This is a genomic window from Neoalteromonas facilis (assembly GCF_002807665.1).
Taxonomy (GTDB): domain Bacteria; phylum Pseudomonadota; class Gammaproteobacteria; order Enterobacterales; family Alteromonadaceae; genus Alteromonas_E; species Alteromonas_E facilis.
This window is the reverse complement of sequence record NZ_PEAY01000003.1, coordinates 634,258-687,814: the sequence shown is the minus strand read 5'-3', so window position 1 is coordinate 687,814 and position 53,557 is coordinate 634,258. Positions and strand designations below refer to the sequence as shown.

General features: G+C 45.5%; 54 protein-coding genes (1 of these 54 cut by a window edge). 17 read left to right on the top strand and 37 right to left on the bottom strand.

From position 1 onward, the window contains the following. Nucleotides 1–142: 142 nt before the first annotated feature. The 4 genes from pssA to rluD form a co-directional block, all read right to left on the bottom strand. Nucleotides 143–961 (bottom strand): CDP-diacylglycerol--serine O-phosphatidyltransferase, encoded by an 819-nt coding sequence (gene pssA / locus CSH93_RS11420; protein ID WP_100643351.1) that lies wholly within the window; start codon nucleotides 959–961, stop codon nucleotides 143–145. A gap of 269 nt (nucleotides 962–1,230) precedes the next feature. After that, nucleotides 1,231–3,807, bottom strand: a complete 2,577-nt coding sequence (clpB, locus tag CSH93_RS11415; RefSeq protein ID WP_100643350.1) for an ATP-dependent chaperone ClpB — start codon at nucleotides 3,805–3,807, stop codon at nucleotides 1,231–1,233. A gap of 75 nt (nucleotides 3,808–3,882) precedes the next feature. Next, entirely contained in the window at nucleotides 3,883–4,632 is a 750-nt protein-coding gene (gene pgeF / locus CSH93_RS11410) for a peptidoglycan editing factor PgeF (protein ID WP_100643349.1), read from the bottom strand. Next, on the bottom strand, nucleotides 4,625–5,605 hold the full coding sequence (gene rluD, locus CSH93_RS11405) for a 23S rRNA pseudouridine(1911/1915/1917) synthase RluD (RefSeq protein ID WP_100643348.1): 981 nt from the start codon (nucleotides 5,603–5,605) through the stop codon (nucleotides 4,625–4,627). The genes pgeF and rluD overlap by 8 nt, the downstream gene beginning before the upstream one ends. A 147-nt stretch (nucleotides 5,606–5,752) precedes the next feature. Between rluD and CSH93_RS11400 the strand changes: the two genes are divergently transcribed. Next, nucleotides 5,753–6,517: an outer membrane protein assembly factor BamD gene (locus CSH93_RS11400; RefSeq protein ID WP_100643347.1), complete on the top strand. Its 765-nt coding sequence runs from the start codon at nucleotides 5,753–5,755 to the stop codon at nucleotides 6,515–6,517. 25 nt (nucleotides 6,518–6,542) lie between these two features. Here CSH93_RS11400 and CSH93_RS11395 read toward each other — a convergent pair whose 3' ends face one another. From CSH93_RS11395 to CSH93_RS11385, 3 genes are read right to left on the bottom strand one after another with little or no spacing between them, the layout of a single operon-like run. Beyond that, nucleotides 6,543–7,205 (bottom strand): ChrR family anti-sigma-E factor, encoded by a 663-nt coding sequence (locus CSH93_RS11395; RefSeq protein ID WP_100643346.1) that lies wholly within the window; start codon nucleotides 7,203–7,205, stop codon nucleotides 6,543–6,545. Beyond that, complete coding sequence (locus CSH93_RS11390) at nucleotides 7,198–7,812, bottom strand: sigma-70 family RNA polymerase sigma factor (RefSeq protein WP_100643345.1); 615 nt, start codon at nucleotides 7,810–7,812, stop codon at nucleotides 7,198–7,200. Before CSH93_RS11390 ends, CSH93_RS11395 begins: the two co-directional genes overlap by 8 nt. A gap of 53 nt (nucleotides 7,813–7,865) precedes the next feature. After that, nucleotides 7,866–8,435, bottom strand: coding sequence for an LON peptidase substrate-binding domain-containing protein (locus CSH93_RS11385; protein WP_100643344.1), 570 nt, complete (start codon nucleotides 8,433–8,435; stop codon nucleotides 7,866–7,868). Nucleotides 8,436–8,590: 155 nt separating this feature from the next. Here CSH93_RS11385 and CSH93_RS11380 point away from each other — a divergent pair, with 155 nt between their 5' ends. From CSH93_RS11380 to CSH93_RS11355, 6 genes are read left to right on the top strand one after another with little or no spacing between them, the layout of a single operon-like run. Continuing rightward, nucleotides 8,591–9,013, top strand: a complete 423-nt coding sequence (locus tag CSH93_RS11380; protein WP_100643343.1) for a nuclear transport factor 2 family protein — start codon at nucleotides 8,591–8,593, stop codon at nucleotides 9,011–9,013. Next, nucleotides 9,010–9,744 carry an SDR family NAD(P)-dependent oxidoreductase gene (locus CSH93_RS11375; RefSeq protein WP_100643342.1) on the top strand — a complete coding sequence of 245 codons (735 nt, stop codon included), beginning with the start codon at nucleotides 9,010–9,012 and terminating at the stop codon, nucleotides 9,742–9,744. Before CSH93_RS11380 ends, CSH93_RS11375 begins: the two co-directional genes overlap by 4 nt. A gap of 3 nt (nucleotides 9,745–9,747) precedes the next feature. Beyond that, nucleotides 9,748–11,010, top strand: a complete 1,263-nt coding sequence (locus CSH93_RS11370) for an NAD(P)/FAD-dependent oxidoreductase (protein ID WP_100643341.1) — start codon at nucleotides 9,748–9,750, stop codon at nucleotides 11,008–11,010. A gap of 10 nt (nucleotides 11,011–11,020) precedes the next feature. After that, on the top strand, nucleotides 11,021–11,758 hold the full coding sequence (locus tag CSH93_RS11365) for a DUF1365 domain-containing protein (RefSeq protein ID WP_100643340.1): 738 nt from the start codon (nucleotides 11,021–11,023) through the stop codon (nucleotides 11,756–11,758). Then, a complete protein-coding gene (locus CSH93_RS11360) occupies nucleotides 11,755–13,014 on the top strand; it encodes an SAM-dependent methyltransferase (RefSeq protein WP_100643339.1) in 1,260 nt (419 codons plus the stop codon). The genes CSH93_RS11365 and CSH93_RS11360 overlap by 4 nt, the downstream gene beginning before the upstream one ends. After that, nucleotides 13,014–13,475 carry an EVE domain-containing protein gene (locus CSH93_RS11355; protein ID WP_100643338.1) on the top strand — a complete coding sequence of 154 codons (462 nt, stop codon included), beginning with the start codon at nucleotides 13,014–13,016 and terminating at the stop codon, nucleotides 13,473–13,475. The genes CSH93_RS11360 and CSH93_RS11355 overlap by 1 nt, the downstream gene beginning before the upstream one ends. Before the next feature lie 10 nt (nucleotides 13,476–13,485). On the opposite strand, the gene CSH93_RS11350 is transcribed toward CSH93_RS11355, so the two are convergent. Together CSH93_RS11350 and pomA are read right to left on the bottom strand one after the other, a co-directional pair. Further along, on the bottom strand, nucleotides 13,486–14,430 hold the full coding sequence (locus CSH93_RS11350) for a flagellar motor protein MotB (protein ID WP_100643337.1): 945 nt from the start codon (nucleotides 14,428–14,430) through the stop codon (nucleotides 13,486–13,488). Nucleotides 14,431–14,432: 2 nt separating this feature from the next. Further along, on the bottom strand, nucleotides 14,433–15,197 hold the full coding sequence (pomA, locus tag CSH93_RS11345) for a flagellar motor protein PomA (protein WP_100643336.1): 765 nt from the start codon (nucleotides 15,195–15,197) through the stop codon (nucleotides 14,433–14,435). Nucleotides 15,198–15,400: 203 nt separating this feature from the next. Here pomA and xseB point away from each other — a divergent pair, with 203 nt between their 5' ends. Genes xseB through dxs form a run of 3 tightly spaced genes read left to right on the top strand, consistent with a single transcriptional unit; the run spans nucleotide 15,401 to nucleotide 18,402 of the window. Further along, nucleotides 15,401–15,643, top strand: a complete 243-nt coding sequence (gene xseB, locus CSH93_RS11340) for an exodeoxyribonuclease VII small subunit (RefSeq protein ID WP_100643335.1) — start codon at nucleotides 15,401–15,403, stop codon at nucleotides 15,641–15,643. Further along, nucleotides 15,636–16,535, top strand: coding sequence for a polyprenyl synthetase family protein (locus CSH93_RS11335; RefSeq protein WP_100643334.1), 900 nt, complete (start codon nucleotides 15,636–15,638; stop codon nucleotides 16,533–16,535). The genes xseB and CSH93_RS11335 overlap by 8 nt, the downstream gene beginning before the upstream one ends. Nucleotides 16,536–16,539: 4 nt before the next feature. Beyond that, nucleotides 16,540–18,402, top strand: coding sequence for a 1-deoxy-D-xylulose-5-phosphate synthase (dxs, locus tag CSH93_RS11330; RefSeq protein WP_100643333.1), 1,863 nt, complete (start codon nucleotides 16,540–16,542; stop codon nucleotides 18,400–18,402). Here dxs and CSH93_RS11325 read toward each other — a convergent pair. The 10 genes from CSH93_RS11325 to lpxD form a co-directional block, all read right to left on the bottom strand. Continuing rightward, a complete protein-coding gene (locus CSH93_RS11325; protein WP_100643332.1) occupies nucleotides 18,391–18,876 on the bottom strand; it encodes a phosphatidylglycerophosphatase A family protein in 486 nt (161 codons plus the stop codon). The genes dxs and CSH93_RS11325 overlap by 12 nt on opposite strands. Next, nucleotides 18,866–19,837: a thiamine-phosphate kinase gene (gene thiL, locus CSH93_RS11320; RefSeq protein WP_100643331.1), complete on the bottom strand. Its 972-nt coding sequence runs from the start codon at nucleotides 19,835–19,837 to the stop codon at nucleotides 18,866–18,868. The genes CSH93_RS11325 and thiL overlap by 11 nt, the downstream gene beginning before the upstream one ends. Before the next feature lie 4 nt (nucleotides 19,838–19,841). Then, nucleotides 19,842–20,264, bottom strand: a complete 423-nt coding sequence (nusB, locus tag CSH93_RS11315) for a transcription antitermination factor NusB (RefSeq protein ID WP_100643330.1) — start codon at nucleotides 20,262–20,264, stop codon at nucleotides 19,842–19,844. 1 nt (nucleotide 20,265) lies between these two features. Further along, complete coding sequence (gene ribH / locus CSH93_RS11310; RefSeq protein WP_100643329.1) at nucleotides 20,266–20,748, bottom strand: 6,7-dimethyl-8-ribityllumazine synthase; 483 nt, start codon at nucleotides 20,746–20,748, stop codon at nucleotides 20,266–20,268. 70 nt (nucleotides 20,749–20,818) lie between these two features. Further along, nucleotides 20,819–21,919, bottom strand: coding sequence for a bifunctional 3,4-dihydroxy-2-butanone-4-phosphate synthase/GTP cyclohydrolase II (ribBA, locus tag CSH93_RS11305; protein ID WP_100643328.1), 1,101 nt, complete (start codon nucleotides 21,917–21,919; stop codon nucleotides 20,819–20,821). Between the two features lie 36 nt (nucleotides 21,920–21,955). Then, nucleotides 21,956–22,618 carry a riboflavin synthase gene (locus CSH93_RS11300; RefSeq protein WP_100643327.1) on the bottom strand — a complete coding sequence of 221 codons (663 nt, stop codon included), beginning with the start codon at nucleotides 22,616–22,618 and terminating at the stop codon, nucleotides 21,956–21,958. 21 nt (nucleotides 22,619–22,639) lie between these two features. Beyond that, entirely contained in the window at nucleotides 22,640–23,743 is a 1,104-nt protein-coding gene (ribD, locus tag CSH93_RS11295) for a bifunctional diaminohydroxyphosphoribosylaminopyrimidine deaminase/5-amino-6-(5-phosphoribosylamino)uracil reductase RibD (RefSeq protein WP_100643410.1), read from the bottom strand. Between the two features lie 50 nt (nucleotides 23,744–23,793). Continuing rightward, nucleotides 23,794–24,243 (bottom strand): transcriptional regulator NrdR, encoded by a 450-nt coding sequence (gene nrdR / locus CSH93_RS11290; protein WP_100643326.1) that lies wholly within the window; start codon nucleotides 24,241–24,243, stop codon nucleotides 23,794–23,796. 8 nt (nucleotides 24,244–24,251) lie between these two features. Continuing rightward, the gene (glyA, locus tag CSH93_RS11285; RefSeq protein ID WP_100643325.1) at nucleotides 24,252–25,508 is read right to left on the bottom strand and encodes a serine hydroxymethyltransferase; all 1,257 of its coding nucleotides are present in this window, start codon (nucleotides 25,506–25,508) and stop codon (nucleotides 24,252–24,254) included. 137 nt (nucleotides 25,509–25,645) lie between these two features. Continuing rightward, nucleotides 25,646–26,674, bottom strand: coding sequence for a UDP-3-O-(3-hydroxymyristoyl)glucosamine N-acyltransferase (gene lpxD, locus CSH93_RS11280; RefSeq protein WP_100643324.1), 1,029 nt, complete (start codon nucleotides 26,672–26,674; stop codon nucleotides 25,646–25,648). 128 nt (nucleotides 26,675–26,802) lie between these two features. On the opposite strand from lpxD, the gene ettA reads away from it, so the two are divergent. Further along, nucleotides 26,803–28,470, top strand: coding sequence for an energy-dependent translational throttle protein EttA (gene ettA / locus CSH93_RS11275; protein WP_100643323.1), 1,668 nt, complete (start codon nucleotides 26,803–26,805; stop codon nucleotides 28,468–28,470). 96 nt (nucleotides 28,471–28,566) lie between these two features. Here the strand turns inward: ettA and CSH93_RS11270 are convergent, their stop codons facing one another. The 3 genes from CSH93_RS11270 to radA all read right to left on the bottom strand — a co-directional run bounded on the left by CSH93_RS11270 (nucleotide 28,567) and on the right by radA (nucleotide 33,978). After that, nucleotides 28,567–29,991: a sensor domain-containing diguanylate cyclase gene (locus CSH93_RS11270; protein ID WP_100643322.1), complete on the bottom strand. Its 1,425-nt coding sequence runs from the start codon at nucleotides 29,989–29,991 to the stop codon at nucleotides 28,567–28,569. A 128-nt stretch (nucleotides 29,992–30,119) separates the two neighbouring features. Continuing rightward, nucleotides 30,120–32,366, bottom strand: coding sequence for a GspE/PulE family protein (locus CSH93_RS11265; RefSeq protein ID WP_240615577.1), 2,247 nt, complete (start codon nucleotides 32,364–32,366; stop codon nucleotides 30,120–30,122). Nucleotides 32,367–32,610: 244 nt separating this feature from the next. Further along, a complete protein-coding gene (gene radA / locus CSH93_RS11260) occupies nucleotides 32,611–33,978 on the bottom strand; it encodes a DNA repair protein RadA (RefSeq protein WP_100643321.1) in 1,368 nt (455 codons plus the stop codon). A 155-nt stretch (nucleotides 33,979–34,133) separates the two neighbouring features. On the opposite strand from radA, the gene CSH93_RS11255 reads away from it, so the two are divergent. Continuing rightward, the gene (locus tag CSH93_RS11255; protein WP_100643320.1) at nucleotides 34,134–36,641 is read left to right on the top strand and encodes a PilZ domain-containing protein; all 2,508 of its coding nucleotides are present in this window, start codon (nucleotides 34,134–34,136) and stop codon (nucleotides 36,639–36,641) included. Here CSH93_RS11255 and serB read toward each other — a convergent pair. After that, nucleotides 36,635–37,663, bottom strand: a complete 1,029-nt coding sequence (gene serB / locus CSH93_RS11250) for a phosphoserine phosphatase SerB (RefSeq protein WP_240615576.1) — start codon at nucleotides 37,661–37,663, stop codon at nucleotides 36,635–36,637. The two genes, CSH93_RS11255 and serB, sit on opposite strands and share 7 nt — an antisense overlap. A gap of 145 nt (nucleotides 37,664–37,808) precedes the next feature. Between serB and CSH93_RS11245 the strand changes: the two genes are divergently transcribed. After that, the gene (locus CSH93_RS11245) at nucleotides 37,809–38,459 is read left to right on the top strand and encodes an AhpA/YtjB family protein (RefSeq protein ID WP_100643318.1); all 651 of its coding nucleotides are present in this window, start codon (nucleotides 37,809–37,811) and stop codon (nucleotides 38,457–38,459) included. Here the strand turns inward: CSH93_RS11245 and CSH93_RS11240 are convergent. From CSH93_RS11240 to rpoE, 10 genes are all read right to left on the bottom strand, one after another. Next, on the bottom strand, nucleotides 38,442–39,233 hold the full coding sequence (locus CSH93_RS11240; protein WP_100643317.1) for a TatD family hydrolase: 792 nt from the start codon (nucleotides 39,231–39,233) through the stop codon (nucleotides 38,442–38,444). The genes CSH93_RS11245 and CSH93_RS11240 overlap by 18 nt on opposite strands. Beyond that, nucleotides 39,206–39,847: a pyridoxamine 5'-phosphate oxidase gene (gene pdxH / locus CSH93_RS11235; RefSeq protein ID WP_100643316.1), complete on the bottom strand. Its 642-nt coding sequence runs from the start codon at nucleotides 39,845–39,847 to the stop codon at nucleotides 39,206–39,208. Before pdxH ends, CSH93_RS11240 begins: the two co-directional genes overlap by 28 nt. A gap of 9 nt (nucleotides 39,848–39,856) precedes the next feature. Further along, the gene (era, locus tag CSH93_RS11230) at nucleotides 39,857–40,759 is read right to left on the bottom strand and encodes a GTPase Era (protein ID WP_100643315.1); all 903 of its coding nucleotides are present in this window, start codon (nucleotides 40,757–40,759) and stop codon (nucleotides 39,857–39,859) included. After that, nucleotides 40,759–41,451: a ribonuclease III gene (gene rnc / locus CSH93_RS11225; RefSeq protein WP_100643314.1), complete on the bottom strand. Its 693-nt coding sequence runs from the start codon at nucleotides 41,449–41,451 to the stop codon at nucleotides 40,759–40,761. The genes era and rnc overlap by 1 nt, the downstream gene beginning before the upstream one ends. A 37-nt stretch (nucleotides 41,452–41,488) precedes the next feature. Beyond that, entirely contained in the window at nucleotides 41,489–42,397 is a 909-nt protein-coding gene (gene lepB / locus CSH93_RS11220) for a signal peptidase I (protein WP_100643313.1), read from the bottom strand. Then, nucleotides 42,397–44,193, bottom strand: a complete 1,797-nt coding sequence (lepA, locus tag CSH93_RS11215) for a translation elongation factor 4 (protein ID WP_100643312.1) — start codon at nucleotides 44,191–44,193, stop codon at nucleotides 42,397–42,399. The genes lepB and lepA overlap by 1 nt, the downstream gene beginning before the upstream one ends. Nucleotides 44,194–44,279: 86 nt before the next feature. Then, nucleotides 44,280–44,750 carry a SoxR reducing system RseC family protein gene (locus CSH93_RS11210; RefSeq protein ID WP_100643311.1) on the bottom strand — a complete coding sequence of 157 codons (471 nt, stop codon included), beginning with the start codon at nucleotides 44,748–44,750 and terminating at the stop codon, nucleotides 44,280–44,282. A gap of 5 nt (nucleotides 44,751–44,755) precedes the next feature. Beyond that, nucleotides 44,756–45,751, bottom strand: coding sequence for a MucB/RseB C-terminal domain-containing protein (locus CSH93_RS11205; RefSeq protein WP_164078353.1), 996 nt, complete (start codon nucleotides 45,749–45,751; stop codon nucleotides 44,756–44,758). Nucleotides 45,752–45,773: 22 nt separating this feature from the next. Further along, complete coding sequence (locus CSH93_RS11200; protein ID WP_100643309.1) at nucleotides 45,774–46,379, bottom strand: sigma-E factor negative regulatory protein; 606 nt, start codon at nucleotides 46,377–46,379, stop codon at nucleotides 45,774–45,776. Nucleotides 46,380–46,432: 53 nt separating this feature from the next. After that, entirely contained in the window at nucleotides 46,433–47,011 is a 579-nt protein-coding gene (gene rpoE / locus CSH93_RS11195) for an RNA polymerase sigma factor RpoE (RefSeq protein WP_100643308.1), read from the bottom strand. A gap of 358 nt (nucleotides 47,012–47,369) precedes the next feature. Here rpoE and nadB point away from each other — a divergent pair, with 358 nt between their 5' ends. Further along, nucleotides 47,370–49,055, top strand: coding sequence for an L-aspartate oxidase (nadB, locus tag CSH93_RS11190; protein WP_420807255.1), 1,686 nt, complete (start codon nucleotides 47,370–47,372; stop codon nucleotides 49,053–49,055). Nucleotides 49,056–49,107: 52 nt separating this feature from the next. On the opposite strand, the gene CSH93_RS11185 is transcribed toward nadB, so the two are convergent. Genes CSH93_RS11185 through CSH93_RS11175 form a run of 3 tightly spaced genes read right to left on the bottom strand, consistent with a single transcriptional unit; the run spans nucleotide 49,108 to nucleotide 50,709 of the window. Then, nucleotides 49,108–50,019 carry a MaoC/PaaZ C-terminal domain-containing protein gene (locus CSH93_RS11185; RefSeq protein ID WP_100643307.1) on the bottom strand — a complete coding sequence of 304 codons (912 nt, stop codon included), beginning with the start codon at nucleotides 50,017–50,019 and terminating at the stop codon, nucleotides 49,108–49,110. Between the two features lie 8 nt (nucleotides 50,020–50,027). Beyond that, nucleotides 50,028–50,471, bottom strand: coding sequence for a protein YgfX (locus CSH93_RS11180; RefSeq protein WP_124748967.1), 444 nt, complete (start codon nucleotides 50,469–50,471; stop codon nucleotides 50,028–50,030). Beyond that, nucleotides 50,458–50,709, bottom strand: a complete 252-nt coding sequence (locus CSH93_RS11175) for an FAD assembly factor SdhE (RefSeq protein ID WP_100643407.1) — start codon at nucleotides 50,707–50,709, stop codon at nucleotides 50,458–50,460. The genes CSH93_RS11180 and CSH93_RS11175 overlap by 14 nt, the downstream gene beginning before the upstream one ends. Before the next feature lie 166 nt (nucleotides 50,710–50,875). On the opposite strand from CSH93_RS11175, the gene ygfZ reads away from it, so the two are divergent. Together ygfZ and CSH93_RS11165 are read left to right on the top strand one after the other, a co-directional pair. Then, nucleotides 50,876–51,838 carry a tRNA-modifying protein YgfZ gene (ygfZ, locus tag CSH93_RS11170; protein WP_164078352.1) on the top strand — a complete coding sequence of 321 codons (963 nt, stop codon included), beginning with the start codon at nucleotides 50,876–50,878 and terminating at the stop codon, nucleotides 51,836–51,838. A gap of 11 nt (nucleotides 51,839–51,849) precedes the next feature. After that, nucleotides 51,850–52,332: an FKBP-type peptidyl-prolyl cis-trans isomerase gene (locus CSH93_RS11165; protein ID WP_100643304.1), complete on the top strand. Its 483-nt coding sequence runs from the start codon at nucleotides 51,850–51,852 to the stop codon at nucleotides 52,330–52,332. A 15-nt stretch (nucleotides 52,333–52,347) separates the two neighbouring features. On the opposite strand, the gene CSH93_RS11160 is transcribed toward CSH93_RS11165, so the two are convergent. Beyond that, on the bottom strand, nucleotides 52,348–52,893 hold the full coding sequence (locus CSH93_RS11160) for a GspH/FimT family pseudopilin (protein WP_100643303.1): 546 nt from the start codon (nucleotides 52,891–52,893) through the stop codon (nucleotides 52,348–52,350). 145 nt (nucleotides 52,894–53,038) lie between these two features. On the opposite strand from CSH93_RS11160, the gene nadE reads away from it, so the two are divergent. Next, nucleotides 53,039–53,557, top strand: the 5' portion of a protein-coding gene (nadE, locus tag CSH93_RS11155; protein ID WP_100643406.1) for an ammonia-dependent NAD(+) synthetase. Its footprint extends 318 nt past the window's final position; only the first 519 of its 837 coding nucleotides appear in the window; its start codon is at nucleotides 53,039–53,041; its stop codon lies beyond the right edge, outside the window.

Genomic DNA, 53,557 nt, shown 5'->3' with positions numbered 1-53,557 from the left:
GCTAAGGGATTCCGTCAAATCATTGGCACTGCCGTTGATTTGTTTGTTTCGTCTTCCCGTTGAAGCGAGCGCGCATTCTACAGACCTAACATCTCAGGTCAACCGCTTTTTTGAAAAAACTTTAAAAAAGCGGTTCGAATGGTCATTCTTTGTTCGGTTCGGCGTTTTTTTGTGCTTTATCTGCCGTTTCGGATGACTTTTCAGCTTTTTCTATGAAGTCAGCGTCTTCTTCATGGTCGCCAACTACATCTTTCAATGTAACCTTCTCAACCGTTCGAAACGTGTTGATTGGGCCTGCTAGAGCATATAAAGCAAAAACGATAAATAATACTAATGCAGGCTCTGTTGCCACGATCACAAAGACCAACATTATTAATAGTAGTGCAACGAAGGGGACCTTGCCGCTCCAATTCACTTCTTTAAACGAATTATATTTAAAGTTACTAACCATTAATAAGCCGGTAAGGCCTGTGACAACAGCAACAATAAAGCCATAGTCACTGCCATTTACATCATACTCAACACCTACCCATACGAGACCCGCAACGACAGCGGCCGCCGCGGGACTTGCTAACCCCTGAAAAAAACGTTTGTCAGCGATACCCACCTGAGTATTGAATCTTGCCAAGCGAAGAGCAGCACCTGCTACATATATAAAGGCTGCTAGCCAGCCGAGTTTGCCCATACCGGTCAGGCCCCAGTTGTAAGCCACTAATGCAGGTGCAACACCAAATGACACCATATCGGCCATCGAATCGTACTCGGCACCAAATTCACTTTGTGTATTTGTAATACGGGCTACCCGGCCATCAAGGCCATCAAAAATCATCGCAACAAATATCGCGACAGCGGCCGCTTCGAATCGCCCATTCATAGAAGACACAACTGCAAAGAAACCCGAAAACAAACCGGCAGTTGTCAATAAATTAGGAAGTAAATAAATACCTTTTCGCTGACTCATTCAAAACTCTCTCGTTAATTAACGTCGCGCAATATAACACATTAGCGATCCAACAATTAAGCCATACAAAATTATCTATTACTATTAGTCCCCGGTTTTCCGTTCACTTGCAGATAAAGAGAGGCTTCTCTAAAACGACTAACTCAATCGTTAGATAATTTTTTGGCAGTACTTAATAAGTGCGTGGTTTTCAGTTTTAGTTCCAGGTTCCTGTTCCAGCGGATGTCTACACAAAAAAAAGCCCATGTTTAACCATGGGCTTTCTTATTTTAATGAGAGCTAAAACTCACAATACCCTCGTCTACATCTATCTTAATCGTACTCTCCGGTAGCAACTGTCCAGATAATATTTGTTGTGCTAACGGATTTTCAATTTCCGTTTGAATAGCGCGCTTCAGCGGTCTTGCGCCAAACACAGGGTCGAATCCAGCCTCCGCAATCTTATCTAGCGCTGTGGCGGAAATATCCAATTTGTAGCCTTTATCGACTAGACGCTGACGTAATCCGGCCAACTGTATCATTGCTATAGACTTGATCTGTTCACGGCCAAGTGGGTGGAATACCACTATATCGTCAACCCGGTTTATAAACTCAGGCCTAAAATGCTGGCCCACAACTGACATCACCATAGACTTCATTTCATCGTACTGACTTTCTTCATGTTTATCTTGAATAATGTCAGAGCCTAAATTTGACGTCATGATCACAACCGTATTTTTGAAATCAACGGTTCTACCTTGCCCATCAGTCAAACGTCCATCATCCAGTACTTGCAGTAAAATATTAAAGACGTCTGGATGTGCCTTTTCTACTTCATCCAATAAAATTACTGAGTATGGCTTGCGACGTACGGCTTCGGTTAAATAGCCACCCTCTTCGTAACCCACGTAACCAGGAGGTGCACCCACTAATCGAGACACACTGTGCTTTTCCATAAACTCAGACATATCAATGCGCACCATCGCCTGCTCTGAATCAAACATAAAGTTAGCCAAAGACTTACACAGTTCAGTCTTACCTACCCCCGTAGGACCCAAGAATAAGAATGAACCAATCGGACGGTTTGGATCAGCCAAACCCGCTCGAGAACGACGTATCGCATTGGACACTGCTGTTACTGCTTCATCCTGCCCCACCACTCGGTGATGCAGTGCCTCTTCCATGCGAATTAATTTATCTCGTTCGCCTTCGAGCATTTTTGATACGGGGATACCCGTCCAACGAGACAGCACTTCAGCAATCTCATTGTCTGTCACTTTATTCTTTAATAGCTGAGTTTCTATATTCTCTTGTTCAGATGCTCTTTCCAAACGCTGCTCTAGCTCAGGAATACGACCGTATTGAAGTTCTGACATACGACTTAAATCAGACGCGCGGCGCGCAATTTCCAAATCTAACTTGGCTTGTTCCAACTCAGACTTAATTGACTGAGTACCTTGCATCGCATCTTTTTCTTGTTTCCATACCGCATCTAGCTCTGCGTACTTGATCTCCAGCTTTTCACGTTCAAGCTCAATCACTTCCAAACGCTTATGGCTGGCATCGTCCGTTTCTTTCGCCAGCGCTTGCTCTTCCAACTTAAGTTGAATAATGCGGCGCTCCAATCGATCCATTTCTTCCGGTTTGGAATCCATTTGCAAACGAATACTCGAAGCAGCTTCGTCTATTAGATCAATAGCTTTGTCTGGTAGCTGTCTGTCACTGATATAGCGTTGAGACAAGGTTGCTGCAGCCACGATCGCAGGGTCAGTAATATCAACTGAATGATGCAGCTCGTAACGTTCTTTGAGCCCACGCAAGATGGCAATCGTGTCTTCAACGCTAGGTTGGTCAACCAATACTTTTTGGAATCGACGCTCAAGAGCCGCATCTTTTTCGATATATTGACGATATTCATCCAGTGTAGTGGCGCCAACACAGTGCAATTCGCCTCTGGCCAATGAAGGCTTCAGTAAGTTACCTGCATCCATCGCGCCATCCGTTTTACCAGCGCCCACCATGGTATGAAGTTCATCAATAAATAAAATAACTCGCCCTTCTTCTTTAGACAGCTCGTTAAGCACCGCTTTTAGACGCTCTTCAAATTCACCTCGGTATTTGGCACCTGCGACTAGCGCGCCCATATCAAGGGCTAATACTCGCTTGTTCTTAAGGCCTTCTGGCACCTCGCCATTCACAATACGCTGAGCTAAACCTTCGACAATCGCTGTTTTACCAACGCCAGGCTCACCAATCAGCACCGGGTTATTCTTCGTTCTGCGTTGCAAAACCTGAACTGTACGACGAATTTCATCATCTCGACCGATAACTGGATCCAATTTCCCTTGTTCGGCGCGCTCTGTTAAATCTGTGGTGTATTTTTCTAATGCTTGCCTTACATCTTCCGCATTGGGATCGGTCACTTTCTGCCCACCGCGTATCCGATCGATCGCTTGATTGATGTTTTGCTCTGTTGCGCCAGACTCTTTCAATAATTGTCCGAGCTTGCCTTTGTCCTGCAGAGCGGCCAAAACGAAAATTTCAGATGTGATGTACTCATCTTTGCGCTGTTGAGCGATCTTGTCGCATAGATTCAGCAGCACCACTGAGTCTTTCGCCAACTGCACGTCACCGCCCACGCCTTCAACGCGTGGTAATCGGTCTACAGCCTCAGACAATGCAGAACGCAAACTATTAACATTGACGCCAGCGTGCTCATACAATGTGCGTAATACACTACCTTGTTGATTGAGTAACGCCGTCATCAAATGCACAGGTTCAATGTATTGATGATCTCGGCCTAATGCCAACGACTGCGCATCCGAGATGGCCATTTGGAATTTGCTAGTAAATCTATCTAAACGCATGTATTCATTCCCATAAACGTTTTATCACTTACTATCTATGTGGGTATTTAATTGAGTAAATTCAAGTTTTTAGAACTAAGTTGATGATTTTTCGAGCAACATTATTGTGGATACCATACGCCCACAATTTTTGTAACCTTGGTGTGTCGCTCGACGATAAGAAAAGAATAGTTGGTCTTCGCAATAGGTACATTGATCTTCGTCAAAGACCGTTTCAATGCCAAGGCGATTCAATTGATATTGGGCAATAACGCCTAGATTCAACATCACTTTTCCCGGATTAACACTGGGCGAAGAAGCGCTCGCAATATTGGAAAAAGGTAATGCTTCCTTTTCGCTGATTTCGTAGTGACAAACGCCAATGTGCGGACCGACCCATGCAATGATCTGATTGCGACTAACATTATTAAAGGCTTTATCTACCGTGTTGACAATTATCTGGTCTTTTAACCCTTTCATACCCGCATGCACTGCCGCAACAATTTCACCTTTAGTATCGGTCAGTAACACTGGCACACAATCGGCGGTCATTACCGCACACATGACGCCGGCTTGAGATGTGAATGTCGCATCAGCATTGTGTTCTTTCGCAGGCAACTCAATGACATGATTGCTATGCGTTTGGTTTAGCCAATGAATTTGCTGACTAAAGGGCAAAAGAGAGCGGTTGTGGTCAACATGAGCAAGCTTATCACCAACATGGTTGCCCACGTTTAAACTTGCATAAGGCCCTTCACTCATCCCTCCTGAGCGAAAAGTCGTATAAGCCAGCACATGCGAGGGTGCTGACCATTCAACCTTTTTGTAGAAATCTGGCTTAGTCATCCAATCCAAATTGTTGAGTATCTGTGTCCAGCAAAGTGAGCAATGAGCGCATATCGTCAGGAAGTGGGGCTTGCCATGTCATCCATTCTTCCGTCACAGGGTGGTACAATGACAATTGTGCCGCGTGTAGCGCTTGTCGTTTAAATTGACGGATCGCTTGAATAAGACTTTCATCTGCACCTTTAGGCATGCGAGGGCGTCCGCCATAGACTGGATCACCGACTATTGGATGTTTTATATGCGCCATGTGCACGCGAATTTGGTGAGTTCGACCCGATTCAAGTTTTAAACGTAAATGCGTGTGTGCGCGGAATTTCTTCATAACACGATAATGTGTCACTGCTGGCTTACCCGACTCTCTGACCGCCATCAAAGTGCGCTTAGTTGGGTGACGACCAATCGGCTCATCCACCAGCCCACCTGCGACGAGAGTACCAATGACTACCGCTTCGTACTCACGACTCATAGTACGTGTTTGTAATTGATCCACTAAATGTGTTTGCGCCTCCAGCGTTTTCGCAATAACCATCAACCCTGTCGTATCTTTATCGAGGCGGTGTACGATACCTGCTCGTGGCACAGTGTTAATATTGGGGACTTTGGCCAACAATGCATTCAATATGGTGCCGGTTGGATTACCTGCCCCAGGATGCACGATCAAATCAGCGGGTTTATTGATCACCAAAATATGGTCATCTTCATACACTACATCGAGTGCTATTTCTTGCGCTTCGTGGCTGACTTGGATTTCAGCCTTAGCATCGATTTCTATTGACTCAAAACCTTGCAATTTTTGTCTGGGAATAATGCAAACATCGCCGTCGATCTTTACACAACCATCAAGGATCCAAGCTTTTAGCTTTGAACGTGAATATTCTGGGAACAAATTAGCAATTGCTTGATCTAAGCGTAAACCATGGACTGATAAGTCCGTGTCCGCTGTTAAATGAATTGCTGTAGTGGTTTCGCTCATAATAACCTTACACTAGTGTTTGGCGCATTATAGCAAATTCATTCGTAGAGAAGTGGGTTTATCAGTAGGAATTATGTCATGCAATGCGTTAGAATACGCCGCATTATCGAATGGCAATCGAATTAATAGCCAGACAGGACAGGGTTAATGAAGTATCAACAACTATTATCAGTTGCATGTTTTTCAGCAGTATTATTACTTTCTGGGTGCAGCTCTTCTGACAATGAAGAACAAGTTATCGCTGCCGATAGAGGCGCTCAATCGTTATATGATCAGGCCAAGCGTCAAATGGAAGCCGGCAATTTTGCCGGTGCAGCAACTACGCTAAGCACGCTGGACAGCCGTTTTCCTTTCGGCCCATTGTCGCACCAAGTTCAGTTAGACTTGATTTACAGCCATTATAAATCGGGCAAAGCTGATCAAACATTGGCGACGATTGATCGTTTCATTCGCCTAAACCCAAATCATTCAGATGTTGATTACGCTCATTACATGCGGGGCTTAACCAACATGGAATCAGATAATAATCTGTTCCAAGAATTATTGAATATCGATCGCACCGACAGAGATCCATCAAAATCACGCGAAGCTTTTGAAGATTTCCGTCGGTTGATAGAGAAATATCCCAATAGCAAGTATGCCGCTGACGCGCAAAAACGCATGCTATTTATTAAAAACCGTCTGGCCAGCTATGAAATCGCTATTGCGCGCTTTTATATGCGTCGCCAAGCATATGTAGCAGCTGCGAACCGAGGCCGTTATGTATTAGAGCACTACCCTGATTCAGACCAAGTGCAACAAGCCTTAGAAATCATGGTCGCCAGCTATGATCAGTTGGGATTAGATGAACTCAAACAAAATGCATTAAAAACGCTGAAGTTGAATTATCCAGAAAGTGATTTCATTTCATAAAAAAAAGCGTCCTAGGACGCTTTTTTTATTTAAAGAATAAATGACTAAAAGGATTAAGTAATCGAGCTAAGCCAGAGGTAAAGTGTAATGGCTTATCCACTATACTAAATACTAAACAACCTTCATCAGCATCAGAAATCGGCGCATGCGTGTGTTCACCGGTAAGTGAGATAAAATCGCCAGAGTCGTAATGCGACAAACCGTCACTGAATTCTCCATTAATGACCAATGTCATTTCAGAGCCTCTGTGCGTGTGCTCGGGTACACGGCCACCTTTTTCCATATAGATAAAATGCGCAACGCCTAAATCACCAAGATCAACAGGCGCTTGCCATAGTTTGCCCACAAGAGATGACCAATTACCGGTCTTACTGGCATAACGTTGTAGCGCTCGCGGTAATTTGAAGGAACGCCCGTCCAATTCAATTGAGTCTGGCATTTTGCGACTAACCGTTTCAATCTCAGTGGTTGGCTGTGACAAAATAGCCGACAACATATCGGTTAACTTCGGATCGTCATCAATGGCCGCGAAGGCTTCATTGGCCATCGTCGCACTCGCACTGCGCACACGTTCCATACAACGAGGACACATATCGCAGTGAGCTGAAATCATGAGCGCTTCCGCTGAAGAAGATGTTCCCTCAGCGAAGCTGCGTATTTGTTCATGCGTGGGGTGGAAATTAATCATACTGCTTTATCATATCTTTCAAACGTTGTAATGCTAGGCGCGTACGTGACTTGACGGTGCCTAACGGGATATCTAATTCATCTGCTACTTCTTGTTGCGACTTACCATCAATGTATATTGCTTCAATAACAACACGTTGTTTAGTTGGCAATGAATCAAACAGGTGACCGAGCTGTTCAAGCGTCATTTGCTCTTCCAGAGACGTTTCGTTTTGATCAGCGGTTTGTTCACATAATACCGGCCAAAGGTCTTCCGAGCAGATGTCTTCTTTTCTGTTTTGCAGTTTGCGTAACATATCGAAGCGAATGTTACGTGCAATAGTGAAAATCCAAGTGGAGGGAGACCCTTTCTCTGCGTTGAACAAATGCGCTTTTTGCCAAACGTTTGACATGGTGTCTTGCACCAGTTCCATCGCTAACGCTTCATTGCCCATTTGCTTGAGCGCGTAGGAGCGCAACCGCGGTGCAAAATAACTAAATATTTTGGCAAACGCCGTTTTACTTCTGTTAGAAGCCACGTCAACTAAATACTGTGACATCTCTTCAGCGCAGTCTATTGGTCTGACTGGACGCGCGTCGTTTGATTCCAACGGTATTCCAACTAGCATGTGAATTCTCTTTTTAGCTTTTTTATTTGATACGCTAAAAAGAAAATAATGGATCAGTCTATTAATTGTCGCAGAAACTCTATCACTTTGCTGCAATCTTTTTGCGCCAAGAACGCTTGCTTTTGAGAAGTATCAACAGGTAACAACTCTAGCCAGCGATGTATAACCCACACGGGATCTTCGAAATTAGGGGATAAATAAAGACCATTTACTTCAGGGTATTTCTCAAATATCTCTTTCAATCGGACGTGCATAGGCTCGATGGCCTCCTGAGGAATAGTGTCCTGCCATAATTCGATTAACCGACAATCCCCTATTCGCAATCCATCATCTTCGGTTTGTATATTGCTAATTTCGACACAAGCCACACCCTCAACCGTAATACCCAAAAGGCCGTCTTCAAGTACATCAAAATCGACTATCCGGCTTTGCGTGCCTATGCTATGTATATGTGAGTTAAGTGTTTTATCACCATCGGCTTTGAGCATACAGACGACAAATGTCCCGTTTGCAGCACAAACCTCTTTCACCATACGTATATATCGCGGCTCAAAAATCCTCAACGACAACCTACCACCCGGTAACAGGTGGGCGGAGAGCGGAAATAAAGGCAATGTTTGCACGTTCTATTCACCTCTTGCGACTTTACGATCGACTATACGCGCGCAATCAACAGACGGATCGCTTGCCATGTACATTTTGCAAAATTTTCTCATTTCTTGATCTACCTTCTACATTTAAAGGTAAAAGATGAATCGACAACTAAAAGCGATCATTAATGCAAGCAATACGTAAATTTTGCGATTTTTATCAGCAACTTAATGTGAGAGATGTAAGCGGACTATCCAATGTGTATGCAAACGACATTGAGTTCATTGACCCAATCGGCAAGCACAACGGTATTGCTGAGTTAACTGATTATTTTAATGCGTTACTGTCAGGCACACGCTCATGTGAATTCGACATAGACAGTGTTGACGCCATCGATGAACAGAAATATGTCGTCACCTGGCAAATGCGTTTTGAGTCAACCGCGTTAAAAACGCCAACACCTATTAGTGTTGATGGGATATCAATCATCAAAACTAACGATTCTCACGTTACTTACCATCGCGATTACTACGATGTCGGTCAAATGGCTTACGAGCACGTGCCGATTCTCGGTTATTGGGTGCGCAAAATTAAGAGGCGATTGCAATGAGTAAAACAATTCTTATTACCGGCGCAACGTCAGGCATTGGTGAGGCGCTAGCGAAACTGGCTGCCCGAAGGGACTACCGGGTAATAGCCTGCGGTAGAAATTCAGAAAAACTCGCGCACCTCGCCGCAATGGATAATATTTCTACATTACAATTCGACGTTACCTGTGCAGACGAAACGTTTCAGGCTCTGAACTCAATAGACTGTGATATCGCGGTGTTGAATGCTGGCACATGCGAGTACGTAGATACTGACGCAATCGAACCCGAGATGTTTCACCGCGTATTCAACCCCAATTTCTTTGGCGTGGTTAATTGCGTTGCTGCTCTTCGACATAATTTTATGCGTGACGATCAGATCGTCATCGTGGATTCTCTCGCTCGCTTGTTGCCATTTACTCGCAGTCAGGCTTACGGCGCCAGTAAAGCCGCATTGCATTATTTTACTAAAAGCTTGGCCGTTGACTTAGCGCGCGAAGGAGTCCTCGTGCAATCGGTGTCTCCGGGCTTTGTAGAGACACCTTTAACCAATAAAAACGATTTCGAAATGCCGATGAAAATCAGCGTGGAAGAAGCCGCAGAAGATTTACTCAATGGCATTGAAAAGCGCCGTTCATCGATTTATTTCCCCACGCGCTTTAGCCTTATACTGCGCTTACTGAATGTGTTACCAGACGCCATTAAACAAGCACTGTGTATCGCAATGAAACGTCAAATGAAACGCGGAAAATAAGCAATGCGAAAAAAGATAGCAATTATAGGTAGTGGTATCTCAGGGTTAACCTGTGGCTATCTGCTGCACAAAGATCATGATATTACACTGTTTGAAGCCAACGATTATATTGGCGGGCATACCGCGACAAAGCAGGTTGAAGTCGACGGAAAGCACTACGACATTGATACCGGCTTCATCGTATTCAATGACTGGACATATCCTCATTTCATAAAGTTGATGGATCAAATTGGGGTTACATCTCAGCCGACTGAAATGAGTTTCAGTGTAAAGAACAGCGCGCATAACCTTGAATATAATGGCAATAATCTCAATAGCCTGTTTGCACAGCGACGCAATATATTTCGCCCTACGTTTTGGCGCATGGTGAATGACATTTTAACCTTCAACAAGGCCTGTAAGGCATTGAATATCAGCGAAGTGGATGAAAGCAAAACCTTATTCGGTTTCGTTGAAGAGTTGGGGTTGAGCGATACCTTTGCCAACAACTACATTTTGCCCATGTGCGCCGCTATTTGGTCAGCGTCAATTGAGCAAACCAAACAGTTCCCCCTTCGCTTCTTTCTTCAATTCTTTAACAATCACGGACTGCTCAATATAACGAATAGACCTCAGTGGTACACCATTGTGGGCGGTTCAAGTACGTATATCGAACCGTTAACCGCGGGATTCAAGCAACATATTCGCTTACAAAGCCCCGTTCACGCCGTTACGCGCAATGAAGCGACGTACAACGTCCAAACCAAAAGCGGAGAGGTAAACACGTTTGACGAAGTGATTTTTGCCTGTCATAGCGACCAAGCCTTAGCCATGCTAAGCGAACCAACGGCTGAACAAGCAGACATTTTAGGCGCCATTCCTTATGAAATGAATGAAGTCGTTTTGCACACTGATACGGCTTTATTGCCCCAGCGGCGACTCGCCTGGGCCAGCTGGAATTACCTGATTAAGGGAATCGACAATGAGAACCAACAGCCGGCCTCTGTGACGTACAACATGAATATATTGCAGCGCTTGACTGCACCTCATACTTTCTGTGTAACCTTGAATAACACTAAGCAAATAGATCCTGACAAAATTTTAGGGGTCTATCAGTACGCACATCCACAGTACAATCACACTATGGTGAAAGCGCAGCAACGCCGGAGTGCTATCTGTGGAGTGAATGGCTTACATTTTTGCGGGGCTTATTGGTATAACGGATTTCACGAAGATGGCGTAAAAAGCGCACTCGACGTATGCAAACGATTCGGAACGTCATTGTGAGGAACGACTAGTGGAAAGCGCTCTGTATCGTGGCGAGGTTTATCATCAACGAGTTGTGCCGAAAAAGCATGCCTTCACCTATGACATTTTTTTATTGTGGTTGAGGCTAGATGAAATTGAATTTATCGACGCCAATGTCAAAGGCTTTTCAGCTAGCGGCTTCGCACCTTTGCAATTTAACCGCGCCGATTACCTCGGAGACCCAGCTGAACCGCTTGAACAAGCAGTGTTAGCGCGTTGCTCGGCGTTAGCTGGGGTTAATATTCAGGGTACGGTATTTTTGCTCGGGCAAGTCCGAACCTTTGGTCTCTATTTTAGTCCAGTTAATTTTTACTTTGTGCGCAACGATGACGGGCATTTTACTCATATGCTAGCGGAAGTTAGTAACACGCCATGGAATCAACGTCACCATTATCTGGTTGATTTAAACTCGCAAGAAAATACCGCCAAGCAATTTCATGTGTCACCGTTTAATCCAATGGACATGGTTTACCGTTGGTCAATCCGCCAGCCCAATGAGCGCTTGCAACTTTCGCTGTCTTGCCACCAACAAACGCGGCATTTCACCGCAGCGCTAAATATGAAACGAGAGCTATTGAACTCAAATAGCCTTAGACACGTAGTTATGTCTATTCCGAGTATGGCATTAAGAACGGTCATTGGGATCTATTGGCAAGCCTTGAAACTGTTTTTAAAAAGAGTGCCGTTTTACTCGTACCCAACTAATAAGAAGGAACAAAAATCATGACCCATGGTGAACAAACCTTAGTATTTGAACAACAAATGAGCTGGGTAGACAAATTGTGCAAGTCATTATTTTTCAATGTACTGGCCAGTCTCCCTCACGGCCAGCTCACCATTAAAGAACAAGCTAGTGTGGTATCTGTTTTTGGCGATAAGGACAGTGACTTACATGCAGAGGTCAATATAAAAGATCCTCGCGCTTATCGTCATCTGTTATTGGGCGGTAGCGTCGCTTCAGGTGAGACCTTTACCGATGGTCTATGGGACACCCCTAACCTCACCAACGTTATTCGTTTATTCGCGCGTAACTTATCCACGTTGGATAAATGGGAAGCAAAATTCAAATGGCTGAGTTTGCCGGTGCTCAAAATCAAACATATGCTGCGTAGGAACTCACAAGTCCAAGCTAAAAAGAATATTGCCGCGCACTATGATCTCGGAAATAAACTGTACACCCGTTTTTTAGACAGCAGCATGATGTATTCGGCGGCCATATACCCCGATGTAAACAGTTCATTATCAGATGCTCAACATCATAAGCTCAAATCTATCTGCGATAAATTGCAACTAAAAGCGTCTGATCACCTGATTGAAATTGGCACAGGATGGGGCGGTTTGGCGGTATTTGCGGCGAAACATTACGGCTGCAAAGTAACTACAACCACCATATCAGAAGAACAGTTTGCCTATGCTGATGCATGGGTAAGAAAAGAAGGTTTACAGGACCAAATCACCCTGTTGAAAAAGGACTACCGCTTGCTAGAAGGCAAGTTCGACAAACTCGTTTCGGTCGAAATGATCGAGGCTGTCGGAAAAGAATACCTGAATAACTTTTTCAAAAAATGTGCATCACTGCTTAAACCCGATGGACTCATGGTATTGCAGGCCATTACCATCGACGATCGCCGCTATGATAGCTATGCAAACGGTGTCGATTTTATTCAAAAACATATTTTCCCAGGAGGCTTTCTGCCATCACAATTTGTGATGAATAAAGCGTTAAAGCAACACACCGACCTGATGATACGTGACCTACACGATATTGGTTTAGACTATGCCCGAACGCTGCGTGATTGGTTGCAAGCATTTCAAAGTAGCCGAGAAGCCTTGTTACATGATGGTTATGACGACCGATTCATGCGCCTATGGCAATACTACATGAACTACTGTGAAGGCGGGTTTTTAGAGCGTACCATTAGTACGGTTCAGCTGGTATTATCCAAACCTCAATTTAATGGTGAGATCGTTCGAACAACCTGATGAACTATTGGCTTTTTAAAACCGAGCCTGACGTATTTGGCATAGATGATCTGAAGCGCCATCCGAATAAACGAGCGACTTGGGATGGCGTTCGCAACTACCAAGCGCGCAACTTTTTGCGCGACTCGGTCAAGGTTGGCGATCATGTATTTATTTACCATTCGAGTTGCAAAAATATCGGTATCACTGGGCTGGCTAAAGTTACTGCCGTTGGTCTGGTAGATACGACTCAGTTTGACCCTGAATCAAAATATTTTGATCCCAAAGCAACGCCTGATAACCCGCGCTGGTACATGGTAGAAGTAGAACATGTTCAAACGTTTAAACAGGTGATCAGCTTAAAAAGCATAAAGGCTATGCCTGAAATCACTGAGCTTCCGTTAGTGAAAGCGGGTCATAGGTTATCGATTATGCCGGTGCAAACAAACGAAGCCGAACAGTTACTTGCTGTCGCAGGCTAAGTTTCAGCACTTAGCCGTTTCCGTCACCTTCAATCACTGAAATAGGCTGAGACATAATCGGTTTACCCTGATTGATCACTATCTCAACTCGTCTGTTTCGCGATCGCGCGTCAGCTTCTTCCCCTTCAATCAGAGGCGCAGTATCGGCTCGCCCAACAACGGACATGCGCGATTCATCAAAACCATTGGCACGTCTAAGTTCTTCAGCCACCGCGACAGCACGTTGAGCGGACAAATCCCAGTTAGACCGATATAGCTCATTGGATATTTGTTGACTATCACTATGCCCTGAGACTTCTATCTCGCCGGGCATATCAGCCAGCAACTCACCAATTTGACGGATAATCGGGATAAACTGCGGTTGTAAAAATGCAGATCCTGCCGAAAACGAACCATTTTCTCGAATTCGAATTGTGATCTGCTGCCCTAAAGACTCCATCTCAATAGAACCGTCAACAATCTGCTTCTCTAATTGTTGAGCCACCTTTTTCATCATTTCGTTGACCTCTTCCTGCGCAGCTTGTTGCGTGGAAGAAGATGATTGATCAGTCGCGGTTTGTTGAGCCTGACCACCACGCTGAGTTCCTCGTTGCTTTTGACGGCCACCCGCGGAGTCCTCATCGCCTGCTTGGAACTCAAGCATTTGCTGGGTCATTTCGATGGTTTGCTGCTGAATGTTTTCGATTGGCGTTGGATCTGGGCGCCCTGGCCTAAACTCCATAGCAATAACACTGGTACCTTTTGGGATATCCTTCACTTCAATTTTATTCTGTACACCGAAAGCAAACTTCATGGAGCCTGCAATCTGTTTAAACTTCAGAACATCCATCTCTGAGAAGGCCAATAGCAGTACGAAGAAACACATCAATAACGACATGAGATCAGCAAAGGTTCCCATCCAAGGCGGTAGGCCTTCGGGGGGGCATTTTGGACATTCTTCGTCTTGACTACTCATAGCTAGTCTTCTTCAGTCGGTTCTGCACGCTTACTCGCGGCCAAATAGCTTTTTAAGATACCTTCAATAACACGAGGGTTTTGACCATCCGCTATCCCTACGATTCCATCAAGAACCAGAGATTGATTGAGTTTTTCTTCTTCAGCTCGATTGCCTAATTTAATCGCTATCGGCAAACAAATAACGTTGGCAAAAAATGCGCCGTACAATGTCGTTAAGAGGGCAACCGCCATGGCTGGGCCGATGGCTTTAGGGTCATCCATGTTACTCAACATGGCAACCAGACCAATCAAGGTACCAATCATTCCCATGGCTGGGGCGACGTCCCCCATGCCTTTAAATATGGTTGCACCAAACTCATGTCGTTGAGTGGTCATACTGATGTCTTTGGCCAGCGTTTCCCGCACCACGTCTATGTCATGTCCATCAACCAGCATATCGACGCCCTTTTGCATGAAACCATTTTCAATTTCAGCTTCTTCTAAGGCCAAGAAACCACCTTTACGGGCTGCGTCTGCCATTTCTACAATTTTCTGAATGAGATCTTCAGGCGCTTCAATTTTGAACATGAAGGCCTTGCCGGCGACCTTCCCAGCGCCAAAAAATTGCCCGAGGGTAAATTGGGACAACACAACGAAAATAGTGCCACCAAATACAATTAACAACGAAGGGACGTTAATAAACATACCCATATCGCCGCCGAGCACCATTGCCATGACAACAAAACCAATTGCTCCAACAATGCCTATGACGGTTGCTAAATCCACGTGTGACTCCTATTTTGCAACACTGGTAAACGTTCTATTCGTAGTCATTGTATCGACCAGAGGAATAATTTCTATACTCTACCTCGCAAATCGTAATTACCAGAAAAAAATCACTATTTGTAGCACGATAAAGTCATTGACCCTCCACAGTGCCTTCGGTAAGGTTCGCGGTTATCAACCCACAGGTCAGACATGGTGTTTCCGTGAGTAAAGAGCAAGCGTCAGAAAACGATTTTGAAAAAACGATCGCTGAACTCGAGCAAATTGTAAAAGATATGGAGCAAGGTGACTTGCCCTTACAGACAGCATTGGAAAAATTTGAACGGGGCGTACAGTTGACCAAACAAGGTCAAGCCACGCTGGATGCAGCAGAACAAAAGGTTCAAATTTTAATGTCGCAAAGTGGTAATGCGGAATTACGAGACTTAGACACAAATAATGAGTGAGCAAAACCTCAACGCCTTTCATCAATTGGTTAACCAACGAGTGAATGCGTTTTTGAACGAACAAATCCAAAGCCTTCCCAATGATGCTCCAACGCTAAAACAGGCTGTGGAGTATGCCCTACTGGTTGGCGGAAAGCGCATGAGGCCGTTACTTCATTGTGTGGTTGCCGATACCCTGGCTGTTGATGGAAGTGACGCAATAACGGTCGGTGCTGCTATCGAATGCATACATGCGTATTCTTTGGTCCATGACGATCTTCCGGCTATGGACGATGATGATTTACGCCGAGGTCAACCCACTTGCCATGTTAAGTTCGATGAAGCGACCGCTATCTTGGCAGGCGATGCGCTGCAAACACTGGCGTTTGAAATATTAGCCTCTACTCCACTACAAACTGTACGCGACAGTGTCAGAATCAACCTAGTACGCTGCATTAGTGAGGCGTCAGGGTATCGGGGCATGTGCGGCGGGCAAGCCATGGATCTTGCGGCAACCGATACACAGGTATCGTTAGAGCATCTCATTCAACTGCACCGGCTAAAAACCGGCGCCCTGCTGAAAGCTTGCGTGAAAAGCGCCACACTGCTCGCTAGCGATATACCGCAACAACATACCGATTCATTGCTTGAATACGCCGACGCAATTGGATTAGCGTTTCAAGTCCAAGATGACATTTTAGATGTTACAGCAAGTAGTGAGACACTTGGCAAACCTGCTGGCTCAGACGAGAAATCGAATAAATCGACCTTTCCTGCACTGTTAGGTTTAGCGGCTTCGCAAAACCAACTACAAGAATATCATGCACAAGCGCTTCAAGCCTTGGACAGATTACCTTACAATACCCAGCTATTACGGCAATTCGCCGATTTAATGCTTAGCAGAACACATTAACCGCATGACTTTAGATATTAATCAGTACCCTACGCTGGCGCTCGCCGACGATCCCATTGCACTGCGCAATTTGCCGCAAGACAAACTTAAAGTGTTAGCGGATGAACTTCGTCAATATCTACTTGCCTGCGTCAGTCAAAGCAGTGGGCATTTTGCTTCAGGTTTGGGTACTGTTGAGCTCACGGTTGCGTTGCATTATGTGTATCAGACCCCTTTCGACAGACTCATTTGGGATGTGGGGCATCAAGCATACCCCCATAAGATTCTTACAGGTCGACGCGAGAGAATGAAAACGATCCGCCAAAAAGGTGGATTGCACCCGTTCCCGTGGCCTCCCGAAAGTGAATATGACACCTTCGCTGTTGGACACTCGTCAACATCGATTAGCGCAGCCCTCGGAATGGCCATTGCTGCGGAAAAAGAAGGTCAAGACAGAAAGATAGTTGCTGTTATTGGTGATGGCGCTATGACCGCAGGCATGGCATTTGAAGCTTTAAACCATGGCGGTGATATCGATAAAGATTTAGTTGTTGTGCTAAATGACAATGAAATGTCGATTTCGGAAAACGTTGGCGCCTTGAATAGCCATTTGGCTCGCCTGCTGACAGGTAACTTGTTTAATAGTATTCGTGACGGGGGCAAAAAGCTCCTCAGTAACGTGCCGCCCATCAAAGAATTTGCGAGTCGTGCAGAAGAACATATTAAAGGCATGGTCGTACCCGGAACTATCTTCGAAGAGCTTGGTTTTAACTATATTGGTCCAATCGATGGCCACGATGTTAACGGCATGGTCGATACGTTGCGCAATATGCGTAAAATCAAAGGTCCGCAAATTCTGCACGTGGTCACGCGCAAAGGCAAAGGCTATGACGTTGCCGAAAAAGATCCAATTAAATACCATGCTGTACCGAAGTTTAACCCAGCAGACAATGCGCTGCCGGTAAGTAAACCGAGCGGCCCTTCATTTTCAAAAGTGTTTGGTGATTGGTTATGTGATATGGCCGCCAAAGACAAAGATTTGGTCGCAGTCACTCCCGCCATGCGTGAAGGCTCGGGTATGGTCAGGTTTTCACAAGAATACCCAGAACAATATTTCGATGTTGCAATTGCAGAGCAGCATGCGGTGACTTTAGCTGCCGGTATGGCGCGTGAAGGGTTGAACGCCGTCGTAGCAATCTACAGTACGTTTTTACAGCGCGCCTACGATCAGTTAATCCACGATGTCGCAATTCAAAATTTACCGGTGTTATTCGCTATCGATCGCGCGGGCATCGTCGGAGCCGACGGCCCTACCCACCAAGGGGCGTTTGATATTAGTTACCTGCGCTGCATCCCCAACATGCTCATCATGACACCGAGTGATGAAAATGAATGTCGTCAAATGCTGTACACAGGCCATAAAGCAGCTGTTCCTGCTGCTGTGCGATATCCGCGAGGTACGGGTATTGGCACGGAGATTGTTGAGGAAATGTCTGAATTACCCATTGGCAAAGCACGCTTACTCAGATCCGGGAAAGATGTTGCCATCCTCAATTTTGGCACATTGATCAACTACGCACAGGAAGCTGCTGAACAAGCAGATGCAACGCTTGTCGACATGCGCTTTGTGAAACCACTTGATACGACAATGATCGATGAAATCGCTCAAAACCACGCTGCGATTATAACGCTAGAAGATGGTGCTGTTATGGGCGGTGCAGGCAGTGCTGTTGGTGAATATCTGCATGATAAGAACTACACCACTAAACTGCGCAAGCTTGGCTTACCAGACAGTTTTATTCTGCAAGGTACGCAACAGGAAATGTACGCAGAGTTAGGTTTAGATACGTCAGCGATCCTCAATCAAATCCACCAACTAAAACAATAACGGCAGAACCAACCAATGCAGACATGCGCAGGCCATAAGTCCTGCGATAATGTCGTCGAGCATGATGCCAAAACCACCGTGTACATGCTTATCCAAAAAGCTAATCGGCCACGGTTTTAAAATATCAAACAGCCTGAAAAGCACAAAGCCAGCAATTATCGTGATTGGGGTGATAGGGATAAACAAGAACGTAACCAGCATCCCAGCAATTTCATCCCACACGATTGAACCATGATCATGCACACCCATTGCATCTGAAGCGCGCTGACAGATTAATACGCCAAGTAAACAGGCAAGAACAGTGATTAAAATGAACCCTTGAATGTTTGCCAGTGAAGCTAGCAATACTACGGGAATTGCAGCAATTGACCCCATGGTGCCAGGCATTAACGGGATCAAGCCACTGCCAAATCCTAATGCCAGAAAATGGTAGGGGTTACGCAACGAGACGCGCTTACGTAACTCAGCCTCCATTGAAGTGCTCGAAACCTTTCTTACCAGTAAAGTCGTAAGGCTTATCGTTTTGCTTAAGCTCAAGTTTGCCTTGCGCACCGGTCACTTGCCCGATACACGTGGCTTTGATACCAAAGGTATTCAAGGCTGTTTCAACTTTACTTTTGAACTCTTCAGCAATGGTATACAACAGTTCGTAATCATCTCCCGCTGTCAAACCGTAGCGTATCGCCTGCTCAGGCGTAGCGACTGCCAATAGTTGAGATGACAAAGGAAGCCTGTCTACATGCAATAATGCACCACAATTCGATGCTTTTAATACATGGGACAGATCTGCCAGTAAGCCATCGCTGATATCAATACACGCACTTGCTGCACGCCGTAATGCCGTTCCCGCCACTACTTGTGGCGAAGGATAGCGGTGGCGATTAACAAGATATTCAGCGTCAGAACCATCTGCAGACAATTGCTGCTTGAGAATATCAAGGCCCGCGCCTGCATCACCGACATGACCCGTCACGTAAATCCAGTCTCCTGGTTTTGCGCCGGAACGTTTCAGTGAAGAATCTTCAGGTACGAAACCCTGAGCCGTAATAGTCAATGATAATGGGCCTGAGACCGTATCACCACCAATCAGTTGCACATGATAGTATTGTAAAAGCTCATACAAGCCCTGACTGAACTCTTCCAGCCAAGTCTCTTCACTGCTGGGAATAGACAAAGATAGACTCACCCATGCAGGCTCAGCCCCCATGGCAGCTAAATCACTCAGATTGGCAGCTAGTGCTTTGTGAGCGACAGCCTTTGCCGGGCTATCGGGGAGAAAGTGTACGCCGCTCACTAGGGTGTCGGTCGTGGTGGCTAGACACTGCTTTTCAGCCACTTGCGTGATCGCCGCATCATCGCCAATCCCGACTAAAACATCTTTACGTGTATGACCGCCGTGTTTAAAAAAACGGTCAATGAGGTCAAATTCTTTCACTGCCTTAACTGCGCTCGTGTTTGCGAAGCGTCTTTACTGCTTTATCGAGAACACCGTTGATGAACTTGTGGCTATCTTGCGCGCCAAAACTTTTTGCCAACTCTATCGCTTCATTGATGATGACTTTGTACGGTGTTTCTATGCAGTGCACTAACTCAAATGTAGAGATGCGGAGAATAGCCTTTTCTATAGGATCGAGCTCTTCCGGCAGGCGGCCAAGATAGGGCTTGATTTGCTGGTCCAACTCATCATATTGCGTCACTGCCCCACGTAGCAAACGTTGAAACAAGGTCATGTCGACTTGTTTCATGTCGTTGCTGGTTGCCAACATCAGCTCAACCTGCTCTACCGCATTACTTGACAACTGCCAAGAGTAAACGCCCTGAAGCGCTAGTTCTCGAGCCTTGTGGCGAGGAGATACTTTCACGTTACTCACCTAAATGCTGCTCAAGACCTGACATAACATTAACCATTTCTAATGCGCCCATTGCCGCTTCTGCACCTTTGTTACCCGCCTTGGTACCTGAACGCTCAATGGCCTGCTCAATGCTATCGGTCGTGATAACACCAAATGAAACCGGGATTGTGTATTCCAATGACACCTGCGCTAGGCCTTTGTTGCATTCTCCTGCTACAAAGTCAAAGTGCGGTGTGCCGCCTCTGATGACAGCACCTAACGCAATGATTGCATCGAACTTACCACTTGCCGCTAATTTTTTTGCGGCGATTGGTAGTTCATACGCCCCTGGTACGCGAACGAGGGTAATATCAGAGTCATTGACTTCACCGAAACGTTCCAGTGTATCAAGCGCCCCTTCAAGCAGGCTTTCGACTACAAAGCTGTTAAAACGTGATACGACAATGGCGAAACGCTTACCCGTAGCACGAACATTACCTTCGATTACATTCATTTCGGTTACCCCTAAAAAATTCGGCGCGCATTATAGCACAGCTTTTTGTTGATCAATCTAAATAAAGCAATTAATCGTGTATATATTCGACAACTTCCAAGCCATAGCCAGAAAGTGCATGATATTTAACCGGTTTGCTCAGCAATCGCATTTGTTTTACGCCCAAGGTCGCAAGGATCTGACTACCCACGCCAACCGTACGAGAAGAGCCTTTCCAGTCTGCTGCCAGTGGCGTTTCACCGCGATCTTCCATTTCAAATTGATGAACTTGCTGTGCGATATCTTCTTCTTTGCCCAACAATACTAGCACGCCACCTTCATCGGCAATGCGCTGCATAGCTTGCGGTAAGGTCATTGAACGATTTAATGAACGCGTAGAGCCCAACAAGTCTGAAAACGTATTGTGTAAGTGAACTCGCACCAATGTGGGCGTGTTCTCGTCGATATCACCTTTTTTAAGGGCAAAATGTAATTGGTTATCAATAATATCTCTGAATGTGAATAACTCAAATTCGCCGTATTGAGTCGGTAAATGACACTGAGCAACACGCTCAATAGTAGTTTCATTGATATTACGATATTCAATCAGATCAGCAATGGTGCCCATTTTAAGATTATGCTTTTTAGCGAAAACCTCTAATTCAGGACGGCGGGCCATAGAACCATCATCATTCAGAATTTCAACGATAACAGCGGCGGGTTCACAGCCTGCCAAACGCGCTAAATCCACACCGGCTTCGGTGTGACCTGCACGATTAAGTACGCCGCCTTGTTTGGCAATAAGCGGAAAAATATGACCAGGCTGGACAATATCAGATGCTTTCGCATCCGGCGCTGTAGCCGCTAATATGGTGCGCGCACGATCTGCGGCGGATATCCCGGTGGTCACACCCTCGGCCGCTTCTATGGACACGGTAAAATTAGTTGAAAACTGAGCACCATTATTATTCACCATTAGAGGCAAATTTAATCGACGACAACGCTCTGCCGTCATCGGCAAACACACCAGTCCCCGCGCATGTGTGACCATAAAATTAATGGCTTCTGGCGTAACGTGTTCGGCCGCCATGATGAGATCACCCTCGTTCTCTCTATCTTCATCATCCATGAGGATAACCATTCGTCCATTGCGAATGTCGTCGATGATTTCTTGTGGTGTATTCAGTCCCATTGTGCTCTCAGTAAGGTAAAGGTTAAGCGGTTCTTATTATTGTTTTAAAAATCCGTGCTCGGCTAAAAACGCCATATCTATCGTCGATGTACTGGCTTTTGCAGCGTTCTCACCCTGCAACAGTCTTTCCAAGTAGCGCGCAATCACATCAACTTCTAAGTTGACCTTGCTACCCACAGTGTAATTGGCCATCACCGTTTCTTGTAGGGTATGTGGGATGATCCACAACATAAACTCAGCGCCATTGACCTCATTCACGGTTAAGCTTATCCCATCAACGGTGATAGAACCCTTGTGAACAATATATTTTGCTAGGTTGTCAGGCGCCTTAACCCAAAACTCAATGTACTTGCTGTGATGATTAATTTTGCTAATAGTACCGATACCATCAACGTGGCCTGATACTATATGACCGCCAAGTCGGTCACTCACCGCCAGGGCTTTTTCTAAATTAACCTGTGTACCAATTTTATAATCGCCAAATCCTGTGTACTTCAGTGTCTCTTCAGACACATCGGCGCTGTATGATTGCGCATCAAAATCCACAACGGTCAAACAAACGCCATTTGTAGCAATACTGTCGCCCAACGCAACATCAGCCATGTCTAACTTACCGACATCTACCGTAATCCGCATATCAGAGCCTTTCCGCTCTAACGATTTTATGTTGCCAACGGCACTAATAATTCCGGTAAACATGCTAAATCCTGTTCGCTAAGGTTAAAGTTGATAACGTGGGCTAAGCACTAATTTAATGTCATTTTCTAGCGTTTCAACCGACTCAACTGATAATTCCGGTATATCCGTCATTGCACTATAATGAGGTAGCGTCAACAAACTACGCGCGTCTTGGCCCATTAGTTTAGGTGCCTGATACAGAACAATTTCATCGACTAAAGACCGCGCAAACATAGCACCGGCCAACGTTGCGCCGCATTCTAGCCAAACGTGATTAAATTGCGCTTGAGACAAACGAAGCATAAGGTCGTTTAAATCAACCCGTCCATCAGCCTCTTTAACCTGCCATTGTACCACTTGTTCAGAGGAAAAATCAGACAGCGCATCATTATGATGCAAATTAACGACGATGCTTTGCCCCGTTTGATGAAACACCTGTAAATCTGCATGCAGGCGATTTTGACTGTCGATAATGACTCTTACAGGTTGACGCAACGGCAATGATCGCAGGGCACTGGGATATAGTGTTTGTTTGTCAACACGCGCCGTCAGTTGCGGGTTATCCACCAGAACCGTATCAGCCCCAGTTAACACCGCACACTGCTGAGCACGCAATTTGTGTACATCTTGGCGCGCAGCAGGCCCTGTAATCCATTGACTCTCACCGTTACTCAGTGCAGTACGCCCATCTAGACTCGATGCCAATTTCAGCGTGACAAACGGTTTACCTGCCGTCATGCGTTTAACAAAGCCACGATTCAGCGCTTGCGCTTCTGACTCAGCGACACCAACAGAAACGCCTATGCCGGCCGCTTTTAATTTTGCAATCCCCTGCCCGGCAACCAGTGGGTTCGGGTCCTGCATTGCAACAACCACACGTGCAACCCCAGCATTGACCAATGCTTCCGCACATGGGCCGGTGCGCCCATGGTGACTACAGGGTTCTAATGTAACATAGGCAGTCGCGCCTTTTGCCGCCACACCAGCTTGCGCTAATGCATGCACTTCGGCATGCGGCGTTCCGGCTTGTTGGTGAAAACCCTCACCAATAATGAGTCCAGTATCATCCACGATGACACATCCCACATTGGGGTTTGGTGTGGTAGTGAAAACGCCTTGTTTTGCGAGCGCAATAGCTCGATTCATAAAGGCGTTATCGATGACTTGGCTGGCCACGTGATAACGTCTGCTGTGGACTAATCGCCGAGCTTGGCAATCTCTTCGCCAAACTCACGAATATCTTCAAAGGAGCGGTAAACGGAAGCGAAACGAACATAAGCAACTTTGTCCAATTCTTTAAGTGCATCCATGATCAAATTACCGACCATCTCACTTGACACTTCTCGTTCACCTGTCGCCCGCAGAGCGGATTTTATTTTAACGATGCACTGTTCAATTTGCTCTGTACTAACCGGTCTTTTTTCCAACGCCCTGAGCATCCCCGCGCGCATTTTTTCTTCGTTAAACGGGTCGCGGCTGCCATCACGCTTGATCACGCGCGGTAACACGAGTTCCGCTAACTCGAACGTAGTGAAACGTTCATGGCAATCGACACACTCTCGACGACGACGGATCTGATGACCCTCGGCCACCAGCCGAGAGTCAATCACTTTAGTGTCTTGTGCAGTGCAAAACGGACAATGCATTTACTTGATTACGCGTAAACAGGGAAACGTGCACACAGTGCAACAACTTCATCACGCACTCGCGCGATAACGGCATCATCACCATTGCTATCAAGTACGTCACAGATCCAGTTAGCCACTTGCTCTGCTTCCGCCTCTTTGAAACCGCGGCGCGTAATCGCTGGCGTACCAATACGAAGGCCGCTGGTCACAAATGGAGAACGTGGATCTTTCGGTACCGAGTTTTTGTTTACGGTGATGTTTGAATTACCCAACCACGCATCGGCGTCTTTTCCAGTAATATCTTTATCAATCAAATCCAACAGGAATAAGTGGTTTTCAGTCCCGTTGGATACAATCTTGTAACCGCGAGCTTGCATTACCGATACCATAGCCTTGGCATTCACTAATACTTGTTGCTGATAGACTTTAAATTCTGGCTCAAGCGCTTCTTTAAAGGCTACCGCTTTAGCAGCAATCACATGGCACAATGGACCACCTTGATTACCAGGGAATACCGAGCTGTTTAATTTTTTATAAATTGTTTCATCGCCACAAGCAGACAGGATCAATCCACCGCGTGGGCCTGCTAGCGTTTTATGCGTAGTGGTTGTTACCACATGAGCATGAGGTAATGGGTTTGGATATAGCCCCGCTGCAACCAAGCCCGCTACGTGCGCCATATCGACCAACAAATATGCTCCCACTTTATCGGCAATAGCGCGGAAACGTTGCCAGTCGACAATGCCTGAATACGCCGAGAAGCCACCGATAATCATCTTCGGTTTATGTTCTTCAGCCAGCGCTTCAACTTGGGCGTAATCGATTTCACCGGTTTCTTCATTCAAACCATATTGTACGGCATGGTAGGTTTTACCCGAAAAGTTCACGTGTGAACCGTGAGTTAAGTGCCCACCGTCGGCAAGGCTCATACCCAATACAGTGTCATTTGCTTCAATCAATGCCATAAATACAGCACTGTTAGCCTGAGAGCCTGAGTGTGGCTGAACATTGGCGTAGTCTGCACCGAATAATTGCTTCGCACGCTCAATTGCTAACTCTTCTGCTATATCTACATATTCACAGCCGCCGTAATAACGCTTGCCCGGATATCCTTCTGCGTATTTGTTAGTTAACTGAGAGCCTTGCGCTTCAAGTACACGTGGACTGCAATAGTTTTCAGATGCGATCAACTCGATATGGTGTTCTTGACGAGTATTTTCGTTTTCTATTGCCTTTGCGAGTTCAGGGTCGAAATCAGCAATGGTCATGTTGCGAGACAGCATAAAGGCTCCTTAACAGCGAGATGTGAGTTTACGCAATGTTGTAAAACATGCGCAGCGGAAAAATTACGAGCGCATATTCTAGTCATTTTGGTCGCTAAGTATACCGTTTTGTTAGATAGTTGTCGTATAGCCTAGATTTATTTCCCGAGTTGCTTTTCCAACTGCTTAACGCGGTTAAATAGATCGTCCAATTGACGTGCTCTGACAGCGTTTTTGCGCCACTCTTTATTCGGCAATGCAGGCTGGCCCGATGAGTAAACACCTGCCTCTGTAATATCGGAAGTGATCATCGAAAATCCGGTAATTTGGACTTTGTCAGCAATGGATAAATGGCCATTGATAACAACACCACCGGCTATTACTACATACTTACCAATCGTGACACTGCCGGCCATTCCGGTTTGCCCGCAGATACAGGAGTGGTCGCCGATACGGCAGTTGTGAGCCACATGAACCTGATTATCAATGATTACATTTGTGCCAATGATGGTATCTTCCAACGCACCGCGGTCGATGGTACAGCCGGCGCCAATTTGGCTGCGGTCACCAACAATCACCGTTCCAGTTTGCGGAATCGGTAACCATTCGCCACGCTCATTGGCATAACCGAATCCATCAGAACCCAGCACCGTTTGGCTGTGTACGGTAACTTGCTGGCCCAATTGGACACGATGATACACAGTGACATTAGGAAATATAACGCTGTCTTGGCCAATTTCGACATGCTCACCAATCACACTGTTGGCACCGATTTGAACATTGTCTCCAAGGTAAGCATGCTCTCCAATGACAGCATTGGGGCCAACACTTACGTTTTCTCCTAAACGTGCTGTCGAGGCGATAACCGCACTACTGGCAATACCGGACGCCACGCGTGGCGTTGAATCAAATAATTGAGCAACCTTCGCAAACGCCACATGCGGATTACTGACAATCAATGCTCTATCGCGAATCAAATCCGCATGCTCTTCAGAAACCAGTACCACGCCAGCATTAGTTTCCGCTAGCTCACCTTTATATTTACTGTTAGTAAAAAAGGATAATTGCTGTGCATTGGCTGACATCAGGGTGTTAACCCCCGTGATAACCGCTGCATTTAATGTATCGTCATTAACCGGCTCTGCGCCCACATGCAGGGCTAACTCACTGACCGAAAATTGTTGCATGTTGTGTCCTAACTGAATCATTTAGAGGCGAATTTTAGGGTAATTCGAGAAAAGGTGCTATTAGAGTAGCGAAATAGTATCGGAATTAACTACAATACGGCTTTAAATTCACAAAAATGAGAGCATAAATGTCGCAGTACGTTTACAGCATGCATCGTGTAGGCAAAATCGTCCCACCCAGCAGGCATATTCTTAAAAACATTTCATTAAGCTTCTTCCCTGGCGCCAAGATAGGCGTATTGGGTTTAAACGGCGCTGGTAAATCAACACTACTTCGCATCATGGCCGGCGTTGACACTGATATTGAAGGTGAAGCGCGTCCACAACCGGGTATTAAAATAGGTTACTTACCGCAAGAGCCAAAACTTGATGAGAGTAAAGACGTGCGCGGCAATATCGAAGACGCTGTAGCTGACGTCGTACACGCACTCAAGCGAATTGAAGAAGTCTACGCTGCCTATGCCGAAGAAGGTGCCGATTTTGATGCGCTAGCGAAAGAGCAAGGCGAGCTTGAAGCCGTTATTCAAGCAAAAGATGGCCACAATCTTGAAAATGCACTAGAGCGCGCCGCCGATGCGCTTCGCTTGCCACCATGGGATGCCGATGTATCAAAGTTATCGGGTGGTGAACGCCGTCGTGTTGCCTTGTGCCGCTTACTACTGGAAAAACCAGATATGTTGTTGCTCGACGAACCGACTAACCACTTGGATGCAGAATCGGTCGCATGGCTAGAACGTTTCTTACATGATTATGAAGGTACTGTAGTGGCCATCACCCACGATAGGTACTTCCTTGATAACGTTGCGGGTTGGATTTTGGAGCTTGACCGTGGAGAAGGTATTCCATGGGAGGGCAACTATTCATCTTGGTTAGAACAAAAAGAAGCACGTTTGGAGCAAGAAGAGCGCACCGAATCAGCACGTCAGAAGTCGATTAAACAAGAGCTGGAATGGGTACGAAGTAACCCGAAAGGTCGTCAAGCAAAAAGCAAAGCGCGTATGGCTCGATTTGAAGAGCTCAATACCGGCGACTACCAAAAGCGTAATGAAACTAACGAATTATTTATACCCCCGGGTGAGCGCTTAGGTGACAAAGTATTAGACATCAAAGGATTGAAGAAATCATACGGTGATCGCGTACTGATTGATGACATGAACATCAATGTCCCCAAAGGGGCTATCGTTGGTATTATCGGGCCCAACGGTGCGGGTAAATCAACCTTGTTCCGTATGATCACAGGGCAAGAGCAACCTGATGAAGGGGCTATTGATTTAGGTGACACCGTGCAAATAGCCAGCGTTGAGCAATTCCGTGATCACATGGATGGCAATAATACTGTTTGGAAAGAGATTTCGGATGATCAAGATATTATCCGAATTGGTAACTTTGAAATTAATAGCCGTGCGTATTGCAGTCGATTTAACTTTAAAGGCACCGATCAGCAAAAATTCATCAAAGATTTATCGGGTGGTGAACGCAATCGTGTGCACCTGGCGAAATTGTTGAAGGCCGGCGGCAATATGTTACTGCTGGATGAGCCAACCAACGACCTTGACGTTGAAACCTTGCGAGCACTTGAGAATGCGCTGCTTGAATTCCCGGGCTGCGCCATGGTTATCTCGCACGACCGCTGGTTCCTAGACCGCGTTGCAACCCACATTCTAGACTACCGAGATGAAGGTAAAACGAACTTCTTCGAAGGTAATTACAGCGACTATGAAACGTGGTTGAAAGACAACTTTGGTCAGGATGTAGTTGAGCCTCATCGTCTCAAATACAAGCGTATCAGCAAGTAGTCATACTTCTTTCTATGGCGATCTATCTCCTAGATCGCCCTATTTGACTACTTTACAACAGGCCTGTAGGACTGCTTTCACTATCGTATTATTGTTTTATTCTGTTGGTTCGTAGAAAGTGTAACGGTTACGTCCATTTTTCTTTGATTCATACAATGCGATATCAGCATTAGCAAGGTGCTTTGACATCTGTTGCGATGAACTGCCAGTGGTTACTCCAAAGCTCGCAGTAAAATTGATTGTATTACCTTCGTAATAAACCGTCGTCTGCGACAATTTATCTCTAGCACGCTCGATCAGCGATTTACATGAAGAGACCGGTAAATCGTGGAGCAATAGCACAAACTCTTCTCCGCCCCAACGACATACGGTGTCATCACTCCTCACCACTGAAGTGAGAATATTCGCCGTTTCCCGCAGTACTTGATCGCCGGCAACATGTCCGTATTGGTCATTGATTTGCTTAAAGAAATCCAGATCCACGATCGCCACACATATATTCCGAGAACGACGACTAAGCTGATGGTAACGACGTTTCAAGTAGTTTCTATTGACCAACCCTGTTAATGGGTCTACTTCAACATCGCGCTCGAGCTTGCGTTTGTACACGATAAACGCACTGAACATCACGGTTAGCAACACGATAATGACAGACGAAGCTAAGAGTGAGTTGACAATATAAGTTCGAGTTAATTTAGCCTGACGAGTTTCTAACGGCATCAGCAACAATAAACGCCAACTAAGTTGGTCTATATCGATCTCAGTGATCAATACGTCTTGATCGTTTAACTGTACAATCTCACTGTCTAACTCATTTAAATCCTTATCACCATCAGTGAACCACGGCAGAGAATCTAACGGCGGAATAAACTCCCCAGTAACGATCAAATCAGGTAATGAGGAAAGCATCACTTGATTGTTTTCATTTACAAATAAAAAATCATAGCCGTAGGTTTTTTTATACTCGGCAAATGAATCAACGAACGACTTAATCCGCTTTCCTACACCAACAAAGCCTAGAAATTCGCCATTATCGCCAAGGATTTTCACGTCAAAAAATAAATGTACATCCCCCACTTGTCCTAAGTCTGCGAGGATATGCTCGTCGCTCTTTTTGGCTGCAAAATACCAATACACTTTTCCTTCTATAAGCTCAAAACGTCTACCATCTGACATTAACTGCACGCGCTGATTTTCAAGTGCCACAAAGAACGTTAGGTTAAGTCGCTTTTCCATGCGAGCAAGTTGGGCAATAAGCTCTTGTTCATCAAACTCATTACTTTGGATCAGACTTGAAAAATCAATGGATTCGGCGAAGGTTTCCGCAATATGTAAGGGCTTTAGTAACTCCTGATTCACAAGGGAATAGACGGGACTTACTGCTTGCTGCTGTATCCGGCTTTGTTCGGTAACAATATTGTTTATTGCGATATATCCGGTTGATACGAATACCACAAATAATGTTAGCAGTATTAATGTGAGTAAATTTTGAAACTGTTTACCCTTTAATGCCTTAATCAAGCAAGACTCCCACCGGCGTCAGCTAGACGCAACATACTTTGCTCTTTTTATGATAGTACAAAAGCGTCTCGTTGCCTGTCTAAAATTGATCAAAAAGGACAGGTCGGGTATGTCAATACTTACTAACGCTACACCGTCATGCCCAATAAAAACCGAACTTGTTTCATATCGGTATAGCCCAACAGCGCTTTGTAAATGGCGTCTTGATGCAAGAATCTTAGGCCGTCATTGTAAGCTTGTTCGACCAAACGATCACTTGGCTCACGGTTAATAACCTGACGTCGCAATTCATTCGTCATGGTCAATAACTCATGAACGCCTATTCTGCCTTTATACCCCGTTTCACCGCATTGTTCGCAGCCCACCGCTTCATACATTGTGTCGACCTTGTGCAATTCCAGCTCATCAGCAAAGCGCTCTCCATACATAATACTGATCATATTCTTGTCTTCTTCAGACAAGGTCACGGGTTGTTTGCAATTGTGACACAACACTTTCAATAAGCGCTGCGCAAGGATCCCTACGCACGCATCAGAAAAGTTGACTGAATCTATGCCCATATCAATCAAGCGGGTAATCGATTCGACCGCGGAATTTGTGTGCAGCGTCGACAATACTAAATGCCCTGTATTCGACGCTTCAACCGCGGCCTTTGCTGTTTCTTTATCACGCATTTCACCAATCAGAATGATGTCAGGGTCTGAACGCAAAAAGGAGCGCAATGCGGTTGCAAAGGTAAACCCTATTTTAGGGTTTACTTGCACTTGTTGAATTCTATTTTGCGTGATCTCAACAGGGTCTTCCGCGGCCCAAATGGATTTTCCAGGTTGATTCAGAACTGTCAAAATAGAGTGCAATGTGGTGGTTTTGCCAGAACCGGTTGGGCCTACCACAAGAAAGATACCGTGTGGCGCCCGGATCACGCGTTCAAGTCTTGCTCTAACATTAGGATGAAGGAATAAATCGTCTATCGACTTAGCATTCGCGTTAGAGAGTACTCGCATTACAATGGCTTCGCCGCCAACTGTAGGAACAGTTGCGACACGGATTTCGCATTTTCGGCCAGACGAGATAAACGACAATTTCCCATCTTGTGGCAATCGTTTTTCCGCTACATTAAGATTCGCCATGATTTTAATCCGCGCAACGATACCATCGTGCTTATCCCGCGTGATTCGATTGATATCGCGACAATCCCCATCAATTCGATAGCGGATCAAGGTAGGACCATCAACCTCCGGTTCGATATGAATATCAGAGACTCCCTGTTTAAGAGCATCTTCAAGCATTGTCGAGACAAATTGAATATTGGCCGGCGCATCGTCATTTATCCTAACACTGGCTAAATGCCTTTTCGGTGTAGCCCTTCGTTGTACTCGAGGCGTAGACATCTCTCCTGACGCATGAGCAGCGAACGTTTCCGCGCGTAAATACTTTTCAATATGCTCGGGCAAACTAACGGCAACTTCACACTTATCAAGTCCCAAGACTGATTGAACTTCTAATATCAATTCAGCATTGTTCGGTTTTCCCATTAACATGATAGGAATATGTGACTTGTTAGCAATCACCACGACTTGATTGCGAAGGGCGTACGACATGTTCAAGGAGTTTTCAAATTGAGGCACATAGTAGTCTTCGGGCGCATAGGAGATATAAGGAACTTGATAAAACATCGACAGCGACCTGCCAATATCCTCATCACTTATCTCCAACTTATGCTTTAAATGCGCGACGAGAGCCCCTAAACCAACATATCGTTTACGGTATTCGTCCAATTCCTCATGAGTTAAAAATCCCAAATTCACTAAGTAATCTAAAGGGCCTAAAGTGCCGCCTATTTCATGGTGGTATTTCATACCCAATAGCTTTGCAATATCAGTCGCAAGGGCTAAATCTTCCTCGTTGAATACATCATCTTGCTTATTGAGAACTTGCAAAACGCCGAGCACAACACCTGCATGCACTATAGGTACACACACTAGGTTAGTGGTGTGAAAATCACTCATTTCATCAAAATGATTATTGAACTGTAAACGAGGATGAATGCCCCGGATCACTTCATCATCATACGGATCTTCGACAATGATGGAACGCTGTGACGTTGCCACATACCCCGCGATGCTTTGCAATGTAAGTGGTACACTGATGCTTTCCAATTCTTTGCCTGTTTTCAATTGTGACACCAGTTCATGTTGGTGTAACTTGCGTTGGAAAATGCTCATCCGCTCCGCATTCAGCAGTCTCAAAATAATGATTTCAATATTGCGGTAGCCTTCAGACAGGGAAAGTTGCGAGTCTAGAATTTTTCGCACCTCTAGGATCATGCCGATCTGGTACGGGATATTGTCTGCAGAATTTTCTAATATGAGCATAACTTCCACCTTGAACTTCAGGCCCTAAATGCTTTGCGCTCACGTAGTAACATACAAGAACATTCACACAAGGCCTTAAGGTACCCATAAATACGCTGAGATTGTTTACATCGCAGCAATACATCCAAGACTAGTACATATCGGTACAAACGGGTAAAAATGTAGCAAAAAGGATACAGATACAGCCTAAAATCGGCGACTTCAGTGCCAAATACTGATGAGCGCCAATATCTGAGATACGCTTTTAGGTTAACGCTTCAATGGCTTCTTCCAAACGCTTTACACCAATAACGTCAATTCCTTGTATCGGCTGTTTGGGTCGGTTGGCAAATGGCACGATTGCACGTTTAAAGCCATGCTTAGCGGCTTCAGTCAAACGCTCTGTGCCATTCGGAACTGGACGTATTTCTCCGGCCAATCCCACTTCACCAAAAACGATTAAATCCCGTGCGAGAGGTCGATTCCTAAAGCTCGACACCATAGCGACTAATAAGGCCAAATCGGCGCCGGTCTCACTAACACGTACCCCCCCCACTACATTGGCAAAAACATCTTGATCATTCATTTGTATATTGCCATGTCGGTGTAATACAGCGAGCAACATCGCTAATCGATTCTGCTCCAATCCCACCGCGACTCTTCTGGGATTGTTAAGCTGGGTGTAGTCAACCAGCGCTTGGAGCTCTACTAGCAAGGGGCGCGTACCTTCCCAAACCACCATAACACTGCTTCCAGGTGACTCTACATCGTGACGGTTTAAAAAAATGGCCGACGGATTTTTTACCTCTTTTAAACCTGTCTCCGTCATCGCAAATACGCCCAGTTCGTTGACCGCACCAAAACGATTTTTGTGACTTCTAAGCGTTCTATAGCGATTGTCGCTGTCGCCATCCAGCATCATCGAACTGTCGATACAGTGCTCCAATACTTTAGGGCCGGCTAAGTGTCCCTCTTTCGTCACATGCCCCACTATAAACATGGCAATGTGGTTTTGCTTGGCGAAACGCGTTAAGAATGCAGCGCTTTCTCGCACTTGCGAAACGCTCCCCGGTGCCGATTGCACATCGGCCACATGCATCACTTGGATGGAATCGATTACCATCACTTGTGGTTTATGCTTTAACGCTAAATCGCAAATCGTATCGACGCTAGTTTCTGACAGAAGCGATAGTTTATCCTTAGGCAAACCTAACCGATCCGCGCGCAATGCAACTTGTTGCAAAGATTCCTCGCCGGTCACATACAAGGTATTCATCGATTGAGCGAGCGCGCACATGACCTGTAGTAACAAGGTACTTTTACCCGCTCCGGGTGACCCGCCTATCAACATAGCGGCGCCGGGAACAATCCCTCCGCCAAGCACTCGATCTAACTCTTGGAACGACGAAGAGAAACGCGGTAGATCGGTCAACACAATCTCGTTTAGGGGCGTAATTTGTGCTTGCGTTTGTCCCGCATAACCACTTAGATTACGGGAACCGGAATGATTGCTGGGTGCCAACACGACCTCTGAGATGGTGTTCCATGCGTTACAATCGTTGCATTGACCTTGCCATCGCGGGTACTCCGCGCCACAGTCAGAACAAACATATGCGGTTTTTCGTTTAGCCATGAAATCTCACGTTGGTTTATTTCGGTTTTATTGCCCAGTGAAAAGAATTTAGCTATGTCACTGGTGTAGATGAATAATTTGCCGATAAAGATTACAGGATTTAATCCCGTTGCTCTATCACATTTGTTTTAAAGGCAGCCTATTTAACAAGCATAATGAGCCCAGATATAAAAGAATACAGTGACCTGATTGAGCGATTGAAACCCATGATCAATGAACCTGAATTTAATCAGGTTCTCAATCAGGTTGCGAGCCATCTAAGCCGAGACAGACGCTTTCTATTAAAAATGGAGCTCAAGCGTTTGGCGCGTCCGTGTATCCGTGTCATCGATTTACGCGGCAAAGTAGATGGCGAGTGTGAGCTTTATGAACATGAAGGACGCCAGCATTACTTAGACAGCATCGCTCGCGAAGCATTTGAACAACAGGTGCGCATATTTGGGCAATACACACTCGGCGTATATGAAGCTGTGCATCGCACTGAAAACAACTTAAAGTTGATGCGAGAAGAAGCTGAAAACGCTCCCCTTGATGAAATCACGACACAAAAACAACCGTCTGAACGGTACATTGCGCCATTAACCACTTTAATGGCCTATCCAAAGCGTGACGATGAACGCATGAATTATGCGGTTGCACTGGAGCTATTCACTGAACACAACAATAGTGTTCTAGCCACCAGTATCGATATTTCTCGCTCGGGTATGCGAGTAAAACTCAATTCAGACTATTTGTTTAAGCCTAACGAAAAGCTATCTGTCTACTTTCGCGGCATGGAAGCAGAATATGCGTTGGACAAGCGTCACGGTATCAGTTACCAAATCGTTGAAATTGAGCGTATTCAAAAAGAACAGCGTCTGCGTTTAAAGCGCTTAGCAGAAGACAAAAATCCTCAATTCGACGATTTCTTAGAGAAATTTATTCACGGTAACAAACGTCGTTACAAAGTGAATATGGACAACACCTTGGCTGCCATCAAAAGCAAAACGTGCGAGCAGTATTACACCCCGCGTTTTCCTTCGCTGCCGATTTTTATCGACTGCATAGAAGAACGCTATATACCGCGTTACGCCATGCTCAATGACGCTAATCGAAACACCATACAATATTGGACTGACGAATTAGACAAATTCCGTATTGGTTATCTGTGTAACCATGATCGAGTTGCCAATATCGCTGAAGCGCCGCAGGGCCAGCGCGAATGCTTTGTCTTTACCTTTACGCACGTAAAAGATGGCAAAATTTACTATTATTCGGCCAGTATGGATGAACTTGATCGTCACCACAGTTTACGTTCTGTATTTCTCGGCTTCGGCGCTCGAAAAGTCAGTTGGCGAGTGTTTAAACTTCAGTTGACCGATGTTACGCCTGAGCAAGCCCATGTGCCGTTGTCGATCCCAGATTCAGTCAGTGACGCGGTAAAACGTCAAAACAACCCACCGGCCCCCCGCTTAATGGCGAGGCTGAAAAATTTAAAACATATTTTATTAGTCACCGACGTTACCTCTGAATGGGGTCAGCAGTGCTATGAGCGACAACCGATAAAGCGTTCTGAATTAGCCAAATTGAAAATATTCGGTCACCCGCGCAATAAGCCACCTGCAGATGTAAAGACCTTCCGTTTTAAATATTTGGAACAACGTGTCGAGACCCGTTACCAATTGCGCTCACGCGTTGAAATTCAATTTGATGACATCACATTATCGGGAGTCAGCGAGGATGTCTCAGTACAAGGGCTTCGCATTGAGCTCGATAGCTTTTTTCATGGTGACATTAACAGTCGTATTGTCTTAGCATTTCCTCATCTGCAAAAAATCACCAAGAAATACTCGCTAGACAACCTAAAATACCGCGTGATCAATATCAGCAATGATCGCAACGTCCTTCATCTAAAGGTCATTAACGAAGACGGTAATGTGGCTAAATTGTTCTTCGAAGATTTAATAAAACATAATAAAAGCCGCATGAAGGCTTACGCAGATGATGAAGAAATTCCAGGCATTGGTCATGCTCTGCGCTGTATGTATGCGAAAAATGTCGAGAACATTGCCTTTTTCATTCGCAAAGAACAAGGCCAATATGTGCCTGACACAGTAATTGATCATGGACAAAGTTCCCGCATTGCCAAACTTGGTGAGCAATTCGCGGAACCCGGACAATTTAACCTTGAATTTTTGTATCGTGACCGCTCAAGAGAATATTCATTTATTCAAGAAGCAATAACACAATTGCGAATTGAACCGAATCCATTGCACCGTGAGTTATTTATCGCCTTTAACCCGACAGCAACCGAATTAAACGAAGCAATTAAGCCTCGCTTTGCGGAACAGTTCCTCGACAACACTCAACGGGAACAATTTATCCATAGTGCGCTAAGAAGTGGACAATTCATTGCTTTACATGTGTATATGGCACTCACAGGAAGACCCGATTTAGAACTGCTGCAATCAGAGTTTAACTACGTCAGTGTTTATGCCATTCACCGCGCCAAAGAGCTGGAAGAGCAACTTTGGAATATCGGAGCAATGGGTAACCTCATTGATATCACTGATGAAGTGATGTACCGGTACGGTTTTAATAGCCAGCAAATCAGTGATAATTACCGCTCGCCCAGCAGTATAGTGGTCGAAACCGATAATATAGAGGCATTGTTGCGTCAGTAACGCAAATACATTAACGCAGTATCAAGCCCACCCCACTGGATATTCGTATCAGCTTGTTGTTGAACGATAGGTTTAGCTTTAAAAGCGACGCCTAGCTTGGCCGTATTCATCATAACTAAATCGTTTGCACCATCACCCATTGCCACCGTTTGCTGTGGTGAAATTTGCCATTTTTGTGCCAGCGACGATACCGTTTCAGCTTTCACATTAGCATCCACTATTCGGCCCTCGACCTCTCCGTTCAATGTATTGCCTTCAAGTGCCAATACGTTTGCAACCGCATCATCAAGACCAAAGCGCTGACGTAAATGGTCGGCAAAGTAGGTGAACCCACCTGATGCGATTGCAGTGCGCCAGCCCTTTTGCTGTAGTACATTTAACAATCGAACGAGACCCGGCATAATCGGCAGTCGATGCTTTATCTGTTGCAGTGTTTCCACAGGTAGACCTTTCAAACAAGCCACTCGCGAACGCAAGCTTTCAGCGAAATCAAGCTCTCCGCGCATCGCCCGTTCGGTAACCTCAGAAACAGCTTCTCCTACACCAGCAAGTTTCGCTATTTCATCAATACATTCGCACGCAATAACCGTACTATCCATGTCCATCACCAAAAGACCTGGCTGGGCAAGAGTCGGTGCATTAGCTGTTATCGAAAGATCGATACCATAACGCGTCGCAATCGACATCACTAGTTGCTGCTCGCTTTCACTAAGCGCTCCCGATAACGGAAAAACAAGTCCAACTCTCGCTACGTTAAAATCACTTAGTGGGTGAACATAAAATCCGGCTATGCTGCAAATGTCAAAGATCTCACGATAAATTTCGCTCACCAAAGCCCAAGTCGGCGCATCAATAACGACGTGCAACCAATCCAATGACTGCCTCGCTGATAGGTCCTTACAGGATTTCCAAGCGCCAGACTCGGTCAGAGTGAAAAACATGTCGCCAATCGATGGTTCGACCATAGATTGAAAACTAACGTAGCTGCAAAGCTCATGCTCTGACTGGAGAGAAAAAGTCACTAAATTGTCGACATTCACTGCTATAAATTCTAAACAAATCGCTGGTTTAGCAGAGTCTACAGAATGCGCATGTAACTTGAAACAACCCTTGGCAATTATTCTTGATTAGCTTAATGTGATGTCTTTGTTTTGCGGAAGTTGATGTTTGGCTATAAAAACCCACAGCACCTATACCGTCTATAAGCGTATAGCGAACTTATTATTAATCACCATAGGCGTAGCTGTTGGTGCAAACTTGTGGTGGGTAAACAAAACACAAACAACACAATTTTATTCAGTACAAGCCCAGCAATTAGGTAGAAGTCTAGTCCAGCAAAAGGCCCTAGACTTGACACATTTTGTCGAAGAGAGTGACTCTACATCGCTTCAACTATCGCTTGAGCAGTTATTGTCAGATCCGCATGTAACAGCAGCCAGTATTTATGATTTCAGAGGGAGAGTGCTAGCTAACGTTGGCTATAAAGATGGCTTTGTCGCTTTCTTCAAACAGCAAAAACAGTCCCCCCTTACCTTTGTTGCCAATATTGAAAGAACATATTCGTCCTTGCCGGAGAGTGAATCGTCAGATACAACTAACCCGGAGAAGCAAATCATTGGCTACCTGCAAGTTGAACTTGACCCTCAAAGTGTCATGGCACATCACAATAAGTATCAAGAACAACTCAACAAACAACGCATTGTATTTATGATACTTGCGGCTTTAGGCGCACTGTATATTACACGAGCGTTCTACAAATTACGGTTTCGCTTTCATAGACAATTACGCGCCAAGCAACGACTAGGCAAACAGCGCTAGATAATTATTGCTGGTCTTTTGACACACTGTAGTGAAATCTTCCTCAAGCAACTCTGACACTGTACGCGCAACCTTTACGACTTGCGCAGGCGTATTCCTTTGCCCCTGAAAACCACACAGCGGCATATCGGGCGAATCGGTCTCTAAGACAATCGCGTCCAAGCCTATCTGGCGAATCGCGTCTCGTGTTTTTTGCGCACGTGGATATGTAATAGTGCCGCCGATACCTAATAGAAATCCTCGCTCAACATATTGCTTGGCCAAATCTATCGATCCGGAGAAGGCGTGAATAATGCCGCGCCCAACAAAACGTGACTCAGATAAGCGTTGATGAATGAGATGGTGTGTTTTGCGTGCGTGTACTATCAATGGCTTTTGATGATTTTGCGCCAACTGAACATGACGCTCAAACACCGCTAGTTGACGTGCTATATCGACTACAATGACAGCATCTAGCCCGCATTCCCCCACTGCGCTAATGGATTGGGTATGCTCACTCAGCAATGCATCAAGTCGCTGCAACTGAGTCGCCAAATCCTGTTGTGATATGCTATCCAAGAAATAAGGGTGCAACCCCAACGAAATGTCGATTTCCGGCTGTTGTGCGGCCGCTAATAATGCGTCCCATCGAGACGCAATGGTACCGGGAATATGCATACGCATAACACCGGCAGCCTGCGCTGCTTGCATGACCGCATCACGGTCACTGTCGAATGCGTCTAAATCAAGGTGGCAGTGACTATCGATTAGGGCATTAGGCGCTGTGTTTGCCATTGGCCTTCTAAATCGAGCGTATATTCAAACCGATCATGCATACGGTGTTCGCCTCCTTGCCAAAACTCAATGAGGTGTGGTTTAACTCGATAGCCTCCCCAAAAGTCTGGCACGGGAACTTCTCCTTCGGCAAACTTCTGCTTTAACTGTGAAAACTGGGTCATTAACAGTTCACGCGTTGAGATGGGCTGACTTTGTTTCGATGCCCATGCTGCCAATTGGCTCTCTTTTGGCCGAGATAAAAAGTATTTCGCCACGGCACTGCGCGATAAAGGTATGGCCTCACCGCACACGCGAACTTGCCGTTCCAGTAAGTACCAAGGGAAATGCAGTGAGATCTTAGCGTTTTGCTTGAGTTCTCTGGCTTTACGGCTGCCAAGGTTTGTAAAAAACACAAAACCTTCATTGCTGACATCTTTGAGCAGTACTATGCGCTGTGATGGCTGTCCGTGTTCATCCACTGTTGCCACAGTCATTGCGGTAGGATCAGGGATTTGACTGTCAACCACGTCTTTTAACCAGCGGTTAAACAAGTCTATCGGATCGTTAGTAAGATCCTGCTCAGTTAAACGCCCTTGCTTGTAACTTCTACGAATACTCGCCAGATCGCTCATATTATTGCCTTAGTTGTCTGTATATCCCAGTGAGCGCAACGCTCGCTCATCGTCGGCCCACCCGCTTTTAACTTTAACCCACAGCTCTAAGAACACTTTGCTATCGAACAGGTTTTCCATGTCTTTTCTAGCTTCTGCACCGATTTTCTTAAGGTGGGAACCACCTTTTCCGATCACCATGCGTTTTTGTGACTCGCGTTCTACCAGTATAAGGCCACCTATCCTTAACATGCCATTGTCCGTTTGCAGAAACTGTTCGATTTCAACAGTAACGGAATAAGGTAGCTCATCGCCGGTAAATCGCATTAGTTTTTCGCGGATGATCTCTGCTGCCATAAAGCGACTAGAACGGTCGGTAATGTAATCTTCAGGGAAATAAAACTCACTGTCTGGCTGCGCATCTATGACTAGCTTACGCAATGTGTCGACGTTTTTACCTGACTTACTGCACACCGGAATAGTGTGCTGAAACTCAAACTTTTTATTCAGTGTTTGTAGCTGCTCTATTAGTGCGCTTTCTTGTTCGATTTTGTCAATCTTGTTGACGACCAACCAGCAGGGTAATTTAGACTGGCGGATCTTGTTTAACACCATCTCATCATCTTCTGTCCAGCGCGTCCCCTCTACGACAAAAAGGACCAAACTGACCTCGCCTAAAGAACTTGAGGCAGCTCTATTCATTACGCGATTAATGGCTCGTTTCTCTTCGCTGTGCAGACCGGGTGTATCGACATAGATAGTTTGACAATTATCGCGTGTATCAATACCTAAAATCCGGTGACGAGTCGTTTGTGGCTTACGAGAGGTAATGCTGACTTTTTGCTCTAACAATTGGTTTAGAAGTGTTGATTTGCCGACATTGGGTCGGCCTACAATTGCCACCATACCACAGCGTGTTGCGTGTTCTGACATTAGGATACCTTCGTATTGATATGCGCTAACATCAGTTGCGCAGCATGCTGTTCAGCTTTTCGACGACTACTCCCGATGCCACTGGTTGTCTGGTCGACATTATTGACGTTGCAATCAACATAGAATGTTTGAGCATGATCCTTGCCTTCAATGTTGGTCACTTCATACTCGGGTAACGGCAAACGGCGCGACTGCAGGTATTCTTGTAATTGGGTTTTAGGATCTTTCGGATGTGCATTGGGGTCTAACTGCTCAATACGATTATCAAGCAAGTTTAAAATTACCTCTTCACACACTGCCACATCCGCATCCAAATAAATGGCGCCAAATATAGCTTCAACCGCGTCTGCGATGATTGAACTGCGCCTATGACCACCGCTTTTAAGTTCCCCCGGGCCGAGTAAAATCCAATCTCCCAGGGCAAATTCTTTTCCTATTTGCGCCAGCGTCTCGCCTTTAACAAGGCTCGCGCGCATGCGCGTTAACTTACCTTCAGGTATATCAGGATAGCGTTCAAACAGAGCGCGAGCGACTACCATGCCTAAAATGGCGTCCCCCAGAAACTCTAGTCGTTCATTGTGATCTTTAGCAGCACTTCTGTGCGTCAACGCCTGTTGCAACAATTCAACGTTGGTAAACGAATAACCGACGTGTTTTGCAATATGCTTTGAAGCCGCTTGAATATCTGTCATCAAGATTTATCCCGAATGTTGCACACATCAAATGTGCTTACTCGATACCACCAACACGGTTAAATCGAACGCCTGTAGGAACCCATTGAGGTAAGAAGCTGTCGGCACTGCGTTCAAACTCAAAACTAATCCAAATCGCAACGGCCTGCCCTACTAAATGTTCATCTTTTACGAATCCCCAGAAGCGACTGTCTGTGCTGTTCTCGCGATTGTCTCCCATTACAAAGTATTCATTTTCAGGAACAATCCATTGGTTCAAACGCGTACCCGGTTGCTGATAAAAACGTGATGGATGGATCATGCGCTGTGGATTACGCAAAATATCATGTGTCACGTTACCTAGCTTTTCACTGTAACGTTCTAATCGCGTCATATCTTGCACAAACTCATCATTACTCACGTAGGTCAGTGGCACCGCGTAGGTGTCTGCACACTCGCTGCCGGGTTCACACGCTGGGGTTATGAAAATCTGCTTATTTCGATATTCGATCGTGTCACCGGGCATGCCAATAACGCGCTTAATATAATCAATACTTGTGTCTTCTGGGTATTTGAACACCACAATGTCGCCACGTTCCGGCTTGCCCGTTTCTAAAAATTTATGACGAACAACCGGATCTTTTAAACCATAGGCGAATTTCTCAACTAAGATAAAATCCCCTACTAAAAGGGTTGGCATCATTGAGCCAGACGGGATCTGAAAAGGTTCATAGATAAAAGAGCGCAACACCAACACAAAAGCAATCACCGGGAATATTTGTTTCGCGGTATCCACTACATAAGGATCTTTAACCGGCTCATCAATTACGCCAGCTTCACTCACTGATACGTGGCCAGTCGCCACCTGCAATTGTCGCTTCTTTGCGAAAAAAAGGGCATCGACTAACCAAATAACACCCGATAACACGGTTAGCAGTACTAAAATCAATGAGAAATAATTGGCCATTACTTACCTACTTTCAACACGGCTAAGAACGCATCTTGCGGTAACTCGACATTACCGACTTGCTTCATGCGTTTTTTACCTTCTTTTTGCTTCTGAAGAAGCTTCTTCTTACGGCTCACGTCACCACCATAACACTTTGCGATAACGTTTTTACGTAATTGCTTAACCGTACTGCGCGCAATCACGTGATTACCAATTGCAGCCTGTATCGCAATATCAAACATCTGTCGTGGAATAAGCTCACGAAGCTTATCCACTAGCTCGCGACCACGATGCTGTGCATTATCTCGGTGAGTGATGACGGCTAGTGCATCAACGCGCTCGCCGTTAATCAAAATATCCAAGCGCACCATATCGGCTGCATTAAATCGCTTAAAGTTATAGTCTAATGAAGCAAATCCACGGCTGGTTGATTTCAATCGATCGAAGAAATCCAAAACCACTTCGGCCATAGGCAAATCATAGGTTAACGCGACCTGCTTGCCATGATACGTCATGTTGACCTGCATCCCCCGCTTCTCTACGCACAACGTTATTACGTTGCCTAAATACTCTTGCGGCACAAGAATATGCGCTTCAACAATCGGTTCACGAATTTCATCGATATCATTCACTGCAGGTAACTTCGACGGGTTGTCTACCTGAAAAGTTTCACCTTTGGTGGTAACTACTTCATACACTACCGTTGGCGCTGTCGTGATCAGATCAAGATCGTATTCACGCTCTAAACGTTCCTGAATGATTTCCATGTGCAACATACCCAGGAATCCAATACGGAATCCAAAGCCCAGAGCTGCAGAGCTTTCTGGCTCGTAAAACAGCGAGGCGTCATTGAGGCTCAATTTAGCCAAGGCATCTCGAAAATCTTCATAATCATCAGAGCTGACAGGGAATACACCGGCATAAACCTGTGGTTTAACTTTTTTGAAGCCAGGCAGTGGCTTTTCAGCAGGGTTGCGCGCTAGCGTAATAGTATCGCCAACCGGAGCACCATGAATTTCTTTAATACCGGCAATAACAAAGCCCACTTCTCCGGCTTTAAGTTCATTCGTTTCAAGCGCTTTTGGCGTGAACACACCAATTTTATCCACTTGGTGAACCTGCCCGTTTGACATTATTTGGATCTTATCTTTTTTCGATAATGAACCTTCAACGATACGAACCAATGACACAACGCCTTGATAGTTATCGAACCAAGAGTCAACAATCAACGCTTTCAACGGCGCGTCAATATCGCCCTCCGGAGGAGGTATACGTTTCACAATTTCTTCTAAAACGTCACTAATACCGACACCTGTTTTTGCGGAACAACGTACCGCGTCTATGGCATCAATACCCACAATGTCTTCTATTTCTTCCGCTACCCGCTCAGGTTCGGCTTGAGGCAAATCGATTTTGTTAAGGATTGGCACGACTTCCATATCCATATCAATCGCTGTATAGCAATTAGCAAGCGTTTGCGCTTCCACCCCTTGACCAGCGTCAACAACTAACAGCGCGCCTTCACACGCAGCCAAAGAGCGAGATACTTCATACGTGAAATCGACATGCCCCGGCGTATCAATGAAATTCAATTGATAGGTTTCGCCATCTAGCGCGGTGTAGTTCAACGTCACGCTTTGTGCTTTGATGGTGATACCACGTTCACGTTCCAAATCCATAGAATCGAGTACTTGTGCGGCCATTTCTCTATCACTGAGGCCACCACATGTTTGAATAAGTCGATCGGATAATGTGGATTTTCCGTGGTCGATATGAGCGATGATACTAAAATTACGTATATGCTTATGCTGCATTGCGTTTGAAACTACCTGATAAAATTGAAAAGGATATTTGAGAGACTCAAAAACTGCTGAATTTTACTCGTTACTGAGCAGGAAAGCTAGGATATGTTGCCCTGAGACGGAGGGTCTAGCACTACACCCAGTAATTGAGGCTGGTAATGTTGTTGTTCACGTTGCTTTAAATGGCGCGATAAGCGGGAGAAACTAAACAAACATGTTAAGACCGTAGCCAATAATACCCAGCCTTCATGCTCAAGTTGGAACATCGGCAGTAAGTGGGAAAACAGCATCACCGATATGATGAGTATGATCAAAGGCAACATATACAGCATAAAGGAAGCACTCAATAAGGCATCTTCTTGTATACCCAATCTCACTCTACTGCCTACACTAACCGGTAAATCCGTTTTAAAACGCAACGCTTCTACCTTCGGAGCCAACGCTCGCGCGACGATACCGGTCCCGCAATCATCGTTTGCATGACACGCATTACAGGTCGATTTTATCTGGGTTTGAACCGTTATCCAGCCATTATCAACTGCAACGACTTCCCCCATTTCCTCTACCATCTGATCTACTCTATACGTGGCGATAATGACATGGCTATTTTATTAGCCGTTTGCGGCGGTATTTCACCCACCACCGACACCAACAGTTTCCCGTCCGTTCGAGTGAGCACAGATTTCGACTCATGTTTATAAACATGATTTTGCAACTGTGTGTTGGCTGAAGGCATTACGTACACTGAAACATCAACTAACCCATCGCTTAGCATGGCGTATTCTACTACTTGCCCAGTTACTTGCAGTCGATGCGTATTGCGCTTTATTTCAGACATGCCCACCGGTATGTACGCCAGTTGCCAATTATGCTGATGATGACGCGCTGGCACCCCAGTGACTTCCGGCAACATGTCATGGTTAATGCGAGCAAAATATTCATCCGGCTGCTCAGATAGCGACATTTGGGTGACTTGGATTTGTTTGAGTAACTGGCCATTTTGTTCCAGCATGTTCATTTTCAACGGCATGCCGCTATCTTCGTCGATCCACAATTGATACGCAAAACGCGAGTTATCTTTACTGACAATGCGGATTTGCTGGGCAGCCCTGCCCGAAATACGCCCACGCCCGACAGCTATAAAATCGTAACCTTTTTGCAGCTCCAATGGGGATGTCAGTAATTGCCCTGGGAATGGACCATCAATCACGTCACCATACAGACTGTAGGGTGCTTCATCGGGCTCAAATACACTGATGACACGATTAACCCGAATAAATTCTTTACCCGGCCCATTCAAAATACTGAGCTGTTCCATGTTCACGCCATCATCAAACACGCCATGACGCCACATGTATGGGACGGTATCTAAACCCGGTCGGTTTACGACCATAGATACCTGATAATTTTTACCTGCAATCGCATCCGCCATAGTCAACAACCATTCAGTACCACTTTGCTTGTCAGTAGCATCCACCATTGGTGTAGCTTGTTGCGCGTATACAGATAACTGAAACATAAAAGCCGCTGTGACACTCAAATACACAGCGGCTTTTTTAATCGTTTTCAACAACATATTGTCCTAAGGCCCCTTAAGGCTGAGTTTCATCCTCAGATGCTTCCTTTTCTTGCTCTGCCGTTACTGCCTGTGGCAGTTGCGCCTGTTTCAATTGAAGTTGGCGCTGATGATCCGCTATGAGGGCATTTAACTGGCGACGTTGTTCAAGTAACGCCTCCATGTCATTTCTTTGCACTGTGCGCGTTTGTTCTAAACTCACCGGCGCTAAACCGCCTTGTGGTCCAGCAATAGGAGGCGCCGTCATGAACGGTTGCTCATCTACCGGTGCATTATAGTTTTGCACACCTAAAACAGCGACAGCGGCTACTGATGCTGCGACTAAGAACTGCCCCGACTGCTTCACCAGTGGCACAACGTTACCGACCAGCGGAATATCCTCCCACGAGCGTTTTTTCGGCGCTAACACCGTAGGCTCTTCAGCCAGTGCTTCAGCAACTTTAGCGGAGATATCGAATTGCGGCTGAGTACACTCGCCTCGCATCATATCGCCTATGGCGTGGTATCGACACCACTTTGCGTGAAGTTCACTGTCTTGACTCAGTGCATCTATCAGCTCGCCCCGTTCATCGCGTAATTCACCATCAACGAATGCAGATAAATTTTCTTGCTGTTGGGTCATAAAACTCTCTTTTTAGACTCGCGCTACTATACTAACGTTTGTAGAAACAATCATCAATTCTGCATTAATGGTTGAATCACCTTATCTATCGCTTCCCGCGCTCGGAATATTCTCGATCGAACCGTGCCGACCGGACATTCCATAACTGCGGCTATTTCTTCGTAACTTAAGCCTTCAAGCTCTCGTAACGTGATCGCCATGCGTAAATCTTCTGGCAATCGGTCTACCACTTTATGCAACATCGTCTCGATTTCATTCGATAACAGCGTTCTTTCTGGCGTACTGTTATCGTGTAACGCCTCACCGCCATCATAATAATCGGCTTCTTGCGCGTCGATGTCACTGCCGGGAGGCTTACGCCCCTGCGACACTAAGTAATTTTTCGCAGTATTTACTGCAATTCGATAGAGCCACGTGTAAAAGGCACTATCTCCCCTAAAACTCGGCAACGCACGATATGCTTTAATAAAAGCCTCTTGCGTTACATCGGCTACATCCCCCGAATTTTTTACATATCGGCTAACCAGATGCATAACCTTATGTTGGTACCTTACAACCAAAAGGTTGTACGCGTTCTTATCTCCGCGCTGTACTTTCTCTACCAACTGTTGATCTGTAATTTGCTCACTCATTTGAGCCAACTCTCCTTACTACATTACTGCACGGCTCATGCAAGCAACTAAATAGACTTTGGTGTTCATGAAAAGTTCGATAATATTTTAAAAAACTTAATCCTCGCTGAACGACGCTTTTCATTTGAACATAGATAATACCTGTCGCGACGCGTTAATAGTAGAACTGACGCTGAAATAAAAAATGTGAATGACCATCGCAACAACGCACAGAGCATGGAGTAAAATACTCGCCGCGACATCCAGAATACGTTGTATACTGCAAAAAATGCGTTAACGCTGAACCGCGTTCTGTCAATTCGCGATCAAAACACACATTAGCTTGATAACAGTAACAATATAGGTCGGTAATCCCCTAATGCCAGCAAATAAAAACTCACACTCTGCCAAGAAAGCGTCGATTGAAAACAATATTGAGCATCAGTGCGATGTACTTATTGTCGGCAGTGGCGCTGCTGGTTTGAGTTTAGCTCTCTCTTTGGCAGATCATTGTCAGGTTATCGTTCTCAGCAAGAGTGACCGCAATGAAGGGGCAACTCGGTATGCCCAAGGCGGTATTGCTGCTGTGTTTGATGAAGATGATAGCATCGATGCGCATGTTAGAGATACGCTAGACGCAGGCGCCGGACTGTGTGACGAAGCCGTGGTTCGCTACACGGCGGAAAAAGGTAAAACCGCTATGCAGTGGTTAATTAACTTCGGCATGCCCTTTGATACCGAAACTAGCGCCGATGGCGAAACTCGTTACCACCTCACACGGGAGGGTGGGCATAGCCATCGCCGCATCCTTCATGCTGCCGATGCCACCGGGCAAGCGGTTCAACTCACGCTCAATGAAGCGGCCAACCAGCACCCGAACATTCACATTTTTGAACGCTACAACGCCATCGATTTGATCATGTCTCAAGGCTCTGAGCCAAACGACAAAAGATGTATCGGTGCCTATGTTTGGTCACGTAACAATGAGCACGTTGAAGTTATTCGCTGCCGTTTCGCCGCACTCGCTTCTGGTGGAGCCAGCAAGGTATACCAATATACGTCCAACCCTGACGTATCCAGTGGTGACGGTATTGCGCTAGCCTGGAGAGCTGGCTGCAGAGTCGCTAACATGGAGTTTAATCAATTCCACCCGACCTGTTTATTTCATCCAGAAGCTGGCAATTTTCTCATTACTGAAGCGCTACGCGGTGAAGGTGCCATTTTGTGTCATGCAGACGGTACCCGCTTTATGCATAAATTTGACTCGCGTGAAGAGTTAGCTCCGCGAGATATTGTGGCGCGTGCGATAGACTTTGAAATGAAGCGTCTAGGGGCGGATTGCATGTACTTGGACATCAGTCACAAACCATCAGATTTCATCGTTAAACATTTCCCCAATATATACCGCAAGTGTCGCTCGTTAGGTATCGACATTACACGTCAGCCGATTCCTGTAGTGCCAGCAGCACATTACAGTTGTGGCGGAGTCGTCACCGACCTAAATGCCAAAACAGATATTGAAAACCTGTATGCCGTTGGAGAAGTTGCCTATACCGGCTTGCACGGAGCAAACCGAATGGCAAGTAATTCATTGCTAGAATGCATTGTGTTTGCACACGCTGCTGCTGACCATATCAAACAACATCTGCACAATGACGTAGCAAGCCCTGCCATAGCACCATGGGATGAGAGCCGGGTAACCAATTCCGACGAAGAAGTTATCATCCAACACAACTGGCACGAGTTACGGTTGTTTATGTGGGACTACGTCGGCATAGTTAGAACCGACAAACGTTTGGAGCGCGCATTGCGTCGTATACAAATGTTGGAGCAAGAGATCGATGAATATTACGCAAATTTTCGCATCAGTAATAACCTGTTGGAACTGAGAAACTTAGTGATGGTTGCAGAGCTCATTGTGCGGTGTGCAATTGAACGCAAAGAAAGTCGCGGTCTACATTACAACATTGATTACCCTGATTTACTGCCAGACAGCAAACCAACGATATTAGTGCCTCGTAAAAAAGCCCCACTCGCGAGCGGTACACTGCAAACCTATGCGTAGCTTATATCGCCAATCATGCACACTCAAAATGAACAAACAGTACCGTACAGCTTTATCCCAGCGATTCGAATTGAAACGTTCCATCGATAATGGGCCTTTTCGATTCTGCTAAGGCGTTATCCGCTACCACATCTTGTCTATTCACTAACAAAAATGGGTGCTCCCCATCGCGTCCTAATTCGAACTCTCGGGTATACAGAGATACCTGACACGGCAGTGGAGCTGGCGCAATAAAACGATTTTCAATTCGATTTAATGAGTGTTGCGGACCAGCGTTTTTACTCAACGCCGACATACATAATGACAAGGTATGCATTCCATGTGCTATTGGCTGCTTAAACCCCAATACCTTTGCGGTAATAGACCATAGATGGATCGGATTATAATCACGACTTAACTTGGCATACCGCCGCCCTGCATTTTTCGCTAACGAAATATCTAATAATTTGGTTCCCAGTCCCATAACGCTTGGTCGGTCATCGCGGTTTGATGTTGGTCGAGAAGATGCCATGCGATATAAATAATCACTTGTCGCAGAGTACACCTCTTTGCCTTCACTACTTGCTGTTATATTGACGGATACCACCGCGCCTTTCTCATGTCGCTTAAGCGCGCTAATTTCAGCTCTTAACGAATAATCAGCAGGATGTAATGGCGACACTATTTGAACTTGATTGGCAATGTGTACCAACCCCATCACAGGAAAGGGAAAGGATTTGTCCAACAAACAGCCGAGTTGAAGTTCCAGCCCAAGCACTTGTAAAAAACAGGGGTGCAGTGTGTTCTCTTGCCAGTCATGCATTTGGTTAAATGTCTTTACACGAGACACTATATCATTCCACATGTACGAACGTTCCAGTCTTAATCCTGCAAACGTCACAGACGGAGAGGCCGGTAAGAGCGCCTCTATTCGAGTACGCTCGGCTTTTTTAAATGCTGCTTTGATCAGTTGTGAAAAAGACATAGTTGCTACTACCTTTCATATTGACTACGAACAATGCAGAACCCAAGTATCCGCCGCGCATTATCGTCTAGTTTATATGCTGCAAGTGCGAGTACTTTTCGCTCTTTGATAACATTTGTACTATTTGAAATCAGACTTAGCCAGATGACCCAAGGAGACACGCGAGAAGTGTGGCAAACCCGCCAATGATGGGAAAACGATTCTTTCTCAGACACAAGCGCTACCATTCCCTGCTCATCAATGCTTATTTGTAGCGTTTTCTGTGGCGTCAACGCCATGTTGATATTCACTATCAGCAGAAATATGGATAGGGCTATCGTCCCTTGAAACCACCATTCAGTATGTCCCAAGTCTCGTAATGACCATAACGGGCCTATCATCAAAATGAGCAACAAGATGATACGTTGAGTAGGTGAAAAGCCTGTGACGTAACTAAAACTAGACCTTAACACGCGAGAGAATATGCTTGATCATCGCATCCAGTTCAGGATCATCACAGGCTTGATGCCCCATAAACCAAGCAAACAAATCGGGATCATCAGACGTCAAGAGGCGCTCAAATTGTTCCTGCTGAGCATCGTCTAAGTCGTGAAATCCGGTTTCCACGAACGGCATGAGTAACACATCTAATTCAAGCATACCTCTGCGGCACGCCCATTTGAGGCGGGCATATCTTTTTTCCGAAAACATAAATTCTCTCATCACTAAAGATGGCCGCAATATACCATGTCAATTCCCACATGTTTACTGTTCCCTTCATACAGCGTCTCAGCGTTCGATATTCGGGTAAATCAAGCTTGTTATCACCTTATTAATCCTCATAATGTGCGGTAACGATGTTCAAGCGAGTAAAAAAATGACAAAGCCCATAGCACTGAGTGACAACTTCTTTTGTCAACTGAATGATATCGGCGTAATTGCAATCACAGGTGAACAAGCTTCAAGTTACATACAAGGGCAAGTAACGTCTAATGTCACAAGGTTGAAAGAGAACTCTGCTCAACGAACAAGCCACTGTGACTTTAAAGGTAAAATGTGGAGCAATGGAATATTACTCCCCATTCTCAACGGGTTTCACTACGTATGTGAACGCGGCGCCTTGAGTAGTAGCCTTAGAGAGCTCAAAAAATATGGCGTATTTTCAAAAGTTTCAATCGAGGATGTCAGTGATTCCTTGCAGTTTTGGGGTGTATGCGGTGCAGACGCAGGCCAAGCACTTGCGCAGCAATATGGCACAGTTCCAGCTTCCAACATGGCGTGCAATTTCATGGATAATGGTTGGCTGATCAATGTCAGTGGTGACTACGGCCCTCGCTATTTGCTTGCCAGCTCCTCAGCACAACCTGCTATTGAGTTTCCCGATAACATTGCAAAGATGCCGGCCTCTCACTGGACAGCGATGAATATTATTGAGGGTATCGCACTCGTCAGTGAACAAACTAGCAACGAATATGTGCCACAGATGCTAAACCTCCATGTTCTCGATGCCATAGATTTCAAAAAAGGCTGCTATATGGGGCAAGAGGTTGTGGCGAGAACACGCTATTTGGGTAAAAACAAACGCGCGACATACTTACTGATTGGCAAAAGTGAACACGCAGATTCGATAAACATCCAGCCGGGTGATATGCTTGAAAAAGCAGTCGGTGACAATTGGCGTCGAGGTGGAACTGTGCTGAATGTAGCTTCAGTAGGCAATGAGATTGCGCTACTCGCGGTATTGAGTAATGACAGTACCATTGGCGAAACCTTGCGTCTGAAAGCGTCTCCCGAAGACAAATTGACTATCACATCGCTTCCTTATGCGGTGGAAAACTAACTGGTAATTGAATGATTGAAAAAAATAGCGTAGTGAAAATGCACTACACCGTGAGTACTACCGAAGCCGTAGAAATAGATTCATCGCGCAGTGGTGAGCCATTAGAATTTTTATATGGGCATGGTTTTTTAGTTGTAGGCTTGGAAGAAGCCTTAGCCGGCAAACAGCAAGGGGATACGTTCGAAATTACCGTTGCGCCTGAGAAAGCCTATGGTGAGCGTCACGATAATTTGGTTCAAGCTGTGCCAAAGAATATGTTTGAAGGTATGGATGTATCCGTTGGAATGTCTTTTCGCGCAACAACTGATCACGGCGACCAATCGGTTATCGTCATTGATGTTACCGATGATGAAGTCGTAGTTGATGGCAACCATCCGTTGGCTGGTGTGACACTTAATTTTGACGTAGAAGTTGTGGGTGTTCGCGAGGCCACTAGTGAAGAGATTGCACATGGCCATGTTCACACTGCCGGAGGCTGTGGACACAACCACTAAGCACTTAATTCAGTATCAAGGGCAAGATAAAGGCTTACCAGAAGCGTTCTCATAAACGCCGTCTTTATTTTTGTCCTTGCTGGATTTCACTCGCCCTTGCAATCCTAACGAAAGCCCTCGAGCGTATTTTGCCTTTTTGTTTTTATGACAAAATACGAGTTCTGCTGCAGTATTTGAACCGCCGCTCGCAAGAAATATAAGCTCAGAATTCGGGCCATATAATTTGTTTACATCACTGATGGCGCTGGATGAAACCAGGATTTCCTCATTAGCCCCCCGACTGCCGTCACCGTCAGCATCGATAAATACCATTTTCGGATCACTCCAATTAACAGTACAGCTACTAAAATTAGCCGTTGGGCATAACACAGTATCAGATTGTTCTTCTATTGCTGTATGACGAGCAAATTGAATGATGCCACTGAGTTCATTGATTTCTGACACAATTCTATTTTGGATCAACATCCCCTGCACATTGGGCGCAACCGTGGTGAGCAAGATGGCCACAATGGCCAAAGAAATCATCATTTCTACTAAAGTAACACCGCTTTGCCTATTCATAGAAATTCATCCACTGAAAATATCCTAAAGTAAGTATACAATGCTAGCGGCGCAATTCGGTATATTTGTGTGCACGTAAGTACATATGCCATACAGTTAAACACAATTTACAACATAGGATGCTTATTCAACCATGGTCGATCACATGCTAAAACAACGCGTTATCGATGAAATGAGAGTGTTACCGCATATTGATGTGGAATACGAGGTAACTCGTCGAGTGAATTTTATTAAAACTCAACTCAAACAGTCCGGTCTCAATAGCCTAGTATTAGGGATCAGTGGCGGTATAGACTCATGTACGCTTGGGCGTCTCGCGCAAATTGCTGTTGATGAACTTAATCAAGAGCACAAAGAACACTATCAATTTATTGCTGTTCGATTGCCTTATCAGACACAGGCAGATGAATCAGATGCGCAACAGTCGATTGATTTCATTCGCCCTAGTCATTCGATATCAGTGAATGTTCAACCGGGAGCAGATGCTATTCACCAATCGACCTCCGATGCGCTGTCGGCAATTGATTTGCTGCCCGAAGATCTCAGCAAACAAGATTTCGTTAAAGGTAACGTGAAAGCACGTACTCGCATGGTTATTCAATATGAAATCGCAGGCATGGTTGACGGATTAGTACTTGGTACTGACCATAGTGCAGAAAATATA

What these genes read in the sequence shown, in the direction of transcription:
- radA (WP_100643321.1), bottom strand. Translation starts at nt 33,978, where the DNA reads ATGGCTAAACGAAAAACCGCATATGTTTGTTCTGACTGTGGCGCGGAG.
- rnc (WP_100643314.1), bottom strand. Translation starts at nt 41,451, where the DNA reads ATGACAGATATTCAAGCGGCTTCAAAGCATATTGCAAAACACGTCGGT.
- CSH93_RS11325 (WP_100643332.1), bottom strand. Translation starts at nt 18,876, where the DNA reads ATGGAGGCTGAGTTACGTAAGCGCGTCTCGTTGCGTAACCCCTACCAT.
- nadB (WP_420807255.1), top strand. Translation starts at nt 47,370, where the DNA reads ATGCCAGCAAATAAAAACTCACACTCTGCCAAGAAAGCGTCGATTGAA.
- lepB (WP_100643313.1), bottom strand. Translation starts at nt 42,397, where the DNA reads ATGGCCAATTATTTCTCATTGATTTTAGTACTGCTAACCGTGTTATCG.
- CSH93_RS11370 (WP_100643341.1), top strand. Translation starts at nt 9,748, where the DNA reads ATGCGAAAAAAGATAGCAATTATAGGTAGTGGTATCTCAGGGTTAACC.
- CSH93_RS11160 (WP_100643303.1), bottom strand. Translation starts at nt 52,893, where the DNA reads ATGAATAGGCAAAGCGGTGTTACTTTAGTAGAAATGATGATTTCTTTG.
- rpoE (WP_100643308.1), bottom strand. Translation starts at nt 47,011, where the DNA reads ATGAGTGAGCAAATTACAGATCAACAGTTGGTAGAGAAAGTACAGCGC.
- CSH93_RS11375 (WP_100643342.1), top strand. Translation starts at nt 9,010, where the DNA reads ATGAGTAAAACAATTCTTATTACCGGCGCAACGTCAGGCATTGGTGAG.
- CSH93_RS11185 (WP_100643307.1), bottom strand. Translation starts at nt 50,019, where the DNA reads ATGTCTTTTTCACAACTGATCAAAGCAGCATTTAAAAAAGCCGAGCGT.
- pssA (WP_100643351.1), bottom strand. Translation starts at nt 961, where the DNA reads ATGAGTCAGCGAAAAGGTATTTATTTACTTCCTAATTTATTGACAACT.
- clpB (WP_100643350.1), bottom strand. Translation starts at nt 3,807, where the DNA reads ATGCGTTTAGATAGATTTACTAGCAAATTCCAAATGGCCATCTCGGAT.
- pdxH (WP_100643316.1), bottom strand. Translation starts at nt 39,847, where the DNA reads ATGAGCGATCTGGCGAGTATTCGTAGAAGTTACAAGCAAGGGCGTTTA.
- ettA (WP_100643323.1), top strand. Translation starts at nt 26,803, where the DNA reads ATGTCGCAGTACGTTTACAGCATGCATCGTGTAGGCAAAATCGTCCCA.
- CSH93_RS11380 (WP_100643343.1), top strand. Translation starts at nt 8,591, where the DNA reads ATGCAAGCAATACGTAAATTTTGCGATTTTTATCAGCAACTTAATGTG.
- ribH (WP_100643329.1), bottom strand. Translation starts at nt 20,748, where the DNA reads ATGAATGTAATCGAAGGTAATGTTCGTGCTACGGGTAAGCGTTTCGCC.
- dxs (WP_100643333.1), top strand. Translation starts at nt 16,540, where the DNA reads ATGACTTTAGATATTAATCAGTACCCTACGCTGGCGCTCGCCGACGAT.
- glyA (WP_100643325.1), bottom strand. Translation starts at nt 25,508, where the DNA reads ATGCTGTCTCGCAACATGACCATTGCTGATTTCGACCCTGAACTCGCA.
- CSH93_RS11400 (WP_100643347.1), top strand. Translation starts at nt 5,753, where the DNA reads ATGAAGTATCAACAACTATTATCAGTTGCATGTTTTTCAGCAGTATTA.
- CSH93_RS11240 (WP_100643317.1), bottom strand. Translation starts at nt 39,233, where the DNA reads ATGGCAAACACAGCGCCTAATGCCCTAATCGATAGTCACTGCCACCTT.
- CSH93_RS11300 (WP_100643327.1), bottom strand. Translation starts at nt 22,618, where the DNA reads ATGTTTACCGGAATTATTAGTGCCGTTGGCAACATAAAATCGTTAGAG.
- CSH93_RS11355 (WP_100643338.1), top strand. Translation starts at nt 13,014, where the DNA reads ATGAACTATTGGCTTTTTAAAACCGAGCCTGACGTATTTGGCATAGAT.
- rluD (WP_100643348.1), bottom strand. Translation starts at nt 5,605, where the DNA reads ATGAGCGAAACCACTACAGCAATTCATTTAACAGCGGACACGGACTTA.
- CSH93_RS11165 (WP_100643304.1), top strand. Translation starts at nt 51,850, where the DNA reads ATGATTGAAAAAAATAGCGTAGTGAAAATGCACTACACCGTGAGTACT.
- ribBA (WP_100643328.1), bottom strand. Translation starts at nt 21,919, where the DNA reads ATGGGACTGAATACACCACAAGAAATCATCGACGACATTCGCAATGGA.
- era (WP_100643315.1), bottom strand. Translation starts at nt 40,759, where the DNA reads ATGTCAGAACACGCAACACGCTGTGGTATGGTGGCAATTGTAGGCCGA.
- CSH93_RS11265 (WP_240615577.1), bottom strand. Translation starts at nt 32,366, where the DNA reads ATGCTCATATTAGAAAATTCTGCAGACAATATCCCGTACCAGATCGGC.
- CSH93_RS11255 (WP_100643320.1), top strand. Translation starts at nt 34,134, where the DNA reads ATGAGCCCAGATATAAAAGAATACAGTGACCTGATTGAGCGATTGAAA.
- ribD (WP_100643410.1), bottom strand. Translation starts at nt 23,743, where the DNA reads ATGAATCGAGCTATTGCGCTCGCAAAACAAGGCGTTTTCACTACCACA.
- nrdR (WP_100643326.1), bottom strand. Translation starts at nt 24,243, where the DNA reads ATGCATTGTCCGTTTTGCACTGCACAAGACACTAAAGTGATTGACTCT.
- CSH93_RS11175 (WP_100643407.1), bottom strand. Translation starts at nt 50,709, where the DNA reads ATGTTTTCGGAAAAAAGATATGCCCGCCTCAAATGGGCGTGCCGCAGA.
- lpxD (WP_100643324.1), bottom strand. Translation starts at nt 26,674, where the DNA reads ATGCAACAATTTTCGGTCAGTGAGTTAGCCCTGCATGTGGGCGCAGAG.
- CSH93_RS11395 (WP_100643346.1), bottom strand. Translation starts at nt 7,205, where the DNA reads ATGATTAATTTCCACCCCACGCATGAACAAATACGCAGCTTCGCTGAG.
- lepA (WP_100643312.1), bottom strand. Translation starts at nt 44,193, where the DNA reads ATGCAGCATAAGCATATACGTAATTTTAGTATCATCGCTCATATCGAC.
- CSH93_RS11360 (WP_100643339.1), top strand. Translation starts at nt 11,755, where the DNA reads ATGACCCATGGTGAACAAACCTTAGTATTTGAACAACAAATGAGCTGG.
- CSH93_RS11200 (WP_100643309.1), bottom strand. Translation starts at nt 46,379, where the DNA reads ATGACCCAACAGCAAGAAAATTTATCTGCATTCGTTGATGGTGAATTA.
- pgeF (WP_100643349.1), bottom strand. Translation starts at nt 4,632, where the DNA reads ATGACTAAGCCAGATTTCTACAAAAAGGTTGAATGGTCAGCACCCTCG.
- CSH93_RS11390 (WP_100643345.1), bottom strand. Translation starts at nt 7,812, where the DNA reads ATGCTAGTTGGAATACCGTTGGAATCAAACGACGCGCGTCCAGTCAGA.
- CSH93_RS11350 (WP_100643337.1), bottom strand. Translation starts at nt 14,430, where the DNA reads ATGAGTAGTCAAGACGAAGAATGTCCAAAATGCCCCCCCGAAGGCCTA.
- CSH93_RS11210 (WP_100643311.1), bottom strand. Translation starts at nt 44,750, where the DNA reads ATGGTAGAGGAAATGGGGGAAGTCGTTGCAGTTGATAATGGCTGGATA.
- ygfZ (WP_164078352.1), top strand. Translation starts at nt 50,876, where the DNA reads ATGACAAAGCCCATAGCACTGAGTGACAACTTCTTTTGTCAACTGAAT.
- CSH93_RS11335 (WP_100643334.1), top strand. Translation starts at nt 15,636, where the DNA reads ATGAGTGAGCAAAACCTCAACGCCTTTCATCAATTGGTTAACCAACGA.